This is a genomic window from Mycolicibacterium novocastrense (assembly GCF_001570485.1).
Taxonomy (GTDB): Bacteria; Actinomycetota; Actinomycetes; order Mycobacteriales; family Mycobacteriaceae; genus Mycobacterium; species Mycobacterium novocastrense.
Map to the genome: position 1 here is coordinate 227,947 of NZ_BCTA01000036.1, position 55,258 is coordinate 283,204.

The window sequence follows — 55,258 nt, forward strand, 5'->3', positions numbered from 1 at the left end:
GGAGGCCGCCTACGCCGCGGGCGTGCTGGATCTGATGGTGGCCCGTGAGGACCTGATGGACGACGAGGACCACCTGATCGCCGCCGACCTGCTCGACGCCGAGGATCTCGCCGAGCGGTTCGTCGAGCGCGACAATCGTGACCTCGCCGAACGTGCTGCCGCAGACCGTGATTGGACGTATCGGCACGTCGTCGTCGACGAGGCGCAGGAACTCTCGGAGATGGACTGGCGGGTGCTGATGCGTCGGTGTCCCAGCAAGTCCTTCACGGTGGTCGGCGATCTCGCGCAGCGCCGATCGGCCGCGGGCGCCACGTCATGGGGCGCGATGCTCGATCCGTATGTGCCCGGGCGCTGGGTCTACCGGCCGCTGTCGGTGAACTACCGCACGCCCGCCGAGATCATGGACGTCGCCGCCGGCCTGCTCGCCGAGTTCGCTCCCGACGTGCGGCCGCCCGAATCGGTTCGCGCATGCGGTGTTCGGCCATGGGCGCGCCTTGTCGACGACGAGGAGCTGCCCGTCGCGATCGAGGAGTTCCGCCGCGATGAGCAGGGCCGCGACGGGACCAGCGTCGTGATCGGACCTTCGGGAATGGCCGGGACGGTGTCACCGGCCGAGATCAAGGGATTGGAATTCGACGCGGTCCTCGTCGTCGAGCCGGGCCGCATCCTCGCCGACGGTCCGCGCGGAGCGGCCGACCTCTACGTGGCGCTCACGCGAGCGACACAGCGGCTCGGTGTGCTGCACACCGAGCCGCTGCCATCCACGTTGAAATTGTCCGAACTGGAGAGTGTGGCCGACTGAGCGGCCCCGAGATCTACTGCGGTGCCCTCACCACTGGCTGAGCTGACACTGCACCGTGTAGGTGCCGTCCTGCTGCACCGCCACCTGACCGTCGATCGCGATCTCGCAGTGCGGGTTCGGGGATGCTTGCATGGCGTGTACGCCGGTGCTCGCGGTGAGGATCGCCCACTGCGGGTCGGCCATCGTCGTCTCGAACACCCACGGCACGCCCGGCTGCAGGACCACTTCTTCCTTCTTCAGGTACGCATACGCGTCGGCGTTGTAGGCCTCCTTGCTCGGAGGCTGAGCCGTCAGATAGTTGAGTTGGAAGTCGGCGGGGGCCGTTGACGTCAGCGTGTACCGGACCACGTGGCCTTCCGACTGGGCATTCGCCGTCGCATGGCCGACCGCGACTGACGCCGCCGCCACCATGAGTGCCGCCCCGACCTTGGCTGTAGCTGTTCGCATGTTCGTCACATCGCCGGACGGTACCAAACCGTTACGGCTCCGGCATCGCCGCTGGCGAGCGCCTTCCATCCGCCACTGAATGGCGAACGACCTGCGGAGAAGTCACAGGTTAATTTGTTCGTCACACGCAGACATTTCCCAGAAACACCACCGCTCTAACGTCCCGATTCGACAACCACGCGATGTCGGGACCACGCGCCCGGCTCGACGCTCATCGCCGATGTGCGCTGCGGATATATAGGGAAAGGCTGTTCATGCGACTACCACGACGGTCCTCCGTGAGACGTTCAGCCCTTGTTGCCGGCGGAATCGTCGCTGCGACGAGCCTGGTGCTGGCCGGCTGCGGAAGCAAGGCGACCGAGTCGGACTCGGCGAATGCCCAATCGTGTGTGGACACCTCGGGCTCGACGATCAAAGTGGGTGCGCTGAACTCGTTGTCGGGCACCATGGCCATCTCGGAAGTGACCGTCCGCAACGCCATCGACCTCGCGGTCGAGCAGATCAACGCCTCCGGCGGTGTGATGGGCAAGCAGATCCAACTCGTCGGTGAGGACGGCGCATCCGAGCCGACGGTGTTCGCGGAGAAGGCCGAGAAGCTGATCAGCAGTGACTGTGTGGCAGCGGTGTTCGGCGGGTGGACCTCCTCCTCGCGCAAGGCGATGCTGCCGGTTTTCGAGAGCGCGAACTCCCTGTTGTACTACCCCGTGCAGTACGAGGGTCTGGAGTCGTCGAAGAACATCTTCTACACCGGCGCCACGACCAACCAGCAAATCGTCCCCGCGCTCGATTACCTCAAGGAGAAGGGCGTCAAGTCGCTCTATCTGGTCGGCAGCGACTACGTGTTCCCGCAGACCGCCAACCGGATCATCAAGGCGTACGCGGGCGCCAACGGCATCGAGATCAAGGGCGAGGACTACACGCCCCTGGGCTCGACGGACTTCTCGACCATCGTCAACAAGGTCCGCACCGCGGGCGCCGACGCCGTGTTCAACACCCTCAACGGCGATTCGAACGTGGCCTTCTTCCGCGAGTACCGCAATGTCGGCCTGACCCCGGAGGCCATGCCGGTGGTGTCGGTGTCGATCGCCGAAGAAGAGGTCGGCGGCATCGGTATCCAGAACATCACCGGCCAGCTCACCGCCTGGAACTACTACGAAACGGTCGACAACCCGGTCAACAAGGCGTTCGTCAAGGCCTACAAGGACAAGTACGGCGCCAACAAGCCGACGTCGGATCCGATGGAGGCCGCCTACGTGTCGGTGTACCTGTGGAAGAACACGGTCGAAAAGGCAAAGTCGTTCGACGTCAAGGCGATTCAGGACAACGCCGGCGGCGTGACGTTCGACGCGCCGGAAGGTCAGGTGACCATCGACGGTGAGAACCACCACATCACCAAGACCGCACGCATCGGCGAAATCCGTCCCGACGGGCTGATCTACACGATCTGGGAGTCGCCGGGGCCGATCGAACCCGACCCCTACCTCAAGTCGTATCCGTGGGCAGCCGGCCTGTCCAGCTGAGCCACCTATGGATGTCCTGATCGGGCAGCTGGCAACGGGATTGAGCCTCGGCTCGATCCTGTTGCTGGCCGCGCTGGGGTTGTCGCTGACGTTCGGCCAGATGGGCGTCATCAACATGGCGCACGGAGAGTTCATCATGGCCGGCTGCTACACCGCCTACGTGGTGCAGCAGATCGTGTCGAGCGCCGGTGCGTCGCTGTTGATCTCGCTGGCCGTCGGATTTGTGATCGGCGGCGCGATGGGCGCTCTTCTGGAGACCACGCTCATCCGCCGCATGTATCACCGCCCGCTGGACACACTGCTGGTCACCTTCGGTGTCGGGTTGATCCTTCAGCAGGTCGCCCGCGACGTCTTCGGAGCCCCCGCAGTCAATGTGGTGGCGCCGGCGTGGCTGTCGGGCGGGGTGGAGATGTTCGGGGCGGTCGTGCCCAAGACGCGGATCTTCATCCTGGTGCTGGCCGTGGTCTGCGTGGCGGCGCTTGCCACCGCGCTCAAGGTCAGCCCGATGGGACGGCGGATACGGGCCGTCGTGCAGAACCGCGACCTCGCCGAAACCAGTGGAATCTCGTCCCGCAAGACCGACATCACAACGTTTTTCATCGGCTCGGGCTTGGCCGCGGTGGCCGGTGTCGCGTTGACGCTGATCGGTTCGACCAGCCCGACCATCGGGCAGAGCTATCTGATCGACGCCTTCCTGGTGGTCGTGGTCGGTGGACTCGGCCAGATCAAGGGCACGGTGATCGCGGCGTTCGCGTTGGGCTTTTTGAACTCGTTCATCGAATACAACACCACCGCATCACTGGCGAAGGTGATCGTGTTCGTGATCATCGTGGTCTTCCTGCAGGCACGGCCGCAGGGCCTGTTCACCGTCCGGACAAGGAGTCTCGCGTGAGAACCTTCGTTGGCCGCTGGCAGACCTGGGCCGGTTTCGCGGTGGCCGCGGTGCTGCTGTTCGCCGTGGCGCCCGCGGTGCTGTCGGACTTCCGGCTCAGCCTGCTGGCCAAGTTCCTGTGCTTCGCGATCGTCGCGGTCGGCATCGGGCTGGCCTGGGGCCGTGGCGGCATGCTCGTGTTGGGTCAGGGCGTGTTCTTCGGGCTCGGCGGCTACATGATGGGCATGCATCTGAAGATCGCCGACGCGCAGTTGCGCGGCGACGATGTGCCCGACTTCATGCAGATCGCCGGAGTACGCGAATTGCCCGGTTACTGGCAGCCATTCGCCTCCCCCGCCTTCACCCTGGCGGCGATCGTGCTGGTGCCGACGGCGATCGCGGCCGCACTGGGACTCGGTGTGTTCAAACGCCGCGTCAAGGGCGCCTACTTCGCGATCCTGTCCCAGGCGCTGGCCGCCGCGCTGGCGATCCTGCTCGTCGGGCAGACCAGTCTGGGTGGCAGCAACGGGCTCAACAGGTTTCGCACGTTCTTCGGGTTCACTCTCAACGACCCGGCCAACCGGCGAATGCTGTACTTCATCGCCGCCGGTGTGCTTTTGGCCGTCGTCGCGGTGGTCCGCCAACTCATGCAGAGCCGGTACGGCGAGTTGCTGGTGGCGGTCCGCGACGGTGAGGAGCGTGCCCGATTCCTCGGATACGACCCGGCGAACATCAAGGTGGTCGCCTACACCGTGGCTGCATTGTTCGCCAGCATCGCCGGTGCGCTGTTCGCACCGATCGTCGGGTTCATCGCGCCGTCGCAGGTGGGCATTCTGCCCTCGATCGCGTTCCTGATCGGCGTGGCGATCGGCGGGCGCACCACGCTGCTGGGGCCGGTACTCGGCGCGATCGGGGTAGCGTGGGCGCAAACCCTGTTCTCCGAACGCTTCCCGTCCGAGTGGACCTACGCGCAGGGCCTGCTGTTCATCGTCGTCGTCGGATTCTTCCCGGCGGGACTGGCCGGGCTCGGTGTGCTGTTCAAACGGCGCCGGATCCGCCGGCGCAGCAAGCCCGTCGAACCCGAACCCCAACCGCAGACCGATCCAGACACCGAGAAGGTGGGCGCAGCCACATGACCCTTCAAGCGGAGCCGATTGCGGGCGGCAACGTCGGTATGGGCACCGAGTACCTCGAAGTACGTGGTCTCACAGTCGATTTCGACGGTTTCAAAGCGGTCAGCGATGTCGATCTGACCCTCTTTCAGGGTGACCTCAGATTCTTGATCGGCCCGAACGGTGCGGGCAAGACGACGGTCATCGACGCGATCACCGGCCTGGTGAACGCCGCCGGGTCGGTCAACAAGTCCGGCGTCGAACTGCTCGGCAAGAAGGTGCATCAGATCGCCCGACTCGGGGTGGGGCGCACGTTCCAGACGGCCACCGTTTTCGAGCAACTGACCGTGTTGCAAAACCTCGACATCGCCGCGGGCGCGGGACGGTCGGCGTGGACGCTGTTACGTCGACGCAAGGGTGTGCTGCCCGCCATCGAAGAGGCGCTCGACACGATCGGGCTGACCGATTTGGCCGACAAGCCGGCCGGGGTGCTGGCCCACGGGCAGAAGCAGTGGCTCGAGATCGGCATGCTTCTGGTGCAGAACGCCGACGTGCTGCTGCTCGACGAACCCGTCGCCGGCATGAGCCACGAGGAACGCGAGGAGACCGGAAAGCTGTTGCGCCGCATCGGTGCCCAGCGCACCGTCGTCGTCGTCGAACACGATATGGACTTCATGCGCGCGTTCGCCACATCGGTGAGCGTCCTGGCCCGCGGGCAGGTGATCGCGGAGGGCACTGTAGCCGAGGTGCAGGCCAATCCCAAGGTGCAAGAGGTCTACCTCGGCACCGCGGCGGCCGGGACCGCCGATGTGCCCGCCGAACTCATCGAGGAGTCGTAGATGCTGTCACTGGTCGACGTGCGTTGTGGTTACGGTCGTTCCGAGGTCATCCATGGGGTCAGCGTGGATGTGCCCTCCGACGGGGTCGCCGCGGTGATGGGCCACAACGGCGCGGGTAAGACCACGCTGTTGCGCGCCGCCGTCGGGTTGCTGAAATGCAGTGCCGGCAAGGTGCTCTTCGACGGTGACGACATCAGCCGGCTGCGGCCGAGCGCACGTGTCGCGCGCGGATTGGCCTACGTGCCGCAGGGCCAGCAGTCGTTCGGTCAGCTGACGACGATGGAGAATCTGCAGGTCGTCGCCGACGGACGCAAGAACGGCAAGCGGCTCATCGACGAACAACTCGACCTGTTTCCCGCATTGCGGGAGTTGTTGACCCGCCGCGCCGGTCTGCTCTCTGGCGGTCAGCGCCAGCAGTTGGCGATCGCCCGCGCGCTCATCACCACACCGAAGTGCCTGATCCTCGACGAGCCGACCGAGGGTATCCAGCCGTCGGTGGTCGCCGAGATCGAGGCCGCGATCACGTCGCTGACCCGGCGGGGTGGCCTGAGCGTGCTGCTGGTTGAACAGCACATCGGTTTCGCGCTGGAGTCCTCGCAGCACTACTACGTTCTCGAGTCCGGCCGCGTCACCTCCGACGGTGCGGGCGGTTCGGCCTCCGAAGCCGACGTCCGCGCCGCCATGGCCATCTAGTGCTCACCCTTTGTTGCGCGAGCATTGCTCCTATGTCAAGCCGCGGTGGTTTGGCCTGTGTGGTGGCGTGTTTGTTCGTCGGCGTGTAAGCGGTTGTAGACGACTCGTGCTAGGCGTCGTTTGAGGCAGCGCAAAGCTTCTTTGGTGGAGTCGCCGTCGGCGAGTCTCATCCGGTAGTAGGCGTGTCCTGGGCTGTCGACGAGGCGGATCTGGGTTAGTGCGATGCGGTGCAGGGCGGCGTTAAGTTGTCGGTTGCCTGCGCGGCTGAGACGCACACGGCCGGCGGTGTTGCCTGACCAGACGGGGATGGGGGCGGTGCCGCTGTGGCAGGCGAAGGCTGCTTCGCTCTTGAACCGGGTGATGCCGGCGGTTTCGCCGACGAGTTTGGCGGCGGTGAGCTCGCCACAGCCTGGCAGTGCCAGCAGTTGTGGAGATACTGCGTGCACGGCGTCGCTGATGCGGGTGTCGAGGGCTTTGATGGCCAGGGTGAGTCGGATGATGTCACCGAGCTCGTCGGTGGCCAGCTCGGCGAGCAGCCCGTCTTGGGTTGCCAACCATGCGGCCAAAGTGGTCTGCGTTTTGGCCCGGTCAAGTGATCCCTTCTTCGGCGCTTGGGTCGGGTCGAGTTCGTGAATGCGGCCCAGGAGTCTATTGATGGTCGCAGTGCGTTGTCCCACAAGGTCTTCGCGTCGATCGACGAGCAGCTTGAGTTCGCGGGAAGCCTCGTCGTGTGCAGCTATCGGCAGATCGGGGTGGCGCAGCACCGCGCGAGCCACCGCCAAGGCGTCGATCGGATCGGACTTCCCTCGAGTGCGTGCACCGGCGCGTTCGTGGGCCATCAGTTTCGGTGCCACTCGCACAACCTTCTGCCCGGCCGACAACAGGTCACGCTCCAGTCGCGCCGACAAATTGCGGCAGTCTTCGATGCCCCACAGTAGGTCCTCGCCGAAGGTGGTCTTGGCCCAAGCCAATGCGGCTAGATGTCCTTCCGTCGTTGCTGGGACGACTTTCTCTCCGACCTCGCGGCCTCGTTCGTCGACAGCGACGAAGGTGTGGGTGCGCTTGTGTACATCGGCTCCAAGAACCACCATGGACGGTGCCTTCTTTCATCGTGATGGGTGAGGAGAAGGTTGGGCCGACCGGTTGGACACATCTCAGTGGGGGCGATGCCACGCTCCTATCAAGTCACGCCGGTCGGTCCTTCCATCCGGTGTCGGCAATATGCTCGAATGCCAACCCCGAAAGATGGCAGTGCGGGTCTGAGCCAGACACCAGATGAGAAGAACCCAACCACCGCAATGCGGCAATCACCACATTGACACTGAGTGCGGGTCTGCAGACGACACGCCGCAGATTTCCGACAGTTTGCGCACGCTCGCGGCCACCGAAGTGGCACAGTGCACCCGTGAACACAGCTTCGGAGCCACAGGTACTGGCCGACACCGGCGGTCTTGTCGTCACCGACGACGGCCGTCGGGTGCTGGTCGTGGACCGTGGAACAGGAGCGCTGACGGTGCTGGCGTTCGTGCTCGGCGTCGTGACGCTCGTCGTGGCCGGGTTCGGGCTGGTCGCGCTGATCGGCGGAGTCCCGTCGCGGGCGCTGGGCGCCGCCTTCCTGGCCGTCGGCGTGGCGCTGGCGGTGGCCACATTCTTGGTCGTCCGCAGAATCCGCCGGTACCGCAGCCGACCGCTGCACGAGTGCCGGCCCGCCGCGGTGCTGGATCGCAAACTCGAACTGTTCAGCTACCGCGGCGGCGCCCTGGTGCAGCTGGATCAGGTGCGTTTCGCGCGTAAATTCCAAATCGGTTCCAGCTCACCGAAACTCGTTGCCGTCACCCCCGGCGGCACGAAGACGCTCAAGCGCGGCAACCCGTTCGACGGTGGGGTCGGGCACATCGACGAACTCCTCAACTCGGTCGCCCGCGGCTCTGCGTGAGCACACCGCTCGAGCCGATCCCGCTGGCGGATCAGGGCGCGGTGGTGGTGGCCGAACGGGGGCCCGAGGTCCTGCTCATCGACCGCGGACGGGCGCCGACTGAGGTGACGGTGCTGTTGTTGACGATGTCGGCGTTGATCTTCGGCGGCTTCGGCGTCGTGTCGATCTTCTACGCGTTCGCGTATTCGATGGTGTGGCCCTCGGCGGCGATCGGCGCGGGGCTGCTTGTCATCGGCATTGCGGCCTTCAGGGCGATGTTTCGCGGGGGCGCGGCACTTCGACACATGCGGATGACACCGCTGAGCGCATATCCCCCGGTGGCCGTCTTCGACCGCCGACACCAGACCTACCGCGACGGCGCCGGTGAGATCGTGGCCCCGCTGAACCAGGTGCGGTTCGAGCGGCGTTCGCGATTGCTGACGTCGAGTCTGGTCGCGGTCACCCCGTCGTCGACGCGAACACTGATGCGGGGCAACGTGTTCAGTGGTGGCATCGGGATGCTCGACCGGGTGCTCACCGCCGCCGCGCACCGCGTTTGAGCACGCTCGCCGGCCCGCGAGCGTGCGCAAACCGTCGAAATTTCGCGGTGTGTCGTGCGCAGACACGCACGCTCGCGCAACAAGGGTGCGCGCAACAAATCAGGCGCGGTTGAGGCGGGCCAGCACTTCGGTCAACACGTCATCCACCGGCACATCCGTCTGCTGCCCGGTCGCCAGGTTCTTCACTCCGATCGTGCCCGCCTCGATGTCGCGGTCACCGGCCACCAGCGCCAGCGCCGCACCCGAACGGTCCGCGGCGCGCATCGCACCCTTGATACCGCGGTCGCCGTAGGCAAGGTCGACGCGCACACCCGCCGCCCGCAGTCGCGCGCCCAGCACCGACAGCGTCACCTTGGCCTGCTCCCCCAACGGAACACCGAACACATCGACGCGCGCCGTCCCGCCGACGGTCTTGCCTTCGGCCTTCAACGCCAGCAACGTGCGATCGACACCCAGCCCAAACCCAATGCCGGACAAGTCTTTTCCGCCGAGCTGCGCCATCAGGCCGTCGTAGCGTCCGCCGCCACCGATACCTGATTGGGCGCCGAGCCCGTCGTGGACGAACTCGAACGTCGTCTTGGTGTAGTAGTCCAGCCCGCGCACCATGCGCGGGTTGATGACGTACGGCACGGCCAACGCGTCCAGGTGCGCCAGCACGGTGTCGAAGTGCTGTTTGGCGACATCCGACAGGTGGTCGAGCATCACCGGCGCATCGGCGGTCATCTCACGCATCTTCGGGCGTTTGTCGTCGAGCACCCGCAGCGGGTTGATCTCGGCGCGCCGCCGCGTCTCGTCGTCGAGGTCGAGCTTGAACAGGAAGTCCTGCAACAGTTCCCGGTACTGCGGACGGCAGGTCTCGTCACCCAGCGAGGTGATCTCCAGCCGGAAACCGTCGAGACCCAGCGACCGGAAGCCCGCATCGGCGATCGCGATCACCTCGGCGTCCAGTGCCGGGTCGTCGACGCCGATGGCCTCCACCCCGACCTGCTGCAGCTGACGATAGCGGCCGGCTTGCGGACGTTCGTACCGGAAGAAGGGGCCCGAGTAGCACAGCTTCACCGGAAGCGGCCCGCGGTCCAGGCCGTGCTCGATGACGGCGCGCATCACCCCCGCGGTGCCCTCGGGCCGCAGGGTGACCGAGCGGTCGCCGCGGTCGGAGAACGTGTACATCTCCTTGGACACCACATCGGTCGACTCGCCGACCCCACGCGCGAACAGCGCGGTGTCCTCGAAGATCGGCAGTTCGACGTCGCCGTAGCCGGCGCGCCGTGCGGTGTCGAGCAGACCGTCGCGCACACCGACGAACTGCGCCGAATCGGGTGGCAGGTAGTCCGGTACGCCCTTGGGCGCCTGAAATTCACTCACTGGAGCTCACTAGGTCAAGCCTTCGAGAAACGGGTTGGTGCGGCGTTCGACGCCGATCGTGGACTTCGGGCCGTGCCCCGGTAGTACCACGGTGTCGTCGTCGAGCACCAACAGTTTGTTGACGATCGAGCCGAGCAGGTCCCGGCCGCTGCCGCCCGGCAGGTCCGTGCGGCCCACCGACTGCCGGAACAGGGTATCGCCCGTGAACGCGACCGCACCCGGCCCCGACCCGAAGCCCTCCTCGACGCGGAACACCACCGACCCGCGGGTGTGTCCGGGTGTGTGGTCGACGGTGACCGTCACACCGCCCAACTCCACCTTGTCGCCGTCCTTGTCCAGTTCGACGACCTGCCTGGGCTCGCGGAACAACACGCCGAACGCCGAACTGGCCAGCCCACCGATGAAGCCGCGCCCGAAGTCCTTGATCGGATCGGTCAGCATGAAGCGGTCCTCGGGATGGATGTAGGCCGGGCAGCCGTACATGTCGGCCACCTTCTGCGCCGACCAGATGTGGTCGATGTGGCCGTGCGTCAACAGCACCGCCGCAGGTGTCAGGCGGTTTTCGTCCAGGATCCGGCGCAACGGCCCCATCGCCCACTGGCCGGGGTCGACGACGATGGCGTCGGCCCCGGCCCGCGGGGCCAGCACGTAGCAGTTGCACGCCAGCATGCCGGCGGCAAACCCGGTGATGAACACGACGTCCAGTTTCCCACCACGCGATGGCGTGGGTCGCGGCGCCACACTCAGCAATGCCTGGCACACTCGTCTCCGATCGACCGACAAAGAGGAGGACATCAGCGGTGCCGACCAACGAACAGCGGCGGGCGACGGCGAAGCGCAAGCTCGAGCGGCAGTTGGAGCGTCGCGCGGAGAAGGCACGCAAGCGGCGCCTGTACACGATCATCGGCTCGGTCGCGGGCGCGATCGTCGTGATCGCCGCGGTGGTCGCGGTCGTCGTCACCACCCGTGACTCCGAGAGCCAGACCGCAGCCGCCACCGAGACCTCCCCCACCTCGGCCGCGCCGACGGCGCCCGGCTCGCTGCCCGCGTTCGCGGCTCCGGCCGGACTCGGCGAGAACTGCCAGTACCCGGCGTCCGCGGAGCAGGCCAGCAAGCAGGTGAATCCACCCCGCGCCGGCAAAGTGCCCACCGAGCCCGCCGAGATCAGCGCCAGCATGTCCACGGACCAGGGCAACCTCGGCCTGCTGCTCGACAACGGCAAGGCGCCGTGCACCGTGAACAGCTTCGCCAGCCTCGCCCAGCAGGGCTACTTCGACAACACCCCCTGCCACCGGTTGACCACCGCCGAACAGCTCAAGGTGCTGCAGTGCGGCGACCCGACCGGCAAGGGCACCGGCGGGCCGGGCTACTCGTTCGCCAACGAGTACCCGACCAACCAGTTCCAGCCCGACGACCCCAAACTCCAGGAGCCGGTCACCTATCCGCGCGGCACCCTGGCCATGGCCAACGCCGGCCCGAACACCAACGGCAGCCAGTTCTTCCTCGTGTACCAGGACTCCAAGCTGCCGCCGAACTACACGGTGTTCGGCCGCGTCGACGACACCGGCCTGGCCACGTTGGACAAGATCGCACAGGGCGGGGTCGAGGGCGGCGGTCAGGACGGCGCGCCGGCCACCCCGGTCACGGTGAAATCGATCCTGTTGGACTGACGCCGTGACCGCGCCCCCGCCCTACGGCGGTCCCCCGCCGCCGTACGGCTATCCGGCGCAGCAGTACTCCTACCCGCCGCCCAAACGGCCGTCACTCGCCGGGCCGTACCTCGTGTTGTCGCTGCTCGCCGTGCTCATCATGGCGTATGCCGCGGTAGCGATTCTGACGCGGGCGGAATGGATGGGTACCGGCCCACGGGCCGGCACGCAGGTCACATTCAGCGTGCACGCGCTGGACGGATCAGCGCCTCCCCCGGAGGCGCTGTCCCAGACGCGCGACATGGTCGCCGCGCGAGCGCACGAGATGGGATTACCGAATGCGCAGGTGACCTCCGACGGCGACGCTTTGACCGTGACCGCCCCCGGCGACGCCAACGCGGTACGTGCCGTCGGCCGGATCGGACGGATGTACATCCGTCCGGTGATTTACGCGATCCCGGCAGAGCCCAGTACTGCGACCTCCGCGGTGCCGCGGCCGCCCGACCCTGGGCTGGCGAAGCGTATCGCCGACGAGCGACAGTTGCGACAGAGCACCGACGAGCAGATGCAACTTATGGCTTTGCAGTTCCAGGCGACTCGTTGCACCAACGATGACGATCTGGTCGGCCATGACGACCCGACTTTGCCCCTCATCACCTGCTCGCAGGACAGCGAAGAGGTGTATCTGCTCGACAAGGCGATCATCAACAGTGAGCAGATCGTGGACGCCACCGCTGACCTGGACGTAAAGCGGGGCGAGTATGTCGTTGACCTTCAGTTCGACGGCGACGGCAGCGAGGTCTGGGCCGACTTCACCGCCGCAAACACCGGTGCCCGGGCAGCGTTCGTATTGGACACGAAGGTGGTCAGCGCACCCGAGATCGGCGAACCCATCCCGAACGGGCGCACTCAGATCACCGGTCAGTTCACGGCCGGCAACGCCCGTGCACTGGCGAGCCTCTTGAGCCACGACGCCCTGCCTGTTTCGCTGAAATTCGAGTCGTCAAAGCCGGAAACGGTTCCGGAACAACCGGGTTCGACACCGCTACGCATCGGATTGCTTGCCGGTGGGGTCGTGTTGTCGACTGCTCTCGTCGGCGCCGTCCTGTATGTGGTGCGCCGCCGCACGGCCAGGGGGGCAGTTCGATGACCGCGCCGCCGCAACCACCGCCTTACGGCGGATACTCGCTGGGCCATCCACCGTACCCGCCGCCCAGGCAGACCAACTCGCTGGCCGTCGCGGCCCTGGTGTGCGCGTTCGTGTTCGCGCCGCTGGGCATCGTGTTCGGGCACGTGTCGCTGTCGCAGATCAAGAAGTCCGGCGAGGAGGGCCGCGGGCTGGCGATCGCGGGGCTGGTCATCGGGTATCTGGTGACGATCTTGGCGGTGCTTGTCGTCGTCGTCAGCGTCGTCGTCCTCGCGGCGGTAGGGCGCGACCTCGCGAGGTTCGACGGTGTAATTCCCGACGACACCGCCACGGGGGGCTTGGCGGTCGACGAGCTCCCGAAGTTCGACCCTCCCGCGACGCTCGGTTCGAACTGCCAGTACCCGCGGAGCCCCGAACCGTCGAGCGAGCCGGCCACGCCGCCGCGCACGGGCCGCGTGCCGACGGACCCCGCACGTGTCAGCGCAAGCGTCACCACCAACCAGGGCAACATCGGCCTGCAGCTGGACAACGCCAAGGCCCCGTGTACGGTCAACAACTTCGCCAGCCTCGCCCAGCAGGGCTTTTTCGACGACACCCCCTGCCACCGGCTGACGACGGACGTGCATCTCGGGGTGTTGCAGTGCGGCGACCCCACTGGCACCGGCACCGGCGGACCCGGGTATCAGTTCCCGAACGAGTACCCGACCAACCAGTACCGGTTGAGCGATCCGGCGCTGCGGTCGCCGGTCCGCTATCCGCGCGGGACGCTGGCGATGGCCAACGCGGGGGTCGGCACCAACGGCAGCCAGTTCTTCCTCGTCTACGAGGATTCACAGCTTCCGCCGACGTACACGGTATTCGGCACGATCGACCAGACCGGTTTGGCGACGCTGGACAAGATCGCGGCCGAGGGAGTCGCCGGAGGCAGCGAGGATGGCGAGCCCGTCGCCGACGTCGTCGTCGAGTCGATCCGACTGGATTAGCGGCTACTCAGCCGGGGCGGTCTCGATGTAGAACTCGACGTCCTCGTCCTCGACCTTGGTCACCCGCATGTTCGCGGTGTACTCCTCGCCCTCGGGTCCAGTGAACTTGCATTCGAACTTCGCGCCCTCTTTGGCCTCGACGCCCTCGGGGCACTTCACGTCGGTGGGTTTGAACCCGGTCTGCTCGGAGACGAGGTCGACGACGGCCTGTGCAGCCCCTTCCGGTTTGATCGTCGATCCGCAACCGGCGACGGCTACTCCCAGAGAGACGAGCAAGACGATTACCGCGGGCCGCATCGTCGCAGTATCCCAGAACCGGCAAAAATTGACGCGCTTCGGCGAAATTTGCGGGCTACGCCGCTTCTGCCCAATTGCGGCTCACGCCGCGGACGTGACCCGGTAGACGTCGTACACACCCTCCACATTGCGCACGACGTTGAGCACATGGCCCAGATGCTTGGGGTCGCCCATCTCGAAGGTGAACCGACTGATGGCCACCCGGTCGTTGGACGTCGTCACCGATGCGGACAAAATGTTGACCTTTTCATCGGCCAACACCCGCGTGACATCCGACAGCAACCGGTGCCGGTCGAGCGCCTCGACCTGAATGGCGACCAGGAACACCGACGACGGCGACGGCGCCCACTTCACGTCGATGATCCGTTCCGACTGCTGCTGCAGCGACCCGGCGTTCGTGCAGTCGGTGCGGTGCACGCTGACCCCGCCGCCGCGGGTGACGAAACCCAGGATGTTGTCGCCGGGCACCGGCGTGCAGCACTTGGCGAGCTTGGTCAGCACACCGGGAGCACCCGGCACGGCCACCCCGACGTCGTCGCTGGTGCGTTGGCGCACCGGCATCGTCGCGGGCGTCGACCGTTCGGCCAGCTCGTCGGAGGCCTCCTCGTCGCCACCGACCTGGGCGACCAGCCGCTGCACCACGTGCCGCGCGGAGACATGCCCCTCACCCACCGCGCTGTAGAGCGCCGAGACGTCGACGTACCGCAGTTCGCGGGCCAGCGCCCCCATCGACTCGGCGTTCATCAAGCGCTGCAACGGAAGCCCGCCGCGCCGAACCTCGCGGGCGATGGCGTCCTTACCGGCTTCGAGCGCCTCCTCGCGGCGTTCCTTGGCGAACCACTGCCGGATCTTGGCCTTCGCGCGCGGCGAGACCACGAAGGTCTGCCAGTCGCGCGACGGTCCGGCGTTGGGCGCCTTGGACGTGAAAACCTCGACCACTTCCCCGTTTTCGAGCTTGCGCTCCAACGCGACGAGGCGGCCGTTCACCCGAGCACCGATACAGCGGTGACCGACCTCGGTGTGCACCGCATAGGCGAAGTCCACCGGCGTCGACCCGGTCGGCAGCGTGATGACATCACCCTTGGGGGTGAAGACGAAGATCTCCTGCACCGCAAGGTCGTAGCGCAGCGATTCGAGGAACTCGCCGGGGTCGGCGGCCTCCCGCTGCCAGTCCAGGAGCTGTCGCATCCAGGCCATGTCGTCGATCTCGGCCGACGAGTGCTGGTTCGGAACGGCGTTGCGGCCCTTGGTTTCCTTGTAGCGCCAGTGCGCAGCGATACCGAGTTCGGCCGTCTTGTGCATGTCGTGGGTGCGGATCTGCACTTCCAGCGGCTTGCCCTCGGGCCCGACCACGGTGGTGTGCAGCGACTGATACACGCCGTAGCGCGGCTGGGCGATGTAATCCTTGAACCGTCCCGCCATCGGCTGCCACAGCGAATGGACCACGCCCAAAGCCGCGTAGCAGTCCCGGATCTCGTCGCAGAGGATGCGCACGCCGACGAGATCGTGAATGTCGTCGAAGTCGCGGCCCTTGACGATCATCTTCTGATAGATCGACCAGTAGTGCTTGGGGCGGCCCTCGACGACGGCGGTGATCTTCGACGCGTTGAGCGTCGCGGTGATCTCGGCGCGCACCTTGGCCAGGTAGGTGTCGCGCGACGGCGCACGGTCGGCGACCAGCCGCACGATCTCCTCGTACTTCTTGGGATGCAGAATCGCGAAGGCGAGGTCTTCGAGTTCCCACTTGACCGTTGCCATACCCAACCGATGTGCAAGTGGGGCAATGACTTCCAGCGTCTCGCGCGCCTTGCGTTGCTGCTTTTCGGGCGGCAGGAAACGCATCGTGCGCATGTTGTGCAGTCGGTCGGCGACCTTGATCACCAGCACGCGCGCGTCCCGCGCCATCGCGATGATCATCTTGCGGATGGTCTCGCCCTCCGCGGCGGTGCCCAGCGCGACCTTGTCCAGCTTGGTGACGCCGTCGACCAGATGGCCGACCTCGGTGCCGAACTCCTCGGTCAACGCTTCCAGGGTGTAACCCGTGTCCTCGACGGTGTCGTGCAGCAGCGCCGCGATCAGCGTGGTGGTGTCCATGCCGAGCTCGGCCAGAATGTTGGCCACCGCCAACGGATGGGTGATGTAGGGATCACCCGAGCGGCGCAGCTGATCGGCGTGCCGCCGCTCGGCCACCTCGTAGGCCCGCTGCAGCAACTGCAGATTGGCCTTCGGATAGATCTCCTTGTGGACGGCGACCAGCGGCTCCAGCACCGGGTTGATCGCACTGCGTTGCGACGTCATCCGGCGCGCCAACCGGGCCCGCACGCGGCGTGACGCGCTCGCGGAGGGCTTCGGCATCTCCAGCGGCTGCGTCTCGGGGATCTGGGCGCCGGGCGGCGCTGACTGCACGGCCTGGCCCGTGCCGGGTTCCTCAGCCATGGTCACCTCCCGGTCTGGTCGTTCACGCCGAAGCGCTCATTCGTGTCTCGACAGCGGCGTCGCACGCGCGCCTTCGAGGATATCCCTCAGACCCGGTACAGCGACGTGACCGGCAACGGATCGAGCGCTTCGCGGCCGCCCAGCGCGGTCAACTCGAGCAGCACCGCGGCGCCCGGTACCGAGGCGCCGGCGTTCTGCAGCAGCTTGACCGCCGCGGCCGCGGTGCCGCCGGTGGCCAGCACATCGTCGATGATGAGCACCTTGCGGCCGCCCAGGTCGACCCCGTCGGCCGGAATCTCCAGCGTGGCCGTGCCGTATTCGAGCGCATAGGTCTCGCTGAACACCGGCGGCGGCAGCTTGCCGCCCTTGCGGATCGCCAACACACCCGTCCCCAGCCGCAACGCGACCGCCGCGCCGAGCAAGAAGCCGCGCGCGTCGATGCCCGCCACCAGGTCCGCGCCGCGGGCGACATCGGCGAGCGCATCGGTGACCGCGGCCAGCCCACGCGCGTCGGCCAGCAACGGGGTGAGGTCCTTGAACGCGACGCCCGGTTCCGGGAAGTCGGGCACCTCGCGCATCATCCTCGCGATCAGGGTCGAGATGTCTTCTCCGCCTGAGCTCACCGGTCCAACACCCAACGGTCCATGTTCCATCCCGCGCCCCACCGCGTCGGATTGCTGCTCACAGCGAACATCTTCTTCGACGTCAGCACCGTGCGCTGCTGGCGGTACAGCGGCAACGTCGGCATGTCGGCCCACAGCACGGGGCCGCCCTCGCCGAGCAGCCGGGCCATCTCCTTGGGATCGTTGGTGATCGCGATCGCCGAGATGACCCGGTCCACCTGCGGATTGGAGTAGCGCGGCAGGTTGTTGCCGTTTCCGGTGTGGAACTGATAGGCGTCCATCGCCGACGAACCGGTCGACCCGCTGCCCGCGGCGCCGCCCGTGCTGGCGATCAGCACGTCGATCTTGTTGTCGCGCAAGGACAGTGGGCCCACGGCGTCGCCTGCGGCATCTTCGACGGTGATGCCGGCCGGCGCACACGCCTTGGCGATGGCGCCGACGGTCGCCGCCAACCGCGCGTTCGGGCTTTGGTACCCCATGCGCACGGTCAGGGGGCGCGCGTTGAGCGCGGCCCGGGCGGCGTCGGCATTGGCGGCGACGAACTGTCCGGGCTCAAGACCGGCCTCGGCCCCGCTGTAGGCGTCCTCGGACGCGGGATTGAGCCGCGAATTGGCGATCGGCTGCTCGGCGTTGCGCGCGATCACGTCGCGCGGCGTGCACAGGGCCAGCGCGCGGCGAGCCGGCGGAGCCGCCAACGGCCCCTGCGGCGCGAATATCAGCTGTTGGATGCCGGCCGACGGGGCATCCGTGCGCACGTAGTCATCGGGCATGTTCAGCGTGCCCGACGATCCGGTGGCGATGTCGACGACGTCGTAGGCGCCCTGATTGACGCGCTCCTGAATGTCGGCGCCGCGCGGCCACACGGTGACCTTCTTGGTGACCGGCTCGGCGCCCCACCACTTGTCGTTGGCGACCAGCTCCACGGCCCCGTCCTCGGTCACCGATTCCAGCTTGTAGGGCCCCGACGAGGGGAACCGCTTCAGGTCCAGATCAGGCTTGAGGTCCCAGCCGGTGTTCCAGACCGCGGCGATGCGCTCCACCGCGGCACCGTCGTTGTCGAGAATGGCCCGAGTGACTCCGCCGTCGCCGAGACCCAATTGGTCGGCGATGACGTGCGACGGCATCATCGACGTCGCGGAGAACAGCTGCCCGAAGTCGACGAAACCACGATCGGGGGCGAACGACACCCGCGCCTTCTTCTGCCCCGGCGTGCAGTCCACCGTCGCGATATCGCTGTAGCCCGCGCGGCTGGCCGCGTCGAAGTCCGGGAACCGGCCGGACTGCGACGCCCACGCCAACACGACGTCGTCGCAGGTGATCGGTTTGCCGTCGGAGTACACCGCGTTCGCGTTGACCTCGTAGTCGAGGACCAGCGGTTGTCTACCGACGACCGAGATGGTCCCGAAGTCGTGATCGCCGACGATCTGGCCGTCGGGTCCGTGGTAGTTGAAGCCGGTCAGCACCCGAGCGAACGCCTGCGGGCCTGCCGAAGCGGCGCCGGCGACGGTGTTGGTGTTATAGGTGATCAGCGTGCCGTCGACGGCGTAGTCGATGCTGTCGGCAGGGCTGCGCGTGCACGCCGACGCCAACGACGCCGCGAGCACCAGTGCCGCCGCCAGAGCACCGCAACGCCGGATCGGGCTCACTGCCCTCGCGGGCTGTGTGCCCGCCCGCTTGCCGGCGCTCATCCCCTACCGCCGCCGCGTGTCGCGCTTACCCGACGGACGTCCGGTCCGGCTGCTGCTCGGTCGCACCGGACGCGCCCCCGGCGCGGGTTTGTCCGGCGGCGGCGTAGTCCTCGTCGCGGCCTCGGCACGCGCGGGCGCGGCGGCCCCGACGGTCTCCGGCTCGGCGGCGTCTTCGTCAGCTCCCTCCGCCTGGGAGGCCCTGGCCGACGCGTTCTTGCGACGGTTCATCACCCGGCGGGTGTGGTTACGCACGAGGTCGGTGCGCTCGCGCAGCGTCACCAGCAGCGGGGTCGCGAAGAAGATCGACGAGTAGGTACCGACGATGACGCCGACCAACTGCACCAGCGCCAGGTCCATCAGCGTGCCCACACCCAGCAGCCACACCGCCACGACCATCAGCGCCACGATCGGCAACACGGAGATGAGGCTGGTGTTGATGGACCGCATGAAGGTCTGGTTGACGGCGAGGTTGGCGTGTTCGGCGAAGGTGCGTCTCGTGGTGTGCTCGAAGCCGTGGGTGTTCTCCTCGACCTTGTCGAACACGATGACGGTGTCATAGAGCGAGAAGCCGAGAATCGTGAGCAGGCCGATCACCGTGGCCGGGGTGACCTCGAAGCCGACGAGTGAGTAGACGCCGGCGGTAACCACGAGGTCGAACACCAGCGTCGCCATCGCCGCGATCGACATGTAGCGCTCATAACGCAGCATGATGTAGATGGTCGCCAGCACCAGGAACACCACCAGCGCGATGAGCGCCTTCTGCGTGATCTGCCCGCCCCACGTCTCCGACACCGCGGAATCGCTGATGGCCTGCTTACTGGGCTGCCCGTCCGCCCCCTTGGGCTTGAACGCGTCGAACAGCGCGGTGCGCAGCTCCTCGGTCTCCTCGTTGGTCAGCGTCTCAGACCGGATCTGCACGGTGGCCGATCCGCCGCTGCCGACCACGACCACCGACTCCGGGCTCTTACCCAGCGTCTGGCTGAAGACGTCCTCGACCTGCTGGGTGGTCACGGTGCCCGATTCGGTCGCGGTCGGCATCGACACCTTGGTGCCGCCCTCGAAGTCGATGCCGAAGGTGAAGCCGCGCAGCAGCATGCTGGCCAGGCACACCAGGACGATCGCACCGCTGACCGCGTACCACAGCTTGCGCTTGCCGATGACCTCGAAGGCCCCGGTGCCGGTGTAGAGGCGGACGAAGAAGCCGTGGCGAGGCGTGGCGGACTCGAGGTCCGGCGCCTCCACGGCGGTGCTCTGCGGTTCGTCCGATGACTGTTTGGGCGCCATATGTCAGTCCCGTCCCGTCGCGTGCGCGGCCGCTCGTCGCTCCCTGGCGATCTGTTGCACCGCACCGAGTCCGTTCAACGAAGGCTTGGCCAGTGTCGGCGACTTCGACGCCAGATACACCAGCGGCCACGTCACCAGGAACACCACGACCACGTCGAGGATCGTGGTCAGACCCAGGGTGAACGCGAAGCCCTTGACCTGTCCGACCGCGAGGACGTAGAGCACCGCCGCGGCGAGCAGCGTCACCGCGTTGCCGGACACGATCGTCTTGCGGGCCCTCGCCCAACCGCGGGGCACCGCCGAGCGGAACGAACGCCCTTCGCGGATCTCGTCTTTGATGCGTTCGAAGAACACCACGAACGAGTCGGCCGTCATACCGATACCGATGATCAGACCGGCGATACCGGCCAGGTCCAGCGTGTAGCCGATCCACCTGCCGAGAAGCACCAGAATCGCGTAAACCATTGCACCGGAAGCGATCAGCGACAGCGCGGTCAACACGCCCAGCATCCGGTAGTAGAGCAACGAATACGCCAACACCAACGCCAGGCCGACCGCGCCGGCGATCAGGCCCGCGCGCAGAGACGACAGACCCAATGTGGCGGAGACGGTTTCAGCCTCCGACGACTCGAAGGACAACGGCAGCGAACCGTATTTCAGCACGTTGGCCAACTCGCGGGCCGACTGCTGGGTGAACTGGCCGCTGATCTGTGTGCGTCCGCCCGGGATCGGTTCCCGGATCTCGGGTGCGCTCATCACTTTCGTGTCGAGCACGAACGCGGTCTGCGTCCCGACGTTGGCGGCGGTGAAATCCGCCCACGTCTTCGCGCCATCGCCCTTGAACTGGAGGTCGACGACGTACTCACCGCGCTGCTGGTCGAGACCGGAGGTGGCGTCCTGGATCTGCTCTCCGTTGATGATCGACTTGTCCAGCAGGTACACCTCCCTGCCGTCGGCCGAGCAGGTGATGAGCGGAAGGTTCGGGTCGTCGTTACCCGCGAGAACGTCGTCCTCGTGGCAGCGGGTGGCTTGGAACTGCAGTGCCAGGATCTGAACCTGCTGATCGGTGCTCTGCCGCAACTGCTTCTCGTCGGCGATGCGCTGCGCCAGCGGAATGTCCTCGGGTGACGTGGGAGTGGTCGTCGGTTCGGGAGCATCCGGCGCGGGTGTCGGCTCGGGGCTGCCCGGTGTCGGGGGCGGCTCCGGTGCGGGCTGCGCGGGTGGCTCCTGAGGGTAGGGGCGCGGCTGCGGAGCCGGTGGAGCGGCCGGATCGGCCGGCGGCTGATCACCGGCGGGAGGCTGTTGGCCGGCGGGAGGCTGCTCACCGGGGGGCGCTTCGGTTCCCGGCATACCCGGGATCAAGCCCGGCATCCCGGGAATCGGACCGCCCGGAGGTGCGCCTGCCGGCCCCTCCATCGGCGGCTGCTCGCCCGGCACCTCGGCGGGCATCACATGCACGACCGGGCGGATGTACAGGCGTGCCGTCTGGCCGAGGTTGCGGGCGTCACTGCTCTCGCTGCCGGGAACGGTGATGACGAGGTTGTTGCCGTCGATGATCACCTCGGAGCCCGACACGCCGAGACCGTTGACTCGGTCGTTGATGATCTGCTGCGCCTGGCCCAACGCCTCGCGGGTGGGAGGCGACCCGTCGGGTGTGCGGGCGGTGAGAGTGACGCGGGTACCGCCCTGCAGATCAATGCCGAGTTTGGGTTCGGGCTTCTTGTCTCCGGTCAGAAAGACCAGGCAGTAGGCGCCGACGAGCAACACCAAAAAGAGCGAGAGGTAGCGGGCAGGGTGCACCGGCGTCGAAGACGATGCCACGTTTTGTCAGGTCTCCTCGGAATCGGTTCGTCAGCACCGCAGAGACTACGGGCTCGGGCTGTGAAGATCGCCCGCGGACTCAGCCGTCGGTCTTGGTGTTGGGGCTTTCGGTGAGCTCGGTCGCGGTCGACTCGGGCTCGTCGTCCTCGAACTCGTCGTCGTCGGTGATGCGGTCGCGCACCGCCAGCTTCATCCAGGTGGTGACGACACCGGGCGCGATCTCCAGTTCGACCTCATCGTCGGTGATGCCCTTGATGGTCCCGACCAGACCGGACGTGGTGTGCACGCGGTCATCGATCTGGAGCGATTCGTGCAGGTCGATGGTGGCCTGCATGGCTTTCTTCTGTCGGCGGGACGCGAAGAACATGAATGCGCCCAGCACGATGAGCAGGGGAAGGAAGACAACCAAATCCATGGCGACAGAGTCTTTCGTTAGGTCATATGGTCACGGCGCAGCGCCGGTTCAGGCGCGCGCCCATAAGTGACCAGTGTGCCATTGCGGGCTTCCGCGGCGACCAGCCCACCGCGATGAGACCCCGCATTGCCCGGGCCGCAAGCCAGCCGGGGCGCTCCGAGACATCCGGGCTCAACGAATTCCGTCGCGTTTCCGCCGTGTGGCCGCGGATCCCCCGGCACCCACCCGCGGATATCAACCGGATCGGTGCTGTCTTGGTTAGGCTCTTGCTCGATGAGCACCGTCGAAGAGAGCCGGTAGTTGTCTCGCGGGCCTTCGGCGATGCGCTGCGCTCCCTTCCGCCCCTGACGACCAGCGACTTGCTGGCCGAAGACCGTGAGCCGACGTGCTCCAACCCGGTACCGAAGAGAGGATCGAATGACCAGCGACTTCAAGGTCCAGAACTTCATCGGCGGCGAGAACGTCGACTCGGTCAGCGGTGCCACCATGCCGCTGGTCGATCCGTCGACCGGTGAGCGGTACGGCACCGCACCGATCTCCAACGAGGCCGACATCGACAACGCGTACGCCGCCGCGTCGAAGGCGTTCGCCGACTGGAAGCGCACCACGCCGTCGGTGCGGCAGAAGGCGCTGCTGGACTTCGCCGACGACGTCGAGGCAAGTGCCCAGGCGCTCGTCGAGGCGGAGGGTCGCAACACCGGTAAGCCCAACCACGTCACGATGGCCGAAGAGATTCCCCCGATGGTGGACCAGATCCGCTTCTTCGCAGGCGCGGCGCGAATGCTGGAGGGTAAGTCGGCCGGCGAGTACATGGAGAACCACACCTCGTGGATCCGCCGCGAACCGGTCGGGGTCATCGGGCAGGTGGCCCCGTGGAACTACCCGATGATGATGGCGATCTGGAAGTTCGTGCCCGCTGTTGCGGCGGGCAACACCGTCGTCATCAAGCCCAGCGACACGACCCCGGTGACGACGGTGATGCTGGCCCAGATCGCCGCCAGGCACTTTCCGCCCGGAGTGCTGAATGTCGTTTGCGGAGACCGGGAAACCGGCGCCGCCGTCGTGGCGCACCCGACTCCGCAGATGGTGTCGATCACCGGTTCGGTCGCCGCGGGCCGTGCGGTGGCGGTCAGCGCGGGCGGACACCTCAAGCGCACGCACCTGGAGTTGGGCGGCAAGGCGCCGGTGATCGTGTTCGACGACAGCGACATCGCATCGGCCGCCGAAGGCATCGCGACGGCGGGCTATTTCAACGCCGGACAGGACTGCACAGCGGCAACGCGCGTGCTCGCGACGGCGCGGGTGGCCTCGGACCTGACCGAGGCGCTGGCCGAGCAGGCGCGTGCCGCGACGACGACGTACGGCAGGTCCGCCGACGACGAGGACGCGTGGGTGCCGCCGGTGAACAACTCCACTCAGTTGGAGCGGGTGCTCGGGTTTCTGGGAGACGTGCCGTCACACGCCTCGGTCGCGGTCGGCGGAGGACGCCAGGGGGACAAGGGTTTCTACGTCGAACCGACGGTGATCGGCGGCCTGCGGCAGGACGACACGCTGGTCCAGCAGGAGATCTTCGGCCCGGTCATCACGGTGCAGTCGTTCTCCGACGAGGATGAGGCGATCGCGTGGGCCAACGGCACCGAATACGGATTGGCGTCGTCGGTGTGGACGCGCGATGTGTCGCGCGCACTACGGGTTTCGGCTGCCCTCGATTTCGGCTGCGTGTGGATCAACACGCATATCCCGCTGGTGGCCGAGATGCCGCACGGCGGGTTCAAGTCGTCGGGCCACGGTAAGGACCTGTCGATGTACGGGTTCGAGGATTACACCCGCATCAAGCACGTCATGGCCTACACGGGCTGACGTTCCGCGCGGTTTGTGGAGCGTCAGCGGCGCTGACCGCCGGTGCGGCTCCACAAATCGCCAATGGGTCAGAAGACCCTGACGCCGATCAGCGTGGAGACGAAGCGGTAGATGTCGTCGACGGTCAGTTCGATGCCGTCCACCTCGACGTCGATCAAGTTGGACAACAGGTCGTCGGTCGGCTTCCAGCAACGCTCGGCGATCTTGACGTCGATGTACTGGTACAGCGCCTCTTCGTCGTGAGGCGTCGTCGGGCCGCTGGCCAACCGCGCGAACAGCGGCCAGTCCTCCTGGGGGAAGCCGAACGCCTCACACATCGCGGTAGCCGAATTCTGGCGCGCGACAATGGAATCGGTGATACCAGGCCTGTCGGACATGGTTGGCCTCCTGACAAGATTGACGTCAATATCGAACGCCGTTGACCGGGTTCAACCGAGAGGCGCACGTCGAGTGGATTACATAGCCAGGCTAGCTTCGACTGCTGATGCAGGCAGTCGTACGAGTCACACGGACGCGGTGAAACTCGTCGCATGAGCCGACATTTGGGATCTACGTCACCCGCACCGCCCGTGACACGCAAAGCGCCCCACAACCTGTGTGGGGCGCTTTGTGGTTGTGCTGATGCTTACCGGTGTGCGAGCCGGCCGCCACGATGGCCGCGAGAGCGGAACCTGTCGAGCAGGCCGCGGCGACGCGGTTTTGCGGCCTCGGCCGTGGGTCCGATGACCTCGGTTCGCTGCTCCGCCATCGCCGGCTGCCCGGCGGTGTGTGGAGTGTGGCCGGGGGCTGGAGCGGGTTCGGCCGCAGCAACCGGCGCGGCGGTGGCCAGCGCGGGTTCGTCGGCTACGGTGTGCGCGGTCGCCGGGCGATCGGCCCACTCGACGTCGCGCACGCTGCGCACCGAAATGCGTCCCAGCGCCGCCGCGCCCAGGAACACGATCAGCGCGCCCAAGCCGTAGAAGTACGTCAGCTCCAGTGCGATGCGCTTGCCCTCGGTGGCGGCGACGGGCATACCCGCGTCACCCATACCCAACGGGCCCGCCATCGCGCGGCCGATGATGAACCAGACGCCACCCGCCACGGCGAGCCACCCGCCGAGCGATGCGGTCGCACGGTTTCGTGACATCAGCAGGAGCAGGCCGCCCAGCACCGTCACCACGCCCGGTAGTACCTCCAGCCAACCCCGGCCGGTCGTCCACGTCCACGCCTGGTCGGGGCTGTACGCGAAGTTGAACAGGGGCCCGATGAAGGGAGCCAGGGCGCCCCACGCGCCCAACAGGATCAACAGGAATCCACTCGTGGCGCCGCGACTGCGCGGCATTCGCATACGCCCACCTCGGGGGTGTACTCGCGTGTCGGTCATGATGCCTCCTTGGTCGTGAGGCGTGGTTACCCGCGCTGACGCCTCCGTAACCGGCGTTAGCGGAAAAGCACTGCTGGCGCTCACAGCAGGCTCCCAGCCAGGCCGGGAATAGTTTTTACATCGACTATCGATGTTTTTGGTGGACGCAACGGCGCGCCCCGCAGTCCACGCTCGTCCAAAGGACTTCTTGATGACGACCCTTACCCGTGAAGCGCGACTCGAGCGCCGCATTTCCGATTTGTTCGAAACAGACCCGCAGTTCGCCGCTGCCCGCCCCTCCCAAGGGGTCGCTCATGCGATCGAAGCCGCCGGTCTTCCTCTCCCCCAACTCGTGCGAACGATCTTCGATGGCTACGCCGAGCGACCCGCACTGGGGCAACGCGCCGTCGAGTTCGTCACCGATCCGGCGTCCGGACGCACCGCCGCCCAGTTGCTTCCGCGTTTCGACACCGTCACCTACCGCGAGTTGTCGGATCGTGTCGAGGCCGCCGCCGCCGCACTGACACGGGTTCCGGTGCGACCCGGTGACCGCGTTGCGATCCTCGGCTTCACCAGCATCGACTATGCGACCGTCGACATGGCGCTCATGCACCTGGGCGCGGTCTCGGTGCCCCTGCAGACCAGCGCTCCCGTCTCGCAGTTGCGGCCCATCCTCGCCGAAACCGAACCGGTCGCCATGGCCTCGAGCGTCGACTTCCTCGACGACGCGCTCGAGTTGATCGTCGACGGCCATGTGCCCCAACACCTGATCGTGTTCGACTACCACCACGAGGATGACGACCACCGCGCGACGATCGATGCCGCCGCGGCTCGCCTCGACGGAACCGGTGTGCGCATCGAGACGTTGACCGACGTCCTGACTCGCGGCCGTGCACTGCCCGTTCCAGTTCCGGCCGACCGGTCCCACGACGACCTCGCGCTGCTGATCTACACCTCCGGCAGTACCGGGGCGCCGAAGGGCGCGATGTACCTGCGAGAGATGGTGGCGAACTTCTGGCGCCGCTCGAGCATGGCCATGTGGGGCGGCGGGCCGGCGCTTCCGTCGATCACGTTGAACTTCATGCCGATGAGCCACGTGATGGGCCGCGGCATCCTCTACGCCACCCTGGGCGCCGGCGGCACCGCGTATTTCGTTGCCAGGAGTGACCTGTCGACGTTGCTCGAGGATCTCTCGCTGGTGCGCCCGACACAGCTGAGTTTCGTCCCCCGCATCTGGGACATGATGTTCCAACACTTCCAAACCGAGGTCGACCGCCGCACCGGCGACGGCGTGGACCGCTGGGTCGCCGAGACCGATGTGATCGCCGACCTGAGGCAAAACCTGTTGGGCGGCCGGTTCATCTCCGCGATGACCGGGTCTGCGCCGATCTCGCCCGAGATGAAGGCATTCGTCGAATCTCTGCTCGACCTCCATCTGACCGACGGCTACGGATCCACCGAAGCAGGATCGATTTTCGTCGACGGACGGGTGTCGCGGCCGCCGGTCATCGACTATCGCCTGGTCGACGTGCCCGACCTCGGCTACTACCGCACCGATCGCCCACTTCCGCGCGGTGAGCTTCTGGTCAAGTCGGACACGATGTTCCCGGGCTACTACAAGCGCCCGGAGATCACCGCGTCGGTGTTCGACGCCGACGGTTATTACAAGACCGGTGATATCGTGGCCGAGGTCGGACCGGATCAGTTGGAATACCTCGACCGCAGAAACAACGTCCTGAAGCTGTCGCAGGGCGAATTCGTCACGGTGGCCAAACTCGAAGCGACGTTTGGCACCAGCCCGCTGATTCGCCAGATCTTCGTCTACGGCAACAGCGCTCGTTCCTACCTGCTCGCGGTGATCGTGCCAACCGGCGATGCGCTGGCCCGGCACGACGCCGACGAACTGAAGACCGCGATCACGCAGTCCCTGCAGGACGTCGCCAGGACCGCGGGACTGCAGACCTACGAGATCCCGCGTGAGTTCATCATGGAGACAACGCCGTTCACCCTGGAGAACGGTCTGCTCACGGGGATCCGCAAGCTCGCGCGCCCGGCGCTCAAGGAGCGCTACGGCGAACGGCTGGAAGCGCTCTACACCGAGCTCGCCGACAGCCAAGCCGCCGAACTGCGTGCCCTGCGTCGGCACGGCTCCGAGGGGCCCGTCATCGAGACGGTCAGCCGCGCTGCGGGTGCCCTGCTCGGCGCCACCGCGGCCGATCTGCGACCCCGCGCGCACTTCACCGACCTCGGTGGTGACTCCTTGTCGGCGTTGACCTTCGGCAACCTGCTGAACGAGATCTACGACATCGAGGTGCCCGTCGGTGTCATCGTCAGCCCGGCCAACGACCTGGCCGCACTCGCCGCCTACATCGAGTTCGCACGCGAAGGAGGTTCGACGAGAGCGACATTCGCATCGGTGCACGGGCATCAGGCAACCGAGGTACACGCGAGCGACTTGACATTGAACAAGTTCATCGACGACGGCACTCTGGCCGGCGCGCCCGCACTGCCGGGTCCGAGCACCGAGGTGCGCACGGTGCTGTTGACCGGCGCGACCGGTTTCCTGGGCCGCTATCTCGCCCTGGAGTGGCTCGAGCGGATGGCCATGGTCGGAGGCAGGGTGATCTGCCTGGTCCGCGCGAAGGACGATACCTCGGCGCGGGACCGGTTGGACCGGACATTCGATTCGGGAGATCCCGAATTGCTTCGCCACTACCGGGAATTGGCCGCCGATCATCTCGAGGTCATCGCCGGGGACAAGGGTGAGGCCGATTTGGGACTCGATCGTGCGACCTGGCAGCGGCTCGCCGACACCGTGGACCTGATCGTCGATCCCGCCGCGTTGGTCAACCATGTGCTGCCCTACAACCAGCTGTTCGGCCCGAACGCCGTCGGTACCGCGGAGCTGATCCGCATCGCGTTGACGACGAAGATCAAACCGTTCGTCTACGTGTCGACGATCGGTGTCGGCGCGGGCATCGCGCCCGGTCGGTTCACCGAGGACGGCGACATCCGGCTGATCAGCCCGACACGCAAGATCGACGGCTCCTATGCCAACGGGTACGCCAACAGCAAGTGGGCCGGTGAGGTGTTGCTGCGCGAAGCGCACGACCTGTGCGGGCTGCCGGTCGCCGTGTTCCGTTGCGACATGATCCTGGCCGACACCACCTACGCCGGTCAGCTCAATGTGCCGGACATGTTCACGCGGTTGATCCTGAGCCTGGTGGCGACCGGCATCGCGCCGTTCTCGTTCTATGAGGTCGACGATGAGGGCCGCCGCCAACGCGCGCACTATGACGGGCTTCCCGTCGAGTTCATCGCCGAGGCCGTCTCGACGCTGGGCGCGCAGGTCGGCCACGATGCCGAACCGGGTTTCGAGACCTACCACGTTATGAACCCCTACGACGACGGCATCGGGCTCGACGAGTTCGTCGACTGGCTGATCGATGCGGGTCATCGGATTGAACGCGTCGGCGACTACGCCACATGGCTACAACGATTCGACACCGCGATCCGCGGCCTGCCCGAACGGCAGCGGCAGGCATCGCTGCTACCGCTGCTGCACAACTACCAGCGCCCCGCAACCCCGATCCGGGGTTCGATCGCCCCGACGGAGCGGTTCCGCACGGCGGTGCAGAACGCGAAGATCGGTCCGGACAAGGACATTCCGCACGTGACGCGCGAGGTCATCGTCAAGTACGCCACCGACTTGGAACTGTTGGGGCTGCTGTAGACGACGCACTCGGCTACAGCGTGACCGCCACCGCCAACAGCACGATCGCGATCAGCGGGAAGATGCCCTGGGTGACAGCGGCTTTCGCCTTGTCCGGTGAGGACAGCAACAGCACCAGCGCCGCGGCCAGCATCGACCCGACGCCGGCGAAGATCAACGCGATGCCGACCCCGTTGTAGCCGACGGCGCCGATCACGATTCCAGCGAGCGTGATCACGGCCAGAAACAGGTTGTAGAAACCCTGATTGAAGGCCAACTCCTTGGTGGCCAACGCTTCCTCCTCGGTCAGACCGAAGGTCGCTCTGGTGCGCGCCGACGTCCACGTCAGCGACTCCATCACCCAGATGTAGATGTGCAGCAGGGCGGCGAGGCCCGCGAAGAACAATCCGACGAAACCCATTACGCGACCACACTTTCCACCCGCACCACCGGCGGTATGGCCAACATCAACAGGCCGGTCAACGCGACCCAGACCGCCACGCTGTACGCACCGGGCAGCCCGATCCAGGTGTGCAGCAGCGCGGGCAGCCCGAGCAGCGCCAGGGCCGCCGACCACTTCGGCAGCACACCGGTCCGCCACACGATGTACGCAGTGGCGAATATCAATGCGGCCGAACCGATATGGCTGTAGTGGTACAGCCAGACCGCCAGGCCGAGGAACGGTTGCGAGTACGACATCACGGTCAGGTCGTCGAACCGCACGATCGCTGCGGGCACGGCCACCTCGGCGGCCAGACCGGCCGCGGTCAGTGCGAGGAACACCGTCCCACCGATCAGCGCGGTGTACACCGCGCCGGTGGGCCCGGCCGCCGACCGCAGCATCGACACGAGCACGCCGAGGAAGAGCAGCCCGAACAGCAGATGCAGTAGCGCAAGCGTGCCGTTCAGCGTGAGAAATGTTGCTGCGCTGTCGAAGTAGGCGTCCACCGCTCCGGTGTCCTTCGGCGTCTCCGGTGAGCCGACCAGATACGCCGGTACGATCGCGCCGGAACAGGCCACGCCGAGCAACCCGCCCAGCCGGATCGTGCCGCTGCCCATGCCGTCCTCCTCAGTCGAAAAGACCCACCTGCCCCAGACCGGTGACTCCGCTCGGCGGGGTCAGGCCCAGGTGCGTCCAGGCCTGCGCGGTGGCCACGCGTCCCCTCGGTGTGCGCGCGATCATCCCGGCGCGCACGAGGAACGGCTCACAGACCTCCTCGACGGTCGTCGCCTCCTCGCCGACCGCGACCGCCAGCGTGGAGACACCGACCGGTCCCCCGCCGAAACTGCGTGTCAGCGCGGACAGCACGGCGCGGTCGAGGCGGTCGAGCCCGAGCTCGTCGACGTCGTAGACCTCCAGCGCCGCCTTGGCGATATCGCGGGTGATCACCCCGTCGGCGCGCACCTCGGCGTAGTCGCGGACCCGGCGCAGCAGCCGGTTGGCGATGCGTGGCGTGCCCCGCGACCGGCGCGCGATCTCTGCGCCCGCGTCGGCGCCCAACTCGATACCGAGGATTCCCGCCGAACGCGCCAGCACCCGCTCCAGTTCGGCGGGCTCGTAGAAGTCCATGTGGGCGGTGAAACCGAAGCGGTCACGCAGGGGCCCCGTCAGCGCGCCCGAACGGGTGGTCGCCCCCACGAGCGTGAACGGTGCGACATCGAGCGGAATCGACGTCGCGCCGGGGCCCTTGCCGACCACAACGTCGACGCGGAAGTCCTCCATCGCCAGGTACAACATCTCCTCGGCGGGCCGGGCGATGCGGTGAATCTCGTCGATGAACAACACGTCGTGCTCGACGAGGTTGGACAGCATCGCGGCGAGATCGCCGGCGCGCTCGAGCGCCGGCCCGGAGGTGACCCGCAGCGAGGAGCCGAGTTCGGCGGCGATGATCATCGCCAACGACGTCTTACCCAACCCGGGCGGACCCGACAGCAGGATGTGATCCGGTGTGCCGCCGCGGTTCTTGGCGCCCTCGATGACCAGCTGCAGCTGCTCGCGGACGCGCGGTTGCCCGATGAACTCCTGCAGCGAGCGCGGGCGCAGGCTCGCGTCGATGTCGCCCTCGCCGACCGTCAGCGCCGGGGAGACCTCGCGCTCGTCGGCGTCGGCGGCGTCGTCGTCGTCGAATCGGCTCATTTGTTACCCAGCATCGAGAGCGCCGCCCGCAAGGCGGTCGACTGATTGGCTTCGGGGTCGTTGGCCAGCACCTTGTCGGTGGCCTCTTCGGCCTGTTTGGCCGCGAACCCGAGCCCCACCAGCGCTTCCACCACCGGGCCACGCACCACATTGCCCGTCGCCGTCGCCGCGCCCGATGGCGAGACGGCGCCCACCTTGTCGCGCAGGCTCAACGCCATCAACTCGGCGGTCTTCTTGCCCACCTTGGGAATCCGGGTCAGCGCGGTGATGTCGGCGTCGCCGATGGCCTGGCGCAGGGTCGGCCCGTCGTACATGGCCAGCGCGCCGAGCGCGATGCTGGGCCCGATTCCGGACACCCCGAGCAGGGTCAGGAACAGGTCGCGCGCGTCGCCGTCGGCGAAGCCGTAGAGCGTCTGGGAGTCTTCGCGCACGATCATCGCGGTGATCAGCCGGGCCTCGGATCCGCGACGCAAGGTGGCCAGCGTCGCCGGGGTGGCCATCACCTTGTAGCCGACCCCGCCGGCCTCGATCACGACGTGGTCGAGTGCGATGTCGAGAACCTCACCGCGAACGGATGCGATCATCGTGCCGCCTTCGCTTTGGCCTTGAGCGTGGCCTTGTACTTGCGTTGCTGTTCGGCGGCCAGCGCCTCGGCCGCCGCCATCCTGGCGATCATCGGCGCCCGCCAGCAGTGGCAGATCGCGAGGGCCAACGCGTCGGCGGCGTCGGCCGGAGTCGGTTTGGCCTGCAGCGCAAGGATTCTGGTGACCATCGCGGTCACCTGCGCCTTGTCGGCGTTGCCGTTGCCGGTGACCGCCGCCTTGACCTCGCTGGGCGTGTGGAAGTGCACGTCGATGTCGCGGCGGGCCGCGGCGAGCGCGATCACGCCGCCGGCCTGGGCGGTGCCCATCACGGTGGAGACGTTCTGCTGGGAGAAAACCCGCTCGATCGCGATCACGTCGGGTTTGTGGGTGTCCATCCAGTACTCCACGGCCTCGCTGATCGCCAGCAGCCGCCGGTGCAGCGGATCGCCCGACGGGGTGCGGACCACGTCCACGTCGAGCGCGGTGACCTGTCGGCCTGTACCGCCCTCGATGACGGACAGGCCGCAGCGCGTCAACCCGGGGTCGACTCCCATCACCCGCACGTCCGGCCCTTCTGTGAACACTTGTTCGAGAGCTTAGCCGCCGGTCGGCCCGCTACTCGGCAGGGACACGCCCGCTTCAGATCACGAACTGGCCGCCACGGCCGCCCGCGGTGATCTCCAGCGCGATCTCGCTGATGCGGCCTTTCGACCTGTTCCAGCCGCGGACCAGTTCGCGCCCCACCTGATGCCCGTCGCGCTCGATGGTGATCACCCAGCGCACGCCGCAGAACTTGGCGAGCAACCAGAACGGCCACAGCACCAGAAACAGCGCGCCGACGAGGATCTCCAGCCATCCGAACGTCAGGTCGAGCGCGTCGCCGGGGAACGGCCACCACCGCCTGTTGATTCCCCACTCGGTGCCGCCTGTGTCGCGTACCACTGTCACCCGCCAATTGTGCTTGTGAGAAGGCCGAATCCGCGTTCGACGCCCCGAAGCCGATGTTTCCGTCCGCGGCAACACGGCTACCGTCGATTGAGGACCTGACCTCGATTCGTGGAGTTGACCTCATCCCCATGCCCGACGAGACCGAACTGCAGACTGCAACCAACATTGCCGTCACCCTGGCCTGGGCGGCTGGAGCGATCGCCGCCGTGTACGTGCTCGGGGTGGTGCTGACCTGGTTGATGGCGCGCATCAGCCGTCGCAGCGCGCTGATCAAGGACATCGAGGTGCTCACCCGCAAGCCGGTGCGCATGCTGCTGATGGTGATAGCGGCCACGGTCGCGGTGCGACGGACGTCCGACACTGCCGACTCGTGGCGTGGGTGGGTGGATCACTGGCTGCTGATCCTGCTGATCGCCTCGATCACCTGGCTGGTCACGGGCTTTGTCCGCGTCGCCGAGAGGCGCATGATCGCGCGTTACGGCGGGGGCGGTGAGGAGATCTCGGACGCCGACCGGCTGTGGCGCCGGGTCCGGACGCAGGTGACGGTGCTGCGCAGGCTCGCGATCGCGATCGTCGTCATCCTCGGCGGTGCGGCGATCCTGATGACGTTCCCGTCGTTCTCCGACATCGGCACCACGGTCTTCGCTTCGGCCGGTGTGTTGTCGGTGGTCGCCGGCCTGGCCGCGCAGACGTCGCTGGGGGCGGTCTTCGCCGGGATGCAGATCGCGTTCTCCGGGGCGATTCGCGTGGGTGACATCGTCCAGCTCGAGAACGGGCAGTGGTGGGGTCGGATCGAGGAGATCACGCTGACCTATGTCGTCGTGCGCATCTGGGATGAGCGCCGGCTCGTGTTGCCGTCCACCTACTTCACCACCGAGCCGTTCGAGAACTGGACCCGCAGCGCCACCGAGATCATGGGCACCGTCGAGTTCGACGTCGATTTCAACGTGCCGTTCAACGACATGCGCGCCGAGCTGGACCGGCTGCTGGCCGAAAGCGACCTCTGGGACGGCCGGCGCGGCGTCCTGCAGGTGACCGACGCGGTCGGTGGCGTGGTCCGCGTGCGTGTCGTGGTCAGCGCGCACAATGCCGGTGCGCTGTACGACCTGCAGTGCGCGGTCCGCGAGGGACTTGTCGACTGGGTGCAGCGCACCGGCGGCGTGGTGCCGATCCATCGCATTCAGCCCGCCGAAGCGGCTCCGGAACCACAGACGGGTGGCGGGGTCGCCGCCGAGACCAAGCGCGTGGCGGCCGGGATGTTCTCCGGCAGCCCCGAAGCCGAGGAACGCGCCAAGGCGTTCGATCACACCATCGACTGCGACGACGACGAGCTCGTGCGGTCCAACGGCAGGGGCTGACGGCAGCTCAGGACGCCGCGGGCTCCTCGACCGGATCGAGCGGGTACGTGCCCGCCTGCACGGACGCCGCGATCTCGTGAATACGCTCCCCGGACCGGCGCCAGCCGCGCACACGTTCGCGGCCGACCCGCAAGCCGTCACGTTCGATGACGATCTTCCACGACACGCCGAGCCACTTCAGTGCCAGCCAGACCGGCCACATCACCAGGAACGGCAACATGAGCAGAAAGAAGAACGTGTCCAAGGTGTCGAATCCGGTCTGCCACGGCAGGGTGCGCCACCACCAGCGCCGCACCGTCACCGTTTCGCCCTCCGGGTCGGTCACCGTCACCCTGGCCATGCAGCGGCCTCCGCTCGTAGAAGTGGTCATCCCGATAATGAGCCAATGACGTTCAGCGGGCCGGCCGAAGACAGACAACTCATTCGAGAGCGCCTCGAAATCTACAGTGACGCGGTCATGCGCACCGATCTCGACGCGTATCTGGCGTGCTGGACCGAGGACGGCCGCAGGACCGGTTCGGGCGGGGAATGCCACGGCAAGAGCGAACTGCGCGACCACTGGCACGGCATCTTCGGGGCCATCGAGCAGATGGCGTTCTTCACTCAGATGGCGTCGCTGGCGGTGTGTGGTGACCGGGCCGACGCGCGCTCGTACTGCCTGGAATTCATGAAGCTGCGCGACCAACCGGTCCGCCAGTTGGTCGGCGAGTATGTCGACGAACTGGTGCGCGTCGAGGGAACCTGGCTGTTCGCCCACCGCCACTACCGCGTGGCCCTGACGGTCTAGCCCGGGCCCTCTAGTCGTCGGCGTCGAGTTCGGCGGCGACCTCGTCGGGAATGTCGATGTTGGTGTAGACGTCCTGGACGTCGTCGAGGTCTTCGAGCGCGTCGACCAACTTCATGATCTTGCGCGCGCCGTCGGCGTCCAGCGGCACCGTCACCGAGGGCACGAATCCGGCTTCGGCGGACTCGTAGTCGATACCCGCATCCTGGAGCGCGGTGCGCACCGCAACGAGATCTGTTGGCTCGCAGACGATCTCGAATGAATCACCCAGATCGTTGACGTCCTCGGCGCCTGCGTCGAGCACCGCCATCAACACGTCGTCCTCGGTGAGGTCGTTCTTGTCGAGGGTGATGACACCCTTGCGCGAAAAGAGGTAGGACACCGAACCCGGGTCGGCCATGCTGCCGCCGTTGCGCGTCATCGCCACGCGCACCTCGCCCGCGGCCCGGTTGCGGTTGTCGGTGAGGCATTCGATCAGCACCGCGACCCCGTTGGGGCCGTAGCCCTCGTAGGTGATGTTCTGGTATTCGGCGCCGCCGGCTTCCTCGCCGCTGCCGCGCTTGCGGGCGCGTTCGATGTTGTCGTTGGGCACCGACGACTTCTTGGCCTTCTGGATCGCGTCGTACAGCGTGGGGTTGCCCGCCGGGTCGCCGCCGCCCACACGCGCGGCGACCTCGACGTTTTTGATCAATTTGGCGAACATCTTGCCCCGGCGGGCGTCGATGACGGCTTTCTTGTGCTTGGTGGTGGCCCACTTGGAATGGCCGCTCATGCAGGTAGTACCTCTCCGTGCGCTTTCGTGCGCCAAGTTTTCGTGCGCTGAGTCCGCCCGACGAGTCTACGTGGACGTTTGTGCCCTACCGAACCGCGTCGGGCGACGTCAGCGCGATGACGCGGTAGCCCACGGCGGCCGGCCAGCCGATGTGACCGTGCACGTGCAGTTGCAGCCATGTCGGTGCGCCGGACGGGTCGTCGGTGAACGTCACGGCCGCGTCGACGATCGCGCCGGTCTCACCGGAGGCCTGCAGAACCACCGACACCGACAGCGTCGCGTCGGCCAGCGAGGCCCGGTTGTACGGGAGGCTGTCGGGGAGGAAGAACGACGCCGAGAAGTTCGGCGTGCGGATGCCTTTGGGCGCGTTCGGTGCTCTGCGCAACGCCAGGCCGGACACTTGCGGTTTGCCGTCGAACCAGGCGCTGCCGGTGTACTCGGTGCGCCGCGCGTCGGCGCCGTTGGTCAGTGTGACCAGCGTGTCGATGCGCGGTTGCGGCTCGACTTCGACCATCGTCATCGCGGCGTTCCCGTCCTGCCGGCGCTGTTAGGTGTGACACATTACTTCGCCGCTATCTTACTCCGCAGTAAGATAGCGTCATGTCCTTCTCGCTTGAGCTCTCGCCGGATCTCGTCCACGTCCGGGACTGGGTACACGAATTCGCCGCCGACGTCGTCCGCCCCGCCGCCGCGGAGTGGGACGAACGCGAGGAGACGCCGTGGCCGATCATCCAGGAGGCGGCGAAGGTCGGCTTGTACTCGATGGAGTTCTTCGCCGAGCAGGCCGGCGAACCGTCCGGTCTGGGCATGCTCGTCGCGTTCGAGGAGATGTTCTGGGGCGACGCGGGTATCGCGCTGTCGATCCTGGGCACCGGCCTGGCGGCGGCGTCGCTGGCCGCCAACGGCACCCCCGAGCAGATGGGCGAATGGCTGCCGCAGATGTTCGGCAGCGTCAACGAACCGAAGGTCGCGTCGTTCTGCTCGTCGGAACCCGGCGCCGGTTCCGACGTCGGCGCCATCCTCACCCGCGCCCGTTACGACGAGGCCACCGACGAGTGGGTGCTCAACGGCACCAAGACGTGGGCCACCAACGGCGGCATCGCCGAGGTGCACATCGTCGTCGCGTCGGTGTACCCCGAACTCGGCACCCGCGGGCAGGCGACGTTCATCATCCCGCCGAACACCCCCGGCTTCCGGCAGGGTCAGAAGTTCCTCAAGCACGGCATCCGCGCCTCACACACCGCGGAGGTGGTGCTCGAGGACGTGCGTATCCCCGGCAACCTGATCGTCGGCGGCAGGGACAAGTTCGAGGAGCGCATCGCGCGGGTGCGCGAGGGCAAGAGGTCCAAGAGCCAGGCGGCGTTGGCGACGTTCGAGCGCACGCGGCCCACGGTCGGCGCGATGGCGGTCGGCGTGGCCCGCGCGGCCTATGAGTACGCACTCGACTACGCCCGTCAGCGCGAGCAGTTCGGCCGCAAGATCGGCGAATTCCAGGCCATCGCATTCAAGTTGGCCGATATGAAGGCCCGCATCGACGCCGCCCGGATGCTGGTTTGGCGGGCCGGCTGGATGGCGCGCAACGGCAAGGCGTTCGATAACGCGGAGGGTTCGATGGCCAAGCTGGTGGCCAGCGAGACCGCGGTCTACGTCACCGATGAGGCGATCCAGATTCTCGGCGGCAACGGCTACACCCGCGAGTATCCGGTCGAGCGGATGCACCGCGACGCCAAGATCTTCACGATTTTCGAGGGCACCAGCGAGATCCAGCGCCTGGTGATCGGCCGCGCGGTCACCGGCCTCGAAATCCGCTAGCCCGGCCCGGCGATTTGTGAGTGAAAACGTTCGCCTACGGGCTAGCGATCGAAATCACTCACAAATCGCGCGGTGGCTAGAGCATCGAGACGAACAGTTTGTGGATGCGACGGTCGCCGGTCATCTCAGGGTGAAAGGCCGTCGCGAGTCGCTTGCCCTGTCGCACCGCGACGATGTGACCGGCGGCCTCGGCGAGGACCTCGACCTCGGGCCCGACGCGTTCGACCCACGGCGCGCGGATGAACACGGCGTGCACCGGCCCGTCGACCCCGTCGAAGGCGATGTCGTCTTCGAAGGAGTCGACCTGGCGGCCAAAGGCATTGCGCCGCACCGTCATATCGATCCCCTTCAACGGCGTGGCTTCCCGGCCCGTCGATCCGGCATCCAGGATCTCCGAGGCCAGCAGGATCATCCCCGCACAGGATCCGTAGGCGGGCATACCGTCGGCCAGGCGTGACCGGAGGGGCTCGAGCAGATCGAGTTCGCGCAGCAGGTGGCTCATCGCGGTCGATTCCCCGCCGGGGATCACCAGCGCGTCGACGGCCTCCAGTTCGCGGACCCGCCGCACGGTCGAGGCTTCCGCCCCGGCCTCGCGCAGCGCCGCCAGGTGTTCGCGGGTGTCGCCTTGTAGCGCAAGGACACCGACGTGCGCGGTGCTCACGGCGTGTAGCCGCGTTTGAAGCGGGTCAGCCCCTCCTGCATGACCGCCGCCACCATCTCGCCGTACTGGTTGAAGATCTTGCCCTGACACAATGACCGGCCACCGGAGGCCGACGGCGATGACTGGTCGTAGAGCAGCCACTCGTCGGCGCGGAACGAACGCATGAACCACATCGCGTGATCGAGCGAGGCTACCTGCAGATGTTTGCGCTCCCCGGCGTGGTGCACCTGCGCCGAACCCAGCAGCGTCAGATCGCTCATGTAGGCCAGCGCACAGATGTGCAGCACATAGTCGTCGGGCAGCGGATCGCGATGACGGAACCACACCTGCTGCTGAGAAGCCTTGCCGGGCAACCGGGTCAGCTTCTCCTGCGGCACGATGCGGACATCCCACTCGGCGAACTGGTTGAAGCCCGCATCGTCGAACGCCTTGATCTCGGTCAGCCCCGGACAGTCATCGGGCGGCGGCGCCACCGGCATCGCGTCCTGGTGCTCGATTCCGCTCTGGTCGGTCTGGAAGGAGGCCGACATCGAGAAGATGGTCTCGCCGTGCTGGATCGCATTGACCCGACGGGTGATGAACGAGCCGCCGTCACGCAACCGCTCGACGATGTAGACCGTCGGCGCCTTGGCATCCCCGGGACGAAGGAAGTAGCCGTGTAGCGAATGCACCTGAAATTGCGGGTCGACCGTGCGCACCGCCGACACCAGCGACTGGCCCGCCACGTGTCCGCCGAAAGTGCGCTGCAGGAAACCGGATTCGGGGCTGAACACGCTTCCCCGATAGATGTTGACCTCGAGCTGTTCGAGATCGAGGATCTGTTCGATTGCCATTCGGTCGGTTACCAGCCGCGTTCGGCGAGCCGGTGCGGCGCTGCGACGCCCTCCACGTTGATGCCGACCATCGGCTCACCCAGCCCGCGCGACACCTTCGCCAGCACGTCGGGGTCGTCGTAGAACGTGGTGGCCTTGACGATGGCCGCGGCGCGCGCTGCGGGGTCGCCGGACTTGAAGATGCCCGAGCCGACGAACACGCCCTCGGCGCCGAGTTGCATCATCATCGCCGCGTCGGCCGGGGTCGCGATGCCGCCGGCGGTGAACAGCGTCACCGGCAGCTTGCCGGCCCGAGCCACCTCGACGACGAGGTCGTAGGGGGCCTGTAGTTCCTTGGCCGCGACGTACAGCTCGTCCTCCGACAGCGAGGTCAGCCGACGGATCTCGCCGCCGATCTGACGCATGTGGGTGGTCGCGTTGGACACGTCGCCGGTGCCGGCCTCACCCTTCGAGCGGATCATCGCCGCGCCCTCGGTGATGCGGCGCAGCGCCTCGCCGAGGTTGGTCGCACCGCACACGAACGGCACGGTGAACTTCCACTTGTCGACGTGGTGGGTGTAGTCGGCGGGGGTCAGCACCTCGGACTCGTCGATGTAGTCGACGCCGAGGCTCTGCAGGATCTGCGCCTCCACGAAATGGCCGATGCGGACCTTGGCCATCACCGGGATGGTGACCGCCGAGATGATGCCCTCGATGAGATCGGGATCGCTCATGCGCGCGACACCGCCCTGGGAGCGGATGTCGGCGGGTACCCGTTCGAGCGCCATGACCGCCACCGCACCGGCGCCCTCGGCGATCTTGGCCTGCTCCGGCGTGACGACGTCCATGATGACGCCGCCCTTGAGCATTTCGGCCATGCCGCGCTTCACCCGGGCTGTCCCGGTCTGACCCGAGCCGTTGTGATGCGAGCCGTTCGCTGCGCTTTCCACTGCTATCTCCTCCGAATTGCTACCGATCCAGTGTAGTGACGTCGGCAAATCAATTGAATCCGCAGCCTGCGGGCTGTGATCTGCGAACGGTTGCCGGTACGGCTTCGCCACCGGGGATCAGTCCAGACGCCATTGTCTCATCACACCCGCGGTTGCCGACAATCCAGCAGCGCTACGGCACGAGGCGCTTGTCGTCGCGGCGCGCCAACCCCGCACTCACCGCTCGACGGTGGCCCGGGGGCAACATCACCGATGCGCCGACGCCGGCGATTGGCGGGCGATAAGCTGCCCGCGCACCACCGGCGCCGAGCCATGCGAACGACAGGAGCGTGCAGATGACGAGAAACGGCACCCGCATCGGAGCCGCATCGGCGGCCGCGGTGCTGGCGTTGGGAGTCTGGAGCGCCGGTCCCATCGCCCCGGACGCATTCGCCTCGGTGGGCTCCCACGGCGTCGCACAGAGTCCGATGCTGCCGACGGAGATGCACGGCGATCCCGACGAAGCGAGCAACTACTGGAGCCAGCAGAACTTCCAGGATTGCGGTCTGATGGCCGTCGCCACGGTCGTGGGCCTGACGACCGGCAAGGCACCCACCGAGCAGGAGATCGTCGCGGTGGCGTCGAGCCTCAAAAGTCCCGGCAGCGACCGGCCGATCTACACACCGCCCAATCCCAACGATCCGAACTCGGACAACGGAACCGACTCCGACGACCAGGTACTTCTTCTGAAGCACTACGGCGTCAACGCCACCGCCACCGACGATGATCTGGCCGCCCAAACCGGGTTGGCCACCGGCATCCCCGCGCTCATCACCTATCTCGACAGCGGACGCCGGCTGATCGCGGGCGTCAACTCCGAGACGATCTGGGCCGAGGACGGCAGCCACACCGACGACGACCACTCCGTCGTCGTCAGCGGTGTCGACCCCGAGGCGGGAATCGTCTACCTCTCCGACAGCGGCAGCGAGGACGGCGACGGCGAGCAGGTTCCCATCGACGTCTTCGAGAAGGCGTGGGCGCCCGGCGCGCACGATCTGATCGTGGCCGGCTGATCGACCGTCAGCGAATCTGCACCGTCGGCACGGTGGGGCGGGTCGGCCCGTCGGCCAGCACGGCGGCTTGGCCGAGCAGTTCGGCGAGTTGACGCGGGTAGACGATTTCACCGCGGGCCACCAGCTCATGGATCGTGGCCTCGTCACACCAGCGGTAGCCGTGAATCGTGCGCCGTTCGAGCGCTGTGTGACCGCCCATCGACGGCTCGAACCGCGTCGTGCGGTGCACGAAGAACAGCTCTTCGCTGCGGATGACCAAACCGTCGAACTCGAATACCGCCTGACGCCGCCACAGCGGGCCGACGAGATCGGCGGCGTCCACCTGCAGGCCCGTCTCCTCCGCGACCTCCCGCGCCGCGGCCGCCGCGAGCTCCTCCCCCGGCTCCACGGCACCACCGACGGTGAACCACCATCGAGGGGCATCCGCCAGCGCCGGGTCCGAACCGCGGAACAGCAGCACAGCACCGGCCTCGTCGAGCAGAACCACCCGCGCCGACGTGCGCCAACTCACCTGCGACCGCCCTCCGGTACCGTCTCGGGCCGCTCGACGATCTCGAAATACGTTGGCAGCGCCGCGGTTCCGCCGAGCCGCAGCATGCGCACCACCGGCCGTTCGCGCAGCGCGAGGGTGTCGCGCACCGCGTCGTTGTGGAAGCGACGGGCGAGTACCACCCTCGCTTCGGCGTCGGCCAGTTCGGCGACCAGAGCCTGCGGCAGCGACGCCGGATCCACCTGGGCCAGCGCCGCGGACAGGTCGTTCTCGGCGCCCTCGCGGGCAGACCTGGGTGCCCGCTCGGCGGCGTCGGCCAACGCGGCCAGCCGCGCGGCGTCCGGCGCGTCGCCGTAAGCATCGACGGCGACCGCACGGGCGACGACGGCGCGGCGGGCCAACGCTCCGTCGAGCGCCTGCCAGGACAGGTCATATCGCACATGCAACCGGTCGAGTCGGTTGGCCGTTTGCAGCGCCCACGCGCCGACCGCCAGGATGACCACGACCAGCACGGCCAGCGCGATCACCACGATCCAGGTGATCACCGGACGCCTCCGGTCGCCTTCCTGGCCTTGGCGGCACTGTCGCCACCGGAAACCGTCACCGTGGTGCCCGACCCGGAGACGGTCTCGTACACCCGCATGATCTGTCGGGCCACCACCGACCAGTCGTAGGGCCGGACCGCTCGGGCCGCCGCGGTGACGTAGTGCTCGCGCACCGCATCGTCGGCGAGCAACTCGATCAACCCGTCGGCCAGCGCCGCCGCGTCGTCGACCGGGACGAGGCGGCCGGCCTTCCCGTCGTCGAGCACCTGACGGAACGCGTCGAGGTCGCTGGCGACCACCGCGGTGCCTGCCGCCATCGCCTCGACGAGCACGATGCCGAAGCTCTCGCCGCCCGTGTGGGGCGCGCAGTACACGTCGGCGCTGCGCATCGCCGACGCCTTGGCCGCATCGTCGACCTGACCGAGAAAGCGCAGATGCGATGCGAGTTCACCGGCGTCGTCACGCAATTCGTCTTCGTCACCGCGGCCGACGACGAGGATCTCGACATCGGGGAACCGTCCCACCAGCGTCGGCAGCGCACGCAGCAGTACCGCCATGCCCTTGCGCGGTTCGTCGAAACGGCCCAGGAACAACACCGACTTCCCCGGGCGGGGATAGCCGTCGAGCAGCGGCGCGGACGCGAACGCGGCTACGTCGACCCCGTTGGGGATCACGACGGCGTCGCTGCCCAACGCCTCCATCTGCCAGCGGCGCGCCAGGTCCGACACCGCGATACGCCCCACGATCTTCTCGTGCATCGGTCGCAGGATGGGCTCGAACACGGTGAGTGTCAACGATTTTGTGGTCGACGTGTGAAACGTTGCGATGATCGGGCCTTCGGCGATGTTGAGGGCCAGCATCGACAGGCTGGGGGCGTTGGGCTCGTGCAGGTGCAGTACGTCGAAGTCACCGTCGGCCAGCCAGCGCTTCACCAGGCGGTGTGTGGCGGGTCCGAACCGCAGACGCGCGACCGATCCGTTGTACGGAATCGGCACGGCCTTGCCGCCGGAGACGACGTAGTCGGGCAGCTGCGCGCCCGGCGAGGAGGGCGCGAGGACGCTGACGTGGTGGCCCAGGCCGTGCATCACCTCCGCCAGCTGCAGCACGTGTGACTGCACCCCGCCGGGCACGTCGAACGAGTAGGGGCAGACCATGCCGATCCTCACGGGCTGGCCTCCAGCCTGGCGCGTCGCTCCGCGGACAGGTCGGCCAGCCACTGCGGTTGCATCATGTGCCAGTCGGCCGGATGGGCGGCGATGTTGCGGGCGAACCGGTCGGCCAACGCCTGGGTGATGACGGTGACGTCACCGGACGACGTGTCGATCTCGGGATACACCCGCATGCCCCACCCATCGCCTTCGAACCAGCAGTGCACCGGAAACAGCGCCGCCCCGGTTTCGATCGCGAGTTTGGCCGAGCCCGCGGGCATGCGCGTGGGTTCGCCGAAGAAATCGACCTCGACCCCGCTGCGGCTGAGGTCACGCTCGGCCATCAGACATACCGGGCGATTGTCGCGTAACCGCTCGGCGAGGACCTCGAACGGCGGCCGCTCACCGCCGGTCAGTGGGACGACCTCGAAACCCAGACCCTCCCGGTACGCGACGAAGCGGTTGTACAGCGACTCGGGCTTGAGCCGTTCGGCGACCGTGGTGAACGTGCCGTAATTCTGGACCAGCCAGACGCCGGCCATGTCCCAGTTGCCGCTGTGCGGCAAGGACAACACCGCGCCGCGCCCCGCCTCCAACGCCGCCCACAGCAGGTCGACGTCGTCCACGACCAGTTCCCGGCCGAGTGCCTCGTGATCCATCGTCGGCAACCGGAAAGCCTCCCGCCAGTATCGGGCGTAGGAGGCAAGCGAAGCACGAATCAAGCCGTCGGGCACCTGCTCGGGCGGGACGCCGAGGACACGCGCCAGGTTCTTGCGCAGCTGTTCGGGTCCGCCTCCGCGCGCCGCGAAGTGAGCACCGGCATCGAAAGTGTTGCGGGCGAAGAACTCCGGCATCGCACGCACCAGCCGCCAGCCGGCCGCATACCCCCAGTCCGACAACCAGCCACCCAACGGGTTGGCACTGGCCGTCGGCCCCGAGGGCGTGGTCGTCACGGCTCCCCCGCCTCCGGTTCGTCGCCGCCCGCCTCGGCGGCATCGGGTTTGACGATTCGGTCCATCGCCCCCGGTGACGTCCGCACACTGTGCACCCGCTGCCCCAGCGTCACCAGACTGGTCACCGCGAGCACCCACATCGCGATGTGCAGCAGCCACACCACACCGAACAAACCGGACAGCCCCGCACCGACCAGCACGATGATCAACCGTTCCGGGCGCTCGATCAGCCCGCCCTCGGCCGACAATCCGCTGGCTTCGGCCCTGGCCTTGATGTAGGAGATGACCTGCGAGGTCACCAGGCAGATCATCGTCGCGACCACCAGCGATGTGCTCTGCAGCCCGAACGCCGCCCACCACAGCAGCCCGCAGAAGATCGCGCCGTCGCTGATGCGGTCGCACGTGGCGTCCAGCACCGACCCGAAGCGGGTGCCGCCGCCGCGCTGGCGGGCCATCGCGCCGTCGAGCATGTCGGCGAGCACGAAGACCCACACGGCGACCGAGCCCCACCACAGATGACCGATCGGGTATAGCGTCAGCGCTCCCAGCACGGAGCCCGCGGTGCCCAGGATCGTGATGCTGTCCGGGGTGAACCCCGCGCGCAGTGCACCCTTGGCGATCGGCGTGCTGATCTTCTCGTACGCCGCCCGGGTCATCAGGTAGAAGTTGCTCACTGCTGTCTCGCCCATTCGGTGGCCAGCAGCTCACGGGTCTCACGCAGCAACTGCGGCACCGCTTTCGAGCCGCCGATGATCGTGATGAAGTTCGCGTCGCCGCTCCAGCGCGGCACCACGTGCATGTGCAGGTGGTCGGCCAGCGAGCCGCCCGCGGACTGGCCCAGGTTGAGCCCGACGTTGAAGCCGTGCGGATGAGACACCGACTTGATCACGCGAATCAGCTTCTGCGTGAACGAGATCAACTCGAAGCTCTCGTCGGGAGTGAGGTCTTCCAACTCGGACACCCGCCGATAGGGCACCACCATCGAATGCCCCGGGTTGTACGGGTAGAGGTTGAGCACGATGTAGACGGACTCGCCGCGCGCGACGACCAGCCCCTCCTCGTCGGGCATCGTGGGGATGTCGGTGAACGGCTGGCGCGATTTACCCGAGCCCGCCGAACCGCCCTTCATGGGCGCTTCGGCGATGTAGCTCATCCGGTGCGGGGTCCACAGCCGCTGCAGGTGGTCGGGGTCGCCGGCACCGCGGTCGATGACCGTGTGCTCGTTGTCGATGCCGCTGTCGGCCCGTTCTTCGGCGCTCACTTGGCTGTGTCCACCTCGAGCAGCTCGGCTGTGGGAGTGGCGTTTTGACGGCTGGCGATCCAGTCTGTGATCGCGGCGACGGCCTTATCCCTTGGGACGCCGTTGATCTGGGTGCGGTCACCGAAGCGGAAGCTGACCGCGTCGGCCTCGACGTCGCGGTCCCCCGCCACCAACATGAACGGCACCTTCTGGTTGGTGTGGTTGACGATCTTCTTGGCCATGCGGTCGTCGCTGGCGTCCACCTCGGCGCGGACACCTTTCATCTTCAGTTGGTTCGCAAGGCCGTTCAGGTAGGGAACGTGGTCGTCGGCGACGGGGATGCCGACCACCTGTACCGGCGCCAGCCACGCAGGGAACGCTCCGGCGTAGTGCTCGGTGAGGATGCCGAAGAATCGCTCGATGGAGCCGAAGAGCGCGCGGTGGATCATCACGGGCCGCTGCCGCGATCCGTCCGCCGCGGTGTACTCCAGCTCGAAGCGCTCCGGGAAGTTGAAGTCCAGCTGGATGGTCGACATCTGCCAGCTGCGGCCCAGCGCGTCTTTGACCTGTACCGAGATCTTCGGACCGTAGAACGCCGCACCACCGGGATCGGGCACCAGGTCGAGCCCCGAAGCGGCCCCGACTTCGGCCAGCACGTTGGTGGCCTCCTCCCACAGCTCGTCGGAGCCGACGAATTTCTCGGGGTCCTTGGTCGACAGCTCGAGATAGAAGTCGGTCAGGCCGTAGTCGGCGAGCAGGTCGAGGATGAAACGCAGCAGCGAGGTCAGCTCGTCGCGCATCTGTTCGCGGGTGCAGTAGATGTGCGAGTCGTCCATCGTCAGCCCGCGCACCCGCGTCAGCCCGTGCACGACGCCGGAGAGCTCGTAGCGGTACACGGTGCCGAATTCGAAGAGCCGTAACGGAAGTTCCCGGTATGAACGTCCACGCGAGCCGAAAATCAGGCAGTGCATGGGACAGTTCATCGGCTTGAGGTAGTAGTCCTGGCCGGGTTTGCGCACCGTGCCGTCGGGGTTGAGTTCCGCATCGAGGTGCATGGGCGGAAACATGCCGTCGGCGTACCAGTCGAGGTGCCCGGAGATCTTGAACAGTTCGGCCTTGGTGATGTGGGGGGTGTTGACGAACTGGTAGCCGGCCTCGATGTGCTTACGCCGCGAGTAGTCCTCGAGCTCGCGTCGGATGATCCCGCCCTTGGGGTGGAAAACAGCCAGGCCCGAACCGATTTCGTCGGGGAAGCTGAACAGGTCGAGCTCGGCGCCGAGCTTACGGTGGTCGCGGCGTTGCGCCTCCTCGATGAACTCGAGATGCTTGTCGAGCGCTTCCTGCGATTCCCAGGCCGTGCCGTAGATACGTTGCAGGCTGGCGTTGTTCTGGTTGCCGCGCCAGTATGCCGCCGAGCTGCGGGTGAGCTTGAAGGCCGGGATGTATTTCGTCGTCGGAATGTGCGGACCACGGCACAGATCGCCCCATTCCCGTTCGCGGGTACGGGGATTGAGGTTGTCGTAGGCGGTCAGCTCGTCGCCGCCGACCTCCATCACGTCGGGGTCGCCGGACTTGTCGTCGACCAGCTCGAGCTTGTAGGGCTCGTCGGCGAGTTCTTCGCGCGCTTGGTCTTTCGACTCATAGACGCGCCGGGAGAACAGCTGGCCCTCCTTGACGATCTGACGCATGCGCTTCTCCAGCGCGGCGAGATCTTCGGGCGTGAACGCGCGCTCCACGTCGAAGTCGTAGTAGAACCCGTCGGTGATCGGCGGCCCGATGCCGAGCTTGGCCTGCGGGAAGAGGTCCTGCACTGCCTGGGCCAGCACGTGCGCGGTGGAATGCCGCAAAACGCTGCGGCCGTCATCGGTGTCGGCGGCCACGGGAGTCACCTCGACATCGGTCTCGGGCACCCACGACAGGTCGCGTAGTCGGCCCTCGGCGTCGCGAACGACGACGATCGCGTCGGGTGCGCCCCGGCTCGGCAAGCCCGCCTCGCGCACCGCCTCCCCCGCAGTCGTCCCGGCAGCGACCCGGATCAGGGCTGCTGGGGTGCGGTTGGTGGCGGCGCTCATCGGTGACTCTCCAGTTTCGTTGTCAACAGACTCGAGGACGCGACCATGCTATCGGTGCCCACCTGCGGTCGGCGTCGTCAGGACCCGATGCCGAGAGGGCTCTGAAGCAGCTTGTGCTCCAGGCCGACGAGGTCGCCGAAGAAGTGGACCGCGCCCAACAGCCACAGGGTCACGAACACCACCAGGGCGGTGAACAGCCCGCCGAGGATCTGCACCACGCTGTGTTGACGGTGAAACCACTCCATCGCCTTGTCGTAGCGCTCCTTGGCGTAGGCCAGCAGCCGTTGCGCCCATGCGAACTCCGTGGCCAGGATGCCCAGGCCGACGAAGACGATCGCCCAGCCCGGGCCCGGGTACGGGATGGCCAGGATGCCCAGCCCCAGCACCACGGCGCCGACGACACCGACCCCGATGCGGTAGGCGAAGTTGATCGTGCGTCGTTGCCGGACCCCGTCGCGCCACCGCCCGAGGCGCCGTTTGACCTCGGCGGCGTTCACGGCTGGCCCGGTTTGAGTTTGACGAACAAGGCGTGTGCCTCGGCCAGTACGGTCTCGCCGTCGAGCAGTCGCCCGGAGACGAAGATCTTGCGTCCCTCCATCCGGTCGATCCGCGCCTCGACCTGGAACGGCTTCTCGACGTGGGCGATCTGCCGGTAGTCGACGTGCAGGAAGGCCGTGCGCTGGGCCCTGCTGCCGCTGAGCTTGAACGCGGTGAAACCCAGAAGCGCGTCGAACAGCTGCGCGACACTGCCGCCGTGCGCCGCGCCGTTGCGGCCGAGGTGGAAGCGGCGGAACTCGGCGGTGCCCTTGATGCGCTGATCGTCGGTGATCTCCACGTCGAGCGGGATCGACAGAATGTTGCCGCGGTTGGGCAGGTCCAGCCGCCGGCCCGACGGTGAGGACCATTCGTCGGCGTAGTAGGGGGCGAGCAGCTGTGACACCTTCTCGATCTGGTCGGCGGCTTCGCTGATCACGTCGTCGGGGGCATCGGCGGCGCGGGCATGATCCTGCAAGGTGCGGACCGCTTCGATGAATCGCCCGTAGTCGGGTCCGCCGCTGTCGGTGGCGACGGGCGGGTTGAAGCCACCACCGGGCGGCCGCTCAGAGCTCACTCGTCCACCGTATTGCCTCGCTCAGTCGCCGGCGGCTCCGGCTTTGCTCAATGTCTCGAACTCGTCGTCGGTCAGCTCGATTTCGGCGGCGGCCACGTTCTCCTCCAAGTGGGCCACCTTGGAGGTGCCGGGGATCGGCAGCATCACCGGCGAACGCTTGAGCAGCCATGCCAGCGCCAGCTGTGAGGGCGTGGCGTGATGGTCGGCGGCGATGCGGTGCAGTGGCCCGTCGGGCGCGGCCAACGGGCCGGACGCCAGCGGGAACCACGGGATGAACCCGATGTCTTGGGCTTCGCAGGCGTCGAGCACCGGTTCGGCGGAGCGGACGCTGAGGTTGTACATGTTCTGCACGGTCACGATCGGGGCCACTTTCTGCGCGGCCTCGAGTTGTTCGACGGTGACCTCGGACAGGCCGATGTGGCGGATCTTGCCCTCCCGCTGCAGCTCGAGCAGTTCGCCGACCTGGTCCTCGGCGGGGAACTTGGTGTCGATGCGGTGCAGCTGGAACAGGTCGATGGTGTCGACGCCGAGGCGGCGCAGGCTCATCTCGCACTCCTGACGCAGGTACTCCGGGTAGCCGAGCACCGGCCACACATCGGGCCCGGTGCGCAGTAACCCGGCCTTGGTCGCGACGACGACACCGTCGTAGGGGTGCAGCGCCTCGCGGATCAGCTCCTCGGAGACGTAGGGGCCGTAGGAGTTGGCGGTGTCGATGAAGTTGACCCCGAGGTCGACGGCGCGACGCAGGACCCGCAGGCATTCGTCGCGGTCCTGGGGAGGACCCCAGACTCCCTTGCCGGTCAAGCGCATTGCGCCGAAGCCGAGCCGGTTGACCGTCAGGTCGCCGATGGAGAAGGTGCCGGATGCCTGTGCGACAGGGGTGGTCATGTCACCGACCGTACGCCGACGATGGCAAGGTAGCGCGGGTGAGGCTCAGCGATCTCGCCGCGCTACCGCTGACGTATCCCGAGGTGGGCGCCACCGCCGGCGAGCTGCCGGCCGGCTACCGACACGTGCACAAGACGGCCGTCATCGGTCGTGGTCGCGACCGCTTCGAGCAAGCCGCGGCGACCGGCATGCGGTGGGGAATGCTGCGCGGTGCGGGGGTGCGAGTCGCGGCGACGACGGAGGTCGCCGAGGTCGGCTCGGAGGTCCTCGTGCACCTGGGCCCGATCGCGGCGCCGTGTCGCGTGGTCTACGTCGTCGACGAACATCATGCGCGTGGGTTCGCCTACGGCACCCTGCCCGGTCACGCGGAGTCGGGCGAGGAACTGTTCCTGGTCCGCCACGACCCGGCTTCTGACGAGGTGTCGACCGTGGTCACGGCGTTCTCTCGGCATGCCACCTGGTGGAGTCGCCTCGGGGCACCGGTGACGTCGTTGGTTCAGCGAGTGGTCACCGACCGGTATCTACGGGCGTTATAGCGCGCGGATTTGCGGCGCAGGCGAGAATGAATTGTCGACGATTTTTGCGTCGCCGATAATTACGATCGTCAGCACCGTCCACGGTGGCCTTGGGCGCGTAGTCTGAAACGACCTGTGAAGGACCTCGAATGGTGATTGCGAAGGAACCCGACGAACGCGAGGACACGCATCTGCGCCTCGCAGAGTTGGTGCGGGAGCTCTACAGCCGACCCGACGCGGACACCGTGATCGCGGAGTTGGCCGAACACGCGGCCGTGGAGATTCCTGGAGCCCAGTACGCCGGCATCACCATCACCCGCAAGTCGAACAGCGTCGAGACCCCAGCGGCAACGCACATGTACCCCATGCTGCTGGACAAGATCCAGCAGCGACACCAGGAGGGTCCGTGTTTGACCGCGGCGTGGGACAAGAAGGTCGTCTACGTCGCCGATCTGCAAACCGACGACCGGTTCCCGCGCTATCGCCAAGACGCGTTGGCGGAGACGCCGATTCGCTCGATCATGGCGTTTCAGTTGTTCATCGAGGACGAGACGATGGGCGCGCTCAACGTCTATTCGGAGGAACCCGACGCCTTCGGTGACCAAGCCCGGAGCCTGGGGTTGGTCTTCGCCGCGCATTCCTCGGTGGCCTGGAATGCCGCTCGCCGCGACGAGCAATTCAAGCGCGCCCTGGCCAGCCGGGACACCATCGGACAGGCCAAGGGCATGGTGATGGAACGCTACGGCGTCGACGCGGTGCAGGCATTCGACCTGTTGCGCAAGCTTTCTCAGGATTCCAACGTGCCGCTGATCAAGATTGCGAAGGAGATCGTCGACCAGCCGCGCCCCTGAGCGCGCACCGCGTCAACGAGAGATCACTCGCGGAACCTCGGGGTTCGCCGGCTCGACCCGCGGCCGGGGCACTTCGATGTTGTTCTCCTGCACCAGAACCGGGTCTCCGACCTTGACGTGCTCGAAGTACCATTCGGCATCTTCGGGACTGAGGCTGATGCACCCGTGGCTGACGTTCTCGTGCCCCAGTGAGTTGATCGCCCACGGTGCCGAATGCACGAAAATGCCGCGCCTGGTGAGCCGGACCGCCCATTCCACGTCGAGCAGGTAACCGTCGTCGGCGGTCACCGGGATGCCCACGCTGCTCGAATCCATTTTCACGTCGCGTTCTTTGGCCAACACGGGGAACGTTCCCACGGGCGTCGGATACTCAGGCCGGCCCATGGACGCCGGGAAGACCCCGGGCTCACCGAAGAAGGGGCGGTGGTGCGGCGAAGGGAGTTTGTCGGGTGGGACGCCGTCGATGGTGACCGTGAAGGTGTGATCGGCGATATTGGCAACGCCGATCACCGCGGCACCGGTCGCGATATTCGTCTTGAAGCCTCCGACAGACAACGCGATAGTGCTGTGGGCGGGCCAGAACTCGTCGGGGGACCAATAGACGGTCTTGGCGTCGAGCCAGTCGAACGTGCCCGTCATCGGTGGCGTCGAGGAGATATCGAGCAGCCGCTCGGCCGCATCCCTGTCGACGACGGATTGCTTGAACGTCACCACTACGGGGTGCGCGATCCCGACGACCTGACCCTCGGCAGGCAAGATGGAGGCAATGGAGCTTCTCACCGCCTGACTAGCGGCCGCCGCACCTTCTCCGGCCGGCCCCACCACCACACTGGTGGCGATGACGACAGCAGCAAGAACACACCGAAGTACAGCACGCAATCTTGGTGCCTCCCTTGAAATTACAACGATGTCAATAATGGTAGGTCAGCCGGAGCGCTTTACGACCAAGAGCGCGCAAGCAATTCGATTAAGGCTCCGTCACGGTTCGGCCACGACGTCCGTCTTATCCGGTTCTAGCTCAAATACCCTGTCAGCCAATGAATTTGGCCCGGCAGCGAGACCTGCTCGCCGCCGGGCCAAACCGGAGGGACTATCCTCGGTGGGCCGTCAGGTCACCGGTCCTGGCGGAGTGGGCTGACCCGGCACGGGCGCTCCGGGCGCCGGCGGACGGGATGGGTCTCCCTTACCCTTTCCGGCCAGTCCACCCATCTCCGTGAGCGGAGCGCCGACCACCGCGGGAGCGCCGCCCACGATCGGAGCTCCGGCCACCGGCGGCACCAGCGGCGGGGGCACAAGCGGTGGCACCAGGGGCGGCGGCACCAGAGGCGGCACCAGTGGCGGCGGCACGACGGGTGGCACCAGAGGCGGCGCGACAGGCGGCGGGCCGGGAAGTGCCATCGGCACGCCGGCCATGTCCGTCAGCGGAGCACAAACAGGTGCCCCCGGCGCTCCGGCAGGGGCTTGCCCGGTCGCCGATTCGACGCACTCATATCCCCCGGCCAAGGCGCTCGGACTCAGTGCGATGGCCACTCCGATGGCCGCACCGATCAGTCCAGCCCCCACAGCTGCCGCGATGTTGACTCCTTTAAAGGTCGTCATCGACGTTGATCCCTCCACTCACGCTCACACTTTCGTTCAACCGAGGCAGCAGACCTTGCATGCCGTACCGAGGTCGCGTCCATACGACCGCGTTAATATCAGCAGGCAGTCGCCGCAGACACGCCACGCCGCACCGCGCCGTTTCCAAACGGTGACCGGTTCGGCATGGTAGAGCCGCATTGGACGGCGGCGGCGGCTTCAATCCCGTTCTCACCTGCGGTTCTGCTGGGTATCACCGGCGCGTACAGATCACGATCGCGAGATGCATTCAAGGGGATCTCGGGGTTTCGGCCCTATTGACCACGGGCATCACTGTCGCGACAGGTCAGGACAACAGAGGTTGGTATGTGATGACGGTGGAATCGAGACCTAGCGCCGACGCGTCGGTCGGCGAGTTGATGAGCCAGTTGTCGACGCAGACGTCGCGGTTGATCCGCGACGAAATGCGGTTGGCGCAGAAGGAATTTCAGGAGTCGGCCAAGCACGCCGGGATCGGCGCGGGCTTGTTCAGCGTGGCGGGGCTGCTGGCCTTCTTCGGCGCGGCGACGTTGATCGCCGCGGGTGTGGCGGCGTTGTCTCTGGTGCTGCCGGTGTGGGCCGCGGCGCTGATCGTTGCGGCGGTGCTGTTCGCGATCGCGGGAATTGCGGCACTGCTGGGACGTAAAGAGGCGCAAGAGGTCACCCCGGCGGCGCCGAAAACCGTCGAGACGGTGAAAGCCGACATCCAGGAATTGAAGGACGCACGGTCATGACCGCACCGACTCCACGCCCCGAGCCAGGACCAGATGCCGGCGTCGACGACATTCAGGCCGATATCGAGCAGACCCGCCACGAACTGGGCGAGACGGTTGAGGCGCTGCAGGCCAAGTTGGATGTGAAGACGCGCGCGAAGGAGAAGGTCGACGAGACCAAGGAGCGCGTCGCCGAGAAGGCGGACACGCTGCGGCATACGGCCACCGACAACCCGAAGCAGACGGTGCCGGTCGCGGCGATCGTCGCGATCCTCGCGGTGGTCGGGATCATTGTGTGGCGGCGCAGGCGCTAGAGCGTCCGTTACGACCCGAAGCGGAAGCGACGGCCGGTGACACGTCGCGGAAGCACGCGGATGTAATGGTCCTTGATGTGCGCGGTCCACGGCAGTAGTTGCGCGCTTTTCGCTTCCTCGAGGTCGTCATCGTCGTGAACGGTGCGTGCGACGCCCCGAACGATCACGCTCCAACCTTCGGCGACGTTGTGGTCGTCGGCTTCGAAGAGCACGTCGCGGTTGACCGCCGTGCTGACCAACTTGGTGCCCTGCGCCGTGCGAAACAGCAGCGTCTTGCGCTGGACGACGAAGTTCACCGGAAAAATCTCGGGAATCCCGTCAGCGCTGGTGACTAGTCGCCCCAAGGACACGCTGCCCAACAGGCTCCAGCATTCGCTTTCGGGAAGGATCTCGCCGGGCGGCTTCTCTTCAGACATGACGGCCTGCGTATCGCGAAGTGATCACCAAAGACATGAAGGTGAGTCTAGGGAGGCGGGACGCGGCGCGTCGTAGTGAAGGGGTGGTCCCGGCTGGGTTCGAACCAGCGACCTTCCGCGTGTGAGGCGGACGCTCTCCCACTGAGCTACGAGACCGGAGAGTCGACCGAATGGCCGAACGACGTCGAAGACTAGCACGATAGGGGGTCGCGCCCCGAATCTGCCCGACGGGATCCACCCAGCTGACTTCCTTGTTTCCAGGTGGTCGCTGCGGCATGCCGGGCTAGGGTCACGCGATGGCCGATGTGCGCGGTTGGATCTGGTTGATCACCTGCGGTGCGGTGCTCGCGGCAGTCGCTGGCTGCAGCGAGTCACCGCCGGCCGAAGTGGCGCCGGCGCCGAGCCCGAACCAAACCAAGGCGGTGGCCAAACCTGGGGCTCCGTCGTCGACGCCGGCCGCTTCGCCGGCGCGCGAGGTGACCGAGCTGACGGGCTTCATCTCGCCCTCGGGGAACGTGGGCTGCATGATCGACAGCGACTTCGTCCGCTGCGACATCATCGACCGGCAGTGGTCTCCCCCGCCGCGGCCCGCCGACTGCGAGTTCGACTACGGCCAGGGCATCTCACTGGCGCGTGGTGAGGGCCCGGAGTTCGTCTGCGCGGGCGACACGGCGTTCGGCGCCGACGAGGAACTCGCCTACGGCGACGCGATCCGGGCGGGCGCGCTGCGATGCGAGAGTGCCGAGGCGGGGGTCACATGCCGCGACGACGGCTCAGAGCGGGGATTCTTCGTCTCACGCGAGTCGTACCAGCTGTTTTGAGATGTGAACGGGCAGAGACGCACCGGCGAACGTCGGGATTTGTGCAGCTACACTTTGGTGGACTATCGTCGTCCTTCGCGACGGGCGACGAGTCGTTCGTGGCGCGCGGATGTAGCGCAGTTGGTAGCGCATCACCTTGCCAAGGTGAGGGTCGCGGGTTCGAATCCCGTCATCCGCTCGAAGGTGCAGTGGCATCAACCCCAGCGGTGGAGTGGCCGAGTGGTGAGGCAACGGCCTGCAAAGCCGTGCACACGGGTTCGATTCCCGTCTCCACCTCTACGAAGGTTCGGCGCGATTAGCTCAGCGGGAGAGC

Annotated in this window: 59 protein-coding genes, 4 tRNA genes and 1 pseudogene (2 of these 64 running past the window's edge); 25 read left to right on the top strand and 39 right to left on the bottom strand. The window is 66.9% G+C overall.

Annotation, left to right across the window (positions count from 1 at the left end; genetic code table 11):
• Positions 1-802: the 3' portion of an RNA polymerase recycling motor ATPase HelR gene (helR, locus tag RMCN_RS14125; protein ID WP_234787660.1), read on the top strand. Its footprint begins 1,427 nt before the window's first position; only the last 802 of its 2,229 coding nucleotides appear in the window; its start codon lies beyond the left edge, outside the window; its stop codon occupies positions 800-802.
• Between the two features lie 27 nt (positions 803-829).
• Here the strand turns inward: helR and RMCN_RS14130 are convergent, their stop codons facing one another.
• A complete protein-coding gene (locus RMCN_RS14130; RefSeq protein WP_110765856.1) occupies positions 830-1,249 on the bottom strand; it encodes an Rv2576c family protein in 420 nt (139 codons plus the stop codon).
• A gap of 254 nt (positions 1,250-1,503) precedes the next feature.
• Between RMCN_RS14130 and urtA the strand changes: the two genes are divergently transcribed.
• The 5 genes from urtA to urtE are packed head-to-tail and all read left to right on the top strand — an operon-like array spanning position 1,504 to position 6,284.
• A complete protein-coding gene (urtA, locus tag RMCN_RS14135; RefSeq protein ID WP_067390167.1) occupies positions 1,504-2,769 on the top strand; it encodes an urea ABC transporter substrate-binding protein in 1,266 nt (421 codons plus the stop codon).
• A gap of 7 nt (positions 2,770-2,776) precedes the next feature.
• Positions 2,777-3,661, top strand: a complete 885-nt coding sequence (gene urtB, locus RMCN_RS14140; protein WP_067390170.1) for an urea ABC transporter permease subunit UrtB — start codon at positions 2,777-2,779, stop codon at positions 3,659-3,661.
• Positions 3,658-4,776 carry an urea ABC transporter permease subunit UrtC gene (urtC, locus tag RMCN_RS14145; RefSeq protein ID WP_067390173.1) on the top strand — a complete coding sequence of 373 codons (1,119 nt, stop codon included), beginning with the start codon at positions 3,658-3,660 and terminating at the stop codon, positions 4,774-4,776. Before urtB ends, urtC begins: the two co-directional genes overlap by 4 nt.
• A complete protein-coding gene (gene urtD / locus RMCN_RS14150; RefSeq protein ID WP_067390176.1) occupies positions 4,773-5,591 on the top strand; it encodes an urea ABC transporter ATP-binding protein UrtD in 819 nt (272 codons plus the stop codon). Before urtC ends, urtD begins: the two co-directional genes overlap by 4 nt.
• Complete coding sequence (gene urtE, locus RMCN_RS14155) at positions 5,592-6,284, top strand: urea ABC transporter ATP-binding subunit UrtE (protein ID WP_067390178.1); 693 nt, start codon at positions 5,592-5,594, stop codon at positions 6,282-6,284.
• Between the two features lie 35 nt (positions 6,285-6,319).
• On the opposite strand, the gene RMCN_RS14160 is transcribed toward urtE, so the two are convergent.
• Complete coding sequence (locus RMCN_RS14160; protein WP_067390181.1) at positions 6,320-7,375, bottom strand: IS110 family RNA-guided transposase; 1,056 nt, start codon at positions 7,373-7,375, stop codon at positions 6,320-6,322.
• A gap of 314 nt (positions 7,376-7,689) precedes the next feature.
• Here RMCN_RS14160 and RMCN_RS31250 point away from each other — a divergent pair, with 314 nt between their 5' ends.
• Positions 7,690-8,220, top strand: a complete 531-nt coding sequence (locus RMCN_RS31250; protein ID WP_201028838.1) for a hypothetical protein — start codon at positions 7,690-7,692, stop codon at positions 8,218-8,220.
• Positions 8,217-8,759 carry a hypothetical protein gene (locus RMCN_RS31495; protein WP_234787661.1) on the top strand — a complete coding sequence of 181 codons (543 nt, stop codon included), beginning with the start codon at positions 8,217-8,219 and terminating at the stop codon, positions 8,757-8,759. The genes RMCN_RS31250 and RMCN_RS31495 overlap by 4 nt, the downstream gene beginning before the upstream one ends.
• A 99-nt stretch (positions 8,760-8,858) precedes the next feature.
• On the opposite strand, the gene hisS is transcribed toward RMCN_RS31495, so the two are convergent.
• Both hisS and RMCN_RS14180 read right to left on the bottom strand, forming a co-directional pair.
• The gene (gene hisS / locus RMCN_RS14175; RefSeq protein ID WP_064415779.1) at positions 8,859-10,124 is read right to left on the bottom strand and encodes a histidine--tRNA ligase; all 1,266 of its coding nucleotides are present in this window, start codon (positions 10,122-10,124) and stop codon (positions 8,859-8,861) included.
• A 9-nt stretch (positions 10,125-10,133) separates the two neighbouring features.
• Positions 10,134-10,820: an MBL fold metallo-hydrolase gene (locus RMCN_RS14180; RefSeq protein ID WP_067391131.1), complete on the bottom strand. Its 687-nt coding sequence runs from the start codon at positions 10,818-10,820 to the stop codon at positions 10,134-10,136.
• Positions 10,821-10,924: 104 nt separating this feature from the next.
• Between RMCN_RS14180 and RMCN_RS14185 the strand changes: the two genes are divergently transcribed.
• The 3 genes from RMCN_RS14185 to RMCN_RS14195 are packed head-to-tail and all read left to right on the top strand — an operon-like array spanning position 10,925 to position 13,903.
• Entirely contained in the window at positions 10,925-11,794 is an 870-nt protein-coding gene (locus RMCN_RS14185; protein WP_067390184.1) for a peptidylprolyl isomerase, read from the top strand.
• Between the two features lie 4 nt (positions 11,795-11,798).
• Positions 11,799-12,923, top strand: coding sequence for a SecDF P1 head subdomain-containing protein (locus RMCN_RS14190; protein ID WP_067390186.1), 1,125 nt, complete (start codon positions 11,799-11,801; stop codon positions 12,921-12,923).
• Positions 12,920-13,903, top strand: coding sequence for a peptidylprolyl isomerase (locus RMCN_RS14195; protein ID WP_067390189.1), 984 nt, complete (start codon positions 12,920-12,922; stop codon positions 13,901-13,903). The genes RMCN_RS14190 and RMCN_RS14195 overlap by 4 nt, the downstream gene beginning before the upstream one ends.
• Positions 13,904-13,906: 3 nt before the next feature.
• Here RMCN_RS14195 and RMCN_RS14200 read toward each other — a convergent pair whose 3' ends face one another.
• The 7 genes from RMCN_RS14200 to yajC all read right to left on the bottom strand — a co-directional run bounded on the left by RMCN_RS14200 (position 13,907) and on the right by yajC (position 22,467).
• Positions 13,907-14,200 (bottom strand): DUF4333 domain-containing protein, encoded by a 294-nt coding sequence (locus RMCN_RS14200; RefSeq protein WP_067390192.1) that lies wholly within the window; start codon positions 14,198-14,200, stop codon positions 13,907-13,909.
• An 81-nt stretch (positions 14,201-14,281) separates the two neighbouring features.
• On the bottom strand, positions 14,282-16,636 hold the full coding sequence (locus tag RMCN_RS14205) for a RelA/SpoT family protein (RefSeq protein ID WP_067390196.1): 2,355 nt from the start codon (positions 16,634-16,636) through the stop codon (positions 14,282-14,284).
• 86 nt (positions 16,637-16,722) lie between these two features.
• The gene (locus RMCN_RS14210; RefSeq protein ID WP_067390199.1) at positions 16,723-17,289 is read right to left on the bottom strand and encodes an adenine phosphoribosyltransferase; all 567 of its coding nucleotides are present in this window, start codon (positions 17,287-17,289) and stop codon (positions 16,723-16,725) included.
• Positions 17,256-18,947: an ABC transporter substrate-binding protein gene (locus RMCN_RS14215; protein ID WP_084377396.1), complete on the bottom strand. Its 1,692-nt coding sequence runs from the start codon at positions 18,945-18,947 to the stop codon at positions 17,256-17,258. The genes RMCN_RS14210 and RMCN_RS14215 overlap by 34 nt, the downstream gene beginning before the upstream one ends.
• A gap of 3 nt (positions 18,948-18,950) precedes the next feature.
• Entirely contained in the window at positions 18,951-20,231 is a 1,281-nt protein-coding gene (gene secF / locus RMCN_RS14220; RefSeq protein ID WP_064415786.1) for a protein translocase subunit SecF, read from the bottom strand.
• A 3-nt stretch (positions 20,232-20,234) separates the two neighbouring features.
• The gene (secD, locus tag RMCN_RS14225; RefSeq protein WP_064415787.1) at positions 20,235-22,052 is read right to left on the bottom strand and encodes a protein translocase subunit SecD; all 1,818 of its coding nucleotides are present in this window, start codon (positions 22,050-22,052) and stop codon (positions 20,235-20,237) included.
• Positions 22,053-22,131: 79 nt separating this feature from the next.
• The gene (yajC, locus tag RMCN_RS14230; protein WP_064415788.1) at positions 22,132-22,467 is read right to left on the bottom strand and encodes a preprotein translocase subunit YajC; all 336 of its coding nucleotides are present in this window, start codon (positions 22,465-22,467) and stop codon (positions 22,132-22,134) included.
• Positions 22,468-22,884: 417 nt separating this feature from the next.
• Between yajC and RMCN_RS14235 the strand changes: the two genes are divergently transcribed.
• Complete coding sequence (locus RMCN_RS14235; protein WP_067390202.1) at positions 22,885-24,327, top strand: gamma-aminobutyraldehyde dehydrogenase; 1,443 nt, start codon at positions 22,885-22,887, stop codon at positions 24,325-24,327.
• 68 nt (positions 24,328-24,395) lie between these two features.
• Here the strand turns inward: RMCN_RS14235 and RMCN_RS14240 are convergent, their stop codons facing one another.
• Both RMCN_RS14240 and RMCN_RS14245 read right to left on the bottom strand, forming a co-directional pair.
• Entirely contained in the window at positions 24,396-24,704 is a 309-nt protein-coding gene (locus RMCN_RS14240; protein ID WP_067390205.1) for a cytochrome P450 family protein, read from the bottom strand.
• Positions 24,705-24,952: 248 nt separating this feature from the next.
• Complete coding sequence (locus tag RMCN_RS14245) at positions 24,953-25,690, bottom strand: hypothetical protein (protein WP_067390208.1); 738 nt, start codon at positions 25,688-25,690, stop codon at positions 24,953-24,955.
• Positions 25,691-25,880: 190 nt separating this feature from the next.
• On the opposite strand from RMCN_RS14245, the gene car reads away from it, so the two are divergent.
• Positions 25,881-29,402 carry a carboxylic acid reductase gene (gene car / locus RMCN_RS14250; protein WP_067390211.1) on the top strand — a complete coding sequence of 1,174 codons (3,522 nt, stop codon included), beginning with the start codon at positions 25,881-25,883 and terminating at the stop codon, positions 29,400-29,402.
• Between the two features lie 13 nt (positions 29,403-29,415).
• On the opposite strand, the gene RMCN_RS14255 is transcribed toward car, so the two are convergent.
• From RMCN_RS14255 to RMCN_RS14280, 6 genes are all read right to left on the bottom strand, one after another.
• Positions 29,416-29,802, bottom strand: coding sequence for a DUF1304 domain-containing protein (locus RMCN_RS14255; protein WP_067390214.1), 387 nt, complete (start codon positions 29,800-29,802; stop codon positions 29,416-29,418).
• On the bottom strand, positions 29,802-30,440 hold the full coding sequence (locus RMCN_RS14260; RefSeq protein ID WP_067390217.1) for a hypothetical protein: 639 nt from the start codon (positions 30,438-30,440) through the stop codon (positions 29,802-29,804). The genes RMCN_RS14255 and RMCN_RS14260 overlap by 1 nt, the downstream gene beginning before the upstream one ends.
• 10 nt (positions 30,441-30,450) lie before the next feature.
• A complete protein-coding gene (gene ruvB / locus RMCN_RS14265) occupies positions 30,451-31,518 on the bottom strand; it encodes a Holliday junction branch migration DNA helicase RuvB (RefSeq protein ID WP_067390220.1) in 1,068 nt (355 codons plus the stop codon).
• Positions 31,515-32,102, bottom strand: coding sequence for a Holliday junction branch migration protein RuvA (gene ruvA / locus RMCN_RS14270; RefSeq protein ID WP_064415797.1), 588 nt, complete (start codon positions 32,100-32,102; stop codon positions 31,515-31,517). Before ruvA ends, ruvB begins: the two co-directional genes overlap by 4 nt.
• On the bottom strand, positions 32,099-32,665 hold the full coding sequence (gene ruvC, locus RMCN_RS14275; protein ID WP_064402843.1) for a crossover junction endodeoxyribonuclease RuvC: 567 nt from the start codon (positions 32,663-32,665) through the stop codon (positions 32,099-32,101). The genes ruvA and ruvC overlap by 4 nt, the downstream gene beginning before the upstream one ends.
• Positions 32,666-32,741: 76 nt before the next feature.
• Complete coding sequence (locus RMCN_RS14280) at positions 32,742-33,050, bottom strand: hypothetical protein (RefSeq protein WP_067390227.1); 309 nt, start codon at positions 33,048-33,050, stop codon at positions 32,742-32,744.
• 128 nt (positions 33,051-33,178) lie between these two features.
• Here RMCN_RS14280 and RMCN_RS14285 point away from each other — a divergent pair, with 128 nt between their 5' ends.
• Entirely contained in the window at positions 33,179-34,408 is a 1,230-nt protein-coding gene (locus RMCN_RS14285; protein ID WP_067391137.1) for a mechanosensitive ion channel family protein, read from the top strand.
• 7 nt (positions 34,409-34,415) lie between these two features.
• Here the strand turns inward: RMCN_RS14285 and RMCN_RS14290 are convergent, their stop codons facing one another.
• Positions 34,416-34,748: a hypothetical protein gene (locus tag RMCN_RS14290; protein ID WP_064415800.1), complete on the bottom strand. Its 333-nt coding sequence runs from the start codon at positions 34,746-34,748 to the stop codon at positions 34,416-34,418.
• Positions 34,749-34,793: 45 nt separating this feature from the next.
• Between RMCN_RS14290 and RMCN_RS14295 the strand changes: the two genes are divergently transcribed.
• Positions 34,794-35,195 (top strand): YybH family protein, encoded by a 402-nt coding sequence (locus tag RMCN_RS14295; RefSeq protein ID WP_067390230.1) that lies wholly within the window; start codon positions 34,794-34,796, stop codon positions 35,193-35,195.
• 10 nt (positions 35,196-35,205) lie between these two features.
• On the opposite strand, the gene RMCN_RS14300 is transcribed toward RMCN_RS14295, so the two are convergent.
• Positions 35,206-35,964, bottom strand: a complete 759-nt coding sequence (locus RMCN_RS14300) for a YebC/PmpR family DNA-binding transcriptional regulator (protein ID WP_067390234.1) — start codon at positions 35,962-35,964, stop codon at positions 35,206-35,208.
• 85 nt (positions 35,965-36,049) lie between these two features.
• The gene (locus tag RMCN_RS14305) at positions 36,050-36,484 is read right to left on the bottom strand and encodes a hypothetical protein (protein ID WP_067390236.1); all 435 of its coding nucleotides are present in this window, start codon (positions 36,482-36,484) and stop codon (positions 36,050-36,052) included.
• An 80-nt stretch (positions 36,485-36,564) separates the two neighbouring features.
• Between RMCN_RS14305 and RMCN_RS14310 the strand changes: the two genes are divergently transcribed.
• The gene (locus RMCN_RS14310) at positions 36,565-37,776 is read left to right on the top strand and encodes an acyl-CoA dehydrogenase family protein (RefSeq protein ID WP_064415804.1); all 1,212 of its coding nucleotides are present in this window, start codon (positions 36,565-36,567) and stop codon (positions 37,774-37,776) included.
• Positions 37,777-37,852: 76 nt separating this feature from the next.
• On the opposite strand, the gene pdxT is transcribed toward RMCN_RS14310, so the two are convergent.
• From pdxT to pdxS, 3 genes are read right to left on the bottom strand one after another with little or no spacing between them, the layout of a single operon-like run.
• Positions 37,853-38,437 (bottom strand): pyridoxal 5'-phosphate synthase glutaminase subunit PdxT, encoded by a 585-nt coding sequence (gene pdxT, locus RMCN_RS14315; RefSeq protein ID WP_067390239.1) that lies wholly within the window; start codon positions 38,435-38,437, stop codon positions 37,853-37,855.
• The gene (gene tesB, locus RMCN_RS14320) at positions 38,434-39,270 is read right to left on the bottom strand and encodes an acyl-CoA thioesterase II (RefSeq protein WP_064415806.1); all 837 of its coding nucleotides are present in this window, start codon (positions 39,268-39,270) and stop codon (positions 38,434-38,436) included. Before tesB ends, pdxT begins: the two co-directional genes overlap by 4 nt.
• Positions 39,271-39,278: 8 nt before the next feature.
• Positions 39,279-40,199, bottom strand: a complete 921-nt coding sequence (gene pdxS, locus RMCN_RS14325; protein WP_064415807.1) for a pyridoxal 5'-phosphate synthase lyase subunit PdxS — start codon at positions 40,197-40,199, stop codon at positions 39,279-39,281.
• Between the two features lie 335 nt (positions 40,200-40,534).
• Between pdxS and RMCN_RS14335 the strand changes: the two genes are divergently transcribed.
• Positions 40,535-41,251: a C39 family peptidase gene (locus RMCN_RS14335; RefSeq protein ID WP_064415808.1), complete on the top strand. Its 717-nt coding sequence runs from the start codon at positions 40,535-40,537 to the stop codon at positions 41,249-41,251.
• A gap of 7 nt (positions 41,252-41,258) precedes the next feature.
• Here the strand turns inward: RMCN_RS14335 and RMCN_RS14340 are convergent.
• The 9 genes and pseudogenes from RMCN_RS14340 to RMCN_RS14375 form a co-directional block, all read right to left on the bottom strand.
• Positions 41,259-42,283, bottom strand: a pseudogene (locus RMCN_RS14340) (NUDIX hydrolase).
• Positions 42,283-43,452, bottom strand: coding sequence for a glycosyltransferase family 4 protein (locus RMCN_RS14345; RefSeq protein WP_067390245.1), 1,170 nt, complete (start codon positions 43,450-43,452; stop codon positions 42,283-42,285). The pseudogene RMCN_RS14340 and the gene RMCN_RS14345 overlap by 1 nt, the downstream one beginning before the upstream one ends.
• Complete coding sequence (locus RMCN_RS14350) at positions 43,449-44,387, bottom strand: phosphatidylinositol mannoside acyltransferase (protein ID WP_064415810.1); 939 nt, start codon at positions 44,385-44,387, stop codon at positions 43,449-43,451. The genes RMCN_RS14345 and RMCN_RS14350 overlap by 4 nt, the downstream gene beginning before the upstream one ends.
• Positions 44,384-45,061, bottom strand: coding sequence for a phosphatidylinositol phosphate synthase (gene pgsA, locus RMCN_RS14355; protein WP_064415811.1), 678 nt, complete (start codon positions 45,059-45,061; stop codon positions 44,384-44,386). The genes RMCN_RS14350 and pgsA overlap by 4 nt, the downstream gene beginning before the upstream one ends.
• On the bottom strand, positions 45,058-45,648 hold the full coding sequence (locus tag RMCN_RS14360; protein WP_064415812.1) for an ATP adenylyltransferase: 591 nt from the start codon (positions 45,646-45,648) through the stop codon (positions 45,058-45,060). Before RMCN_RS14360 ends, pgsA begins: the two co-directional genes overlap by 4 nt.
• On the bottom strand, positions 45,645-47,699 hold the full coding sequence (gene thrS / locus RMCN_RS14365) for a threonine--tRNA ligase (RefSeq protein ID WP_067390248.1): 2,055 nt from the start codon (positions 47,697-47,699) through the stop codon (positions 45,645-45,647). Before thrS ends, RMCN_RS14360 begins: the two co-directional genes overlap by 4 nt.
• Before the next feature lie 77 nt (positions 47,700-47,776).
• Positions 47,777-48,196, bottom strand: a complete 420-nt coding sequence (locus tag RMCN_RS31500; protein ID WP_067390251.1) for a TIGR02611 family protein — start codon at positions 48,194-48,196, stop codon at positions 47,777-47,779.
• On the bottom strand, positions 48,193-48,810 hold the full coding sequence (locus RMCN_RS31505) for a PaaI family thioesterase (RefSeq protein ID WP_067390254.1): 618 nt from the start codon (positions 48,808-48,810) through the stop codon (positions 48,193-48,195). Before RMCN_RS31505 ends, RMCN_RS31500 begins: the two co-directional genes overlap by 4 nt.
• 21 nt (positions 48,811-48,831) lie before the next feature.
• Entirely contained in the window at positions 48,832-49,698 is an 867-nt protein-coding gene (locus RMCN_RS14375) for an aldo/keto reductase (protein ID WP_067390257.1), read from the bottom strand.
• Between the two features lie 38 nt (positions 49,699-49,736).
• Between RMCN_RS14375 and RMCN_RS14380 the strand changes: the two genes are divergently transcribed.
• Together RMCN_RS14380 and RMCN_RS14385 are read left to right on the top strand one after the other, a co-directional pair.
• Positions 49,737-50,234, top strand: coding sequence for a DUF1990 domain-containing protein (locus RMCN_RS14380; protein WP_067390260.1), 498 nt, complete (start codon positions 49,737-49,739; stop codon positions 50,232-50,234).
• Between the two features lie 128 nt (positions 50,235-50,362).
• A complete protein-coding gene (locus tag RMCN_RS14385; RefSeq protein WP_067390264.1) occupies positions 50,363-51,064 on the top strand; it encodes a GAF and ANTAR domain-containing protein in 702 nt (233 codons plus the stop codon).
• A gap of 12 nt (positions 51,065-51,076) precedes the next feature.
• Here the strand turns inward: RMCN_RS14385 and RMCN_RS14390 are convergent, their stop codons facing one another.
• Both RMCN_RS14390 and RMCN_RS14395 read right to left on the bottom strand, forming a co-directional pair.
• Positions 51,077-51,943 carry a L,D-transpeptidase gene (locus RMCN_RS14390; protein WP_067390267.1) on the bottom strand — a complete coding sequence of 289 codons (867 nt, stop codon included), beginning with the start codon at positions 51,941-51,943 and terminating at the stop codon, positions 51,077-51,079.
• A 228-nt stretch (positions 51,944-52,171) separates the two neighbouring features.
• A complete protein-coding gene (locus RMCN_RS14395; protein WP_082680637.1) occupies positions 52,172-52,663 on the bottom strand; it encodes a hypothetical protein in 492 nt (163 codons plus the stop codon).
• Between the two features lie 350 nt (positions 52,664-53,013).
• On the opposite strand from RMCN_RS14395, the gene RMCN_RS14400 reads away from it, so the two are divergent.
• Positions 53,014-53,415, top strand: coding sequence for a phage holin family protein (locus RMCN_RS14400; RefSeq protein ID WP_174523680.1), 402 nt, complete (start codon positions 53,014-53,016; stop codon positions 53,413-53,415).
• Positions 53,412-53,708, top strand: a complete 297-nt coding sequence (locus tag RMCN_RS14405) for a DUF3618 domain-containing protein (RefSeq protein WP_064402310.1) — start codon at positions 53,412-53,414, stop codon at positions 53,706-53,708. The genes RMCN_RS14400 and RMCN_RS14405 overlap by 4 nt, the downstream gene beginning before the upstream one ends.
• A gap of 8 nt (positions 53,709-53,716) precedes the next feature.
• Here the strand turns inward: RMCN_RS14405 and RMCN_RS14410 are convergent, their stop codons facing one another.
• From RMCN_RS14410 to RMCN_RS31055, 3 genes are all read right to left on the bottom strand, one after another.
• On the bottom strand, positions 53,717-54,124 hold the full coding sequence (locus RMCN_RS14410) for a pyridoxamine 5'-phosphate oxidase family protein (RefSeq protein WP_067390269.1): 408 nt from the start codon (positions 54,122-54,124) through the stop codon (positions 53,717-53,719).
• An 84-nt stretch (positions 54,125-54,208) separates the two neighbouring features.
• A tRNA-Val gene (locus RMCN_RS14415) sits at positions 54,209-54,280 on the bottom strand.
• 133 nt (positions 54,281-54,413) lie between these two features.
• On the bottom strand, positions 54,414-54,650 hold the full coding sequence (locus RMCN_RS31055; RefSeq protein WP_165604439.1) for a hypothetical protein: 237 nt from the start codon (positions 54,648-54,650) through the stop codon (positions 54,414-54,416).
• Here RMCN_RS31055 and RMCN_RS14420 point away from each other — a divergent pair.
• From RMCN_RS14420 to RMCN_RS14435, 4 genes are all read left to right on the top strand, one after another.
• Positions 54,649-54,945 carry a DUF6636 domain-containing protein gene (locus RMCN_RS14420; RefSeq protein ID WP_234787662.1) on the top strand — a complete coding sequence of 99 codons (297 nt, stop codon included), beginning with the start codon at positions 54,649-54,651 and terminating at the stop codon, positions 54,943-54,945. The genes RMCN_RS31055 and RMCN_RS14420 overlap by 2 nt on opposite strands.
• A 105-nt stretch (positions 54,946-55,050) precedes the next feature.
• A tRNA-Gly gene (locus RMCN_RS14425) sits at positions 55,051-55,123 on the top strand.
• Positions 55,124-55,150: 27 nt separating this feature from the next.
• Positions 55,151-55,221: transfer RNA gene (locus RMCN_RS14430), tRNA-Cys, on the top strand.
• A 13-nt stretch (positions 55,222-55,234) separates the two neighbouring features.
• Positions 55,235-55,258 (top strand) — tRNA-Val (locus tag RMCN_RS14435); it runs 51 nt beyond the window's last position.

Bases quoted from the DNA above. Each gene is read 5' to 3' on its own strand.
- RMCN_RS14130 (WP_110765856.1), bottom strand. From the start codon at position 1,249: ATGCGAACAGCTACAGCCAAGGTCGGGGCGGCACTCATGGTGGCGGCG.
- urtA (WP_067390167.1), top strand. From the start codon at position 1,504: ATGCGACTACCACGACGGTCCTCCGTGAGACGTTCAGCCCTTGTTGCC.
- urtB (WP_067390170.1), top strand. From the start codon at position 2,777: ATGGATGTCCTGATCGGGCAGCTGGCAACGGGATTGAGCCTCGGCTCG.
- urtD (WP_067390176.1), top strand. From the start codon at position 4,773: ATGACCCTTCAAGCGGAGCCGATTGCGGGCGGCAACGTCGGTATGGGC.
- urtE (WP_067390178.1), top strand. From the start codon at position 5,592: ATGCTGTCACTGGTCGACGTGCGTTGTGGTTACGGTCGTTCCGAGGTC.
- RMCN_RS14160 (WP_067390181.1), bottom strand. From the start codon at position 7,375: ATGGTGGTTCTTGGAGCCGATGTACACAAGCGCACCCACACCTTCGTC.
- RMCN_RS14195 (WP_067390189.1), top strand. From the start codon at position 12,920: ATGACCGCGCCGCCGCAACCACCGCCTTACGGCGGATACTCGCTGGGC.
- RMCN_RS14200 (WP_067390192.1), bottom strand. From the start codon at position 14,200: ATGCGGCCCGCGGTAATCGTCTTGCTCGTCTCTCTGGGAGTAGCCGTC.
- RMCN_RS14205 (WP_067390196.1), bottom strand. From the start codon at position 16,636: ATGGCTGAGGAACCCGGCACGGGCCAGGCCGTGCAGTCAGCGCCGCCC.
- RMCN_RS14210 (WP_067390199.1), bottom strand. From the start codon at position 17,289: ATGGAACATGGACCGTTGGGTGTTGGACCGGTGAGCTCAGGCGGAGAA.
- RMCN_RS14215 (WP_084377396.1), bottom strand. From the start codon at position 18,947: ATGAGCGCCGGCAAGCGGGCGGGCACACAGCCCGCGAGGGCAGTGAGC.
- secF (WP_064415786.1), bottom strand. From the start codon at position 20,231: ATGGCGCCCAAACAGTCATCGGACGAACCGCAGAGCACCGCCGTGGAG.
- yajC (WP_064415788.1), bottom strand. From the start codon at position 22,467: ATGGATTTGGTTGTCTTCCTTCCCCTGCTCATCGTGCTGGGCGCATTC.
- RMCN_RS14235 (WP_067390202.1), top strand. From the start codon at position 22,885: ATGACCAGCGACTTCAAGGTCCAGAACTTCATCGGCGGCGAGAACGTC.
- RMCN_RS14240 (WP_067390205.1), bottom strand. From the start codon at position 24,704: ATGTCCGACAGGCCTGGTATCACCGATTCCATTGTCGCGCGCCAGAAT.
- RMCN_RS14245 (WP_067390208.1), bottom strand. From the start codon at position 25,690: ATGACCGACACGCGAGTACACCCCCGAGGTGGGCGTATGCGAATGCCG.
- car (WP_067390211.1), top strand. From the start codon at position 25,881: ATGACGACCCTTACCCGTGAAGCGCGACTCGAGCGCCGCATTTCCGAT.
- RMCN_RS14255 (WP_067390214.1), bottom strand. From the start codon at position 29,802: ATGGGTTTCGTCGGATTGTTCTTCGCGGGCCTCGCCGCCCTGCTGCAC.
- RMCN_RS14260 (WP_067390217.1), bottom strand. From the start codon at position 30,440: ATGGGCAGCGGCACGATCCGGCTGGGCGGGTTGCTCGGCGTGGCCTGT.
- ruvB (WP_067390220.1), bottom strand. From the start codon at position 31,518: ATGAGCCGATTCGACGACGACGACGCCGCCGACGCCGACGAGCGCGAG.
- ruvA (WP_064415797.1), bottom strand. From the start codon at position 32,102: ATGATCGCATCCGTTCGCGGTGAGGTTCTCGACATCGCACTCGACCAC.
- RMCN_RS14285 (WP_067391137.1), top strand. From the start codon at position 33,179: ATGCCCGACGAGACCGAACTGCAGACTGCAACCAACATTGCCGTCACC.
- RMCN_RS14290 (WP_064415800.1), bottom strand. From the start codon at position 34,748: ATGGCCAGGGTGACGGTGACCGACCCGGAGGGCGAAACGGTGACGGTG.
- RMCN_RS14295 (WP_067390230.1), top strand. From the start codon at position 34,794: ATGACGTTCAGCGGGCCGGCCGAAGACAGACAACTCATTCGAGAGCGC.
- RMCN_RS14300 (WP_067390234.1), bottom strand. From the start codon at position 35,964: ATGAGCGGCCATTCCAAGTGGGCCACCACCAAGCACAAGAAAGCCGTC.
- RMCN_RS14305 (WP_067390236.1), bottom strand. From the start codon at position 36,484: ATGACGATGGTCGAAGTCGAGCCGCAACCGCGCATCGACACGCTGGTC.
- RMCN_RS14310 (WP_064415804.1), top strand. From the start codon at position 36,565: ATGTCCTTCTCGCTTGAGCTCTCGCCGGATCTCGTCCACGTCCGGGAC.
- tesB (WP_064415806.1), bottom strand. From the start codon at position 39,270: ATGGCAATCGAACAGATCCTCGATCTCGAACAGCTCGAGGTCAACATC.
- RMCN_RS14335 (WP_064415808.1), top strand. From the start codon at position 40,535: ATGACGAGAAACGGCACCCGCATCGGAGCCGCATCGGCGGCCGCGGTG.
- thrS (WP_067390248.1), bottom strand. From the start codon at position 47,699: ATGAGCGCCGCCACCAACCGCACCCCAGCAGCCCTGATCCGGGTCGCT.
- RMCN_RS14375 (WP_067390257.1), bottom strand. From the start codon at position 49,698: ATGACCACCCCTGTCGCACAGGCATCCGGCACCTTCTCCATCGGCGAC.
- RMCN_RS14385 (WP_067390264.1), top strand. From the start codon at position 50,363: ATGGTGATTGCGAAGGAACCCGACGAACGCGAGGACACGCATCTGCGC.
- RMCN_RS14395 (WP_082680637.1), bottom strand. From the start codon at position 52,663: ATGACGACCTTTAAAGGAGTCAACATCGCGGCAGCTGTGGGGGCTGGA.
- RMCN_RS14400 (WP_174523680.1), top strand. From the start codon at position 53,014: ATGACGGTGGAATCGAGACCTAGCGCCGACGCGTCGGTCGGCGAGTTG.
- RMCN_RS14405 (WP_064402310.1), top strand. From the start codon at position 53,412: ATGACCGCACCGACTCCACGCCCCGAGCCAGGACCAGATGCCGGCGTC.
- RMCN_RS14410 (WP_067390269.1), bottom strand. From the start codon at position 54,124: ATGTCTGAAGAGAAGCCGCCCGGCGAGATCCTTCCCGAAAGCGAATGC.
- RMCN_RS14420 (WP_234787662.1), top strand. From the start codon at position 54,649: ATGATCGACAGCGACTTCGTCCGCTGCGACATCATCGACCGGCAGTGG.
- RMCN_RS31055 (WP_165604439.1), bottom strand. From the start codon at position 54,650: ATGCAGCCCACGTTCCCCGAGGGCGAGATGAAGCCCGTCAGCTCGGTC.